The organism is Rhizobium sp. NFR07, from assembly GCF_900111905.1.
Lineage (GTDB): Bacteria > Pseudomonadota > Alphaproteobacteria > Rhizobiales > Rhizobiaceae > Neorhizobium.
In genome coordinates this window covers 56,710-111,262 of sequence record NZ_FOKM01000012.1, presented here as the reverse complement: position 1 = coordinate 111,262, position 54,553 = coordinate 56,710, and the positions used below count along the sequence as shown (strand labels likewise).

69 protein-coding genes and 1 tRNA gene (1 of these 70 cut by a window edge) are annotated in these 54,553 nt (G+C 57.9%); 56 read left to right on the top strand and 14 right to left on the bottom strand.

Translation table 11 applies throughout. The annotated features are described in order from the left end of the window. From BM216_RS23110 to BM216_RS23095, 4 genes are all read left to right on the top strand, one after another. Window positions 1-516: the end of a bifunctional DNA primase/polymerase gene (locus BM216_RS23110; RefSeq protein ID WP_348272010.1), read on the top strand. It extends 1,785 nt beyond the left edge of the window; the window shows 516 of its 2,301 coding nt (coding positions 1,786-2,301); the start codon falls outside the window, past its left edge; the stop codon is at window positions 514-516. 95 nt (window positions 517-611) lie between these two features. After that, complete coding sequence (locus BM216_RS23105; protein ID WP_093001578.1) at window positions 612-1,889, top strand: Yip1 family protein; 1,278 nt, start codon at window positions 612-614, stop codon at window positions 1,887-1,889. A 309-nt stretch (window positions 1,890-2,198) separates the two neighbouring features. After that, window positions 2,199-2,672: a VRR-NUC domain-containing protein gene (locus tag BM216_RS23100; RefSeq protein WP_244530278.1), complete on the top strand. Its 474-nt coding sequence runs from the start codon at window positions 2,199-2,201 to the stop codon at window positions 2,670-2,672. A gap of 38 nt (window positions 2,673-2,710) precedes the next feature. After that, window positions 2,711-3,628: a hypothetical protein gene (locus BM216_RS23095; RefSeq protein ID WP_093001576.1), complete on the top strand. Its 918-nt coding sequence runs from the start codon at window positions 2,711-2,713 to the stop codon at window positions 3,626-3,628. A 656-nt stretch (window positions 3,629-4,284) separates the two neighbouring features. Here the strand turns inward: BM216_RS23095 and BM216_RS34120 are convergent. After that, complete coding sequence (locus tag BM216_RS34120) at window positions 4,285-4,446, bottom strand: hypothetical protein (protein ID WP_177230882.1); 162 nt, start codon at window positions 4,444-4,446, stop codon at window positions 4,285-4,287. 99 nt (window positions 4,447-4,545) lie between these two features. On the opposite strand from BM216_RS34120, the gene BM216_RS23090 reads away from it, so the two are divergent. After that, a tRNA-Met gene (locus BM216_RS23090) sits at window positions 4,546-4,622 on the top strand. A 589-nt stretch (window positions 4,623-5,211) separates the two neighbouring features. On the opposite strand, the gene BM216_RS23085 is transcribed toward BM216_RS23090, so the two are convergent. Further along, a complete protein-coding gene (locus tag BM216_RS23085) occupies window positions 5,212-5,418 on the bottom strand; it encodes a DUF982 domain-containing protein (RefSeq protein ID WP_177230881.1) in 207 nt (68 codons plus the stop codon). A gap of 89 nt (window positions 5,419-5,507) precedes the next feature. Here BM216_RS23085 and BM216_RS23080 point away from each other — a divergent pair, with 89 nt between their 5' ends. The 23 genes from BM216_RS23080 to BM216_RS22965 all read left to right on the top strand — a co-directional run bounded on the left by BM216_RS23080 (window position 5,508) and on the right by BM216_RS22965 (window position 25,067). Beyond that, the gene (locus BM216_RS23080) at window positions 5,508-5,972 is read left to right on the top strand and encodes a terminase small subunit (protein WP_093001574.1); all 465 of its coding nucleotides are present in this window, start codon (window positions 5,508-5,510) and stop codon (window positions 5,970-5,972) included. Between the two features lie 51 nt (window positions 5,973-6,023). Further along, window positions 6,024-7,604, top strand: coding sequence for a terminase large subunit (locus BM216_RS23075; protein ID WP_093001573.1), 1,581 nt, complete (start codon window positions 6,024-6,026; stop codon window positions 7,602-7,604). Further along, on the top strand, window positions 7,601-7,780 hold the full coding sequence (locus BM216_RS23070; RefSeq protein ID WP_093001572.1) for a hypothetical protein: 180 nt from the start codon (window positions 7,601-7,603) through the stop codon (window positions 7,778-7,780). The genes BM216_RS23075 and BM216_RS23070 overlap by 4 nt, the downstream gene beginning before the upstream one ends. Beyond that, complete coding sequence (locus BM216_RS23065) at window positions 7,780-9,009, top strand: phage portal protein (RefSeq protein ID WP_093001571.1); 1,230 nt, start codon at window positions 7,780-7,782, stop codon at window positions 9,007-9,009. The genes BM216_RS23070 and BM216_RS23065 overlap by 1 nt, the downstream gene beginning before the upstream one ends. A gap of 8 nt (window positions 9,010-9,017) precedes the next feature. After that, window positions 9,018-9,881: a head maturation protease, ClpP-related gene (locus tag BM216_RS23060; protein ID WP_093001570.1), complete on the top strand. Its 864-nt coding sequence runs from the start codon at window positions 9,018-9,020 to the stop codon at window positions 9,879-9,881. 9 nt (window positions 9,882-9,890) lie between these two features. Beyond that, the gene (locus BM216_RS23055) at window positions 9,891-11,288 is read left to right on the top strand and encodes a phage major capsid protein (protein WP_093001569.1); all 1,398 of its coding nucleotides are present in this window, start codon (window positions 9,891-9,893) and stop codon (window positions 11,286-11,288) included. A 48-nt stretch (window positions 11,289-11,336) separates the two neighbouring features. Further along, window positions 11,337-11,723, top strand: coding sequence for a hypothetical protein (locus BM216_RS23050; RefSeq protein ID WP_093001568.1), 387 nt, complete (start codon window positions 11,337-11,339; stop codon window positions 11,721-11,723). Further along, window positions 11,723-11,917 carry a hypothetical protein gene (locus BM216_RS23045; RefSeq protein WP_093001567.1) on the top strand — a complete coding sequence of 65 codons (195 nt, stop codon included), beginning with the start codon at window positions 11,723-11,725 and terminating at the stop codon, window positions 11,915-11,917. The genes BM216_RS23050 and BM216_RS23045 overlap by 1 nt, the downstream gene beginning before the upstream one ends. Before the next feature lie 2 nt (window positions 11,918-11,919). Next, entirely contained in the window at window positions 11,920-12,510 is a 591-nt protein-coding gene (locus tag BM216_RS23040) for a head-tail connector protein (RefSeq protein WP_244530277.1), read from the top strand. A gap of 175 nt (window positions 12,511-12,685) precedes the next feature. Beyond that, window positions 12,686-12,808 (top strand): hypothetical protein, encoded by a 123-nt coding sequence (locus BM216_RS35080; protein ID WP_280141700.1) that lies wholly within the window; start codon window positions 12,686-12,688, stop codon window positions 12,806-12,808. Beyond that, complete coding sequence (locus BM216_RS23030) at window positions 12,805-13,149, top strand: head-tail adaptor protein (RefSeq protein ID WP_093001564.1); 345 nt, start codon at window positions 12,805-12,807, stop codon at window positions 13,147-13,149. The genes BM216_RS35080 and BM216_RS23030 overlap by 4 nt, the downstream gene beginning before the upstream one ends. Beyond that, window positions 13,146-13,634 carry an HK97-gp10 family putative phage morphogenesis protein gene (locus BM216_RS23025; protein ID WP_093001563.1) on the top strand — a complete coding sequence of 163 codons (489 nt, stop codon included), beginning with the start codon at window positions 13,146-13,148 and terminating at the stop codon, window positions 13,632-13,634. Before BM216_RS23030 ends, BM216_RS23025 begins: the two co-directional genes overlap by 4 nt. Before the next feature lie 2 nt (window positions 13,635-13,636). Beyond that, complete coding sequence (locus BM216_RS23020) at window positions 13,637-14,044, top strand: DUF3168 domain-containing protein (protein WP_093001562.1); 408 nt, start codon at window positions 13,637-13,639, stop codon at window positions 14,042-14,044. A 30-nt stretch (window positions 14,045-14,074) separates the two neighbouring features. After that, window positions 14,075-14,506, top strand: coding sequence for a phage tail tube protein (locus BM216_RS23015; protein WP_093001561.1), 432 nt, complete (start codon window positions 14,075-14,077; stop codon window positions 14,504-14,506). Between the two features lie 3 nt (window positions 14,507-14,509). After that, entirely contained in the window at window positions 14,510-14,869 is a 360-nt protein-coding gene (locus BM216_RS23010) for a hypothetical protein (protein ID WP_093001560.1), read from the top strand. Next, a complete protein-coding gene (locus tag BM216_RS35075) occupies window positions 14,782-15,078 on the top strand; it encodes a phage tail assembly chaperone (protein WP_093001559.1) in 297 nt (98 codons plus the stop codon). The genes BM216_RS23010 and BM216_RS35075 overlap by 88 nt, the downstream gene beginning before the upstream one ends. 288 nt (window positions 15,079-15,366) lie before the next feature. Continuing rightward, entirely contained in the window at window positions 15,367-18,483 is a 3,117-nt protein-coding gene (locus BM216_RS22995) for a C40 family peptidase (protein WP_093001557.1), read from the top strand. Between the two features lie 2 nt (window positions 18,484-18,485). Beyond that, window positions 18,486-19,205 carry a hypothetical protein gene (locus BM216_RS22990; protein ID WP_093001556.1) on the top strand — a complete coding sequence of 240 codons (720 nt, stop codon included), beginning with the start codon at window positions 18,486-18,488 and terminating at the stop codon, window positions 19,203-19,205. Further along, window positions 19,205-19,807 carry a hypothetical protein gene (locus BM216_RS22985; RefSeq protein ID WP_093001555.1) on the top strand — a complete coding sequence of 201 codons (603 nt, stop codon included), beginning with the start codon at window positions 19,205-19,207 and terminating at the stop codon, window positions 19,805-19,807. The genes BM216_RS22990 and BM216_RS22985 overlap by 1 nt, the downstream gene beginning before the upstream one ends. A gap of 14 nt (window positions 19,808-19,821) precedes the next feature. Then, window positions 19,822-20,223, top strand: coding sequence for a DUF6950 family protein (locus tag BM216_RS22980; RefSeq protein ID WP_093001554.1), 402 nt, complete (start codon window positions 19,822-19,824; stop codon window positions 20,221-20,223). A gap of 83 nt (window positions 20,224-20,306) precedes the next feature. Beyond that, entirely contained in the window at window positions 20,307-22,505 is a 2,199-nt protein-coding gene (locus BM216_RS22975) for a phage tail protein (protein WP_244530287.1), read from the top strand. A gap of 70 nt (window positions 22,506-22,575) precedes the next feature. Then, a complete protein-coding gene (locus BM216_RS22970; protein WP_093001552.1) occupies window positions 22,576-24,294 on the top strand; it encodes an SGNH/GDSL hydrolase family protein in 1,719 nt (572 codons plus the stop codon). Between the two features lie 17 nt (window positions 24,295-24,311). Next, the gene (locus BM216_RS22965) at window positions 24,312-25,067 is read left to right on the top strand and encodes a hypothetical protein (RefSeq protein WP_093001551.1); all 756 of its coding nucleotides are present in this window, start codon (window positions 24,312-24,314) and stop codon (window positions 25,065-25,067) included. A 224-nt stretch (window positions 25,068-25,291) separates the two neighbouring features. Here the strand turns inward: BM216_RS22965 and BM216_RS22960 are convergent, their stop codons facing one another. After that, window positions 25,292-25,486 (bottom strand): hypothetical protein, encoded by a 195-nt coding sequence (locus BM216_RS22960; RefSeq protein WP_093001550.1) that lies wholly within the window; start codon window positions 25,484-25,486, stop codon window positions 25,292-25,294. A 306-nt stretch (window positions 25,487-25,792) separates the two neighbouring features. On the opposite strand from BM216_RS22960, the gene BM216_RS22955 reads away from it, so the two are divergent. The 11 genes from BM216_RS22955 to BM216_RS22900 all read left to right on the top strand — a co-directional run bounded on the left by BM216_RS22955 (window position 25,793) and on the right by BM216_RS22900 (window position 34,649). Then, on the top strand, window positions 25,793-26,029 hold the full coding sequence (locus BM216_RS22955) for a hypothetical protein (RefSeq protein WP_093001549.1): 237 nt from the start codon (window positions 25,793-25,795) through the stop codon (window positions 26,027-26,029). Then, window positions 25,992-26,567 carry a lysozyme gene (locus tag BM216_RS22950; protein ID WP_093001548.1) on the top strand — a complete coding sequence of 192 codons (576 nt, stop codon included), beginning with the start codon at window positions 25,992-25,994 and terminating at the stop codon, window positions 26,565-26,567. Before BM216_RS22955 ends, BM216_RS22950 begins: the two co-directional genes overlap by 38 nt. After that, window positions 26,564-26,947, top strand: a complete 384-nt coding sequence (locus BM216_RS22945) for a hypothetical protein (RefSeq protein ID WP_093001547.1) — start codon at window positions 26,564-26,566, stop codon at window positions 26,945-26,947. Before BM216_RS22950 ends, BM216_RS22945 begins: the two co-directional genes overlap by 4 nt. Beyond that, the gene (locus BM216_RS34115; RefSeq protein ID WP_177230880.1) at window positions 26,868-27,167 is read left to right on the top strand and encodes a dehydrogenase; all 300 of its coding nucleotides are present in this window, start codon (window positions 26,868-26,870) and stop codon (window positions 27,165-27,167) included. The genes BM216_RS22945 and BM216_RS34115 overlap by 80 nt, the downstream gene beginning before the upstream one ends. Continuing rightward, window positions 27,164-27,508, top strand: coding sequence for a hypothetical protein (locus BM216_RS22935; protein ID WP_093001545.1), 345 nt, complete (start codon window positions 27,164-27,166; stop codon window positions 27,506-27,508). Before BM216_RS34115 ends, BM216_RS22935 begins: the two co-directional genes overlap by 4 nt. Beyond that, the gene (locus tag BM216_RS22930; protein ID WP_143102837.1) at window positions 27,508-27,852 is read left to right on the top strand and encodes a hypothetical protein; all 345 of its coding nucleotides are present in this window, start codon (window positions 27,508-27,510) and stop codon (window positions 27,850-27,852) included. The genes BM216_RS22935 and BM216_RS22930 overlap by 1 nt, the downstream gene beginning before the upstream one ends. Before the next feature lie 3 nt (window positions 27,853-27,855). Beyond that, complete coding sequence (locus tag BM216_RS22925; protein ID WP_093001543.1) at window positions 27,856-28,374, top strand: hypothetical protein; 519 nt, start codon at window positions 27,856-27,858, stop codon at window positions 28,372-28,374. A 22-nt stretch (window positions 28,375-28,396) separates the two neighbouring features. After that, a complete protein-coding gene (locus tag BM216_RS22920; RefSeq protein WP_093001542.1) occupies window positions 28,397-28,708 on the top strand; it encodes a hypothetical protein in 312 nt (103 codons plus the stop codon). 30 nt (window positions 28,709-28,738) lie between these two features. Continuing rightward, complete coding sequence (locus tag BM216_RS22915) at window positions 28,739-31,324, top strand: hypothetical protein (protein WP_143102836.1); 2,586 nt, start codon at window positions 28,739-28,741, stop codon at window positions 31,322-31,324. A 199-nt stretch (window positions 31,325-31,523) separates the two neighbouring features. Next, on the top strand, window positions 31,524-33,443 hold the full coding sequence (locus BM216_RS22910; RefSeq protein WP_177230879.1) for an acyltransferase family protein: 1,920 nt from the start codon (window positions 31,524-31,526) through the stop codon (window positions 33,441-33,443). Window positions 33,444-33,899: 456 nt separating this feature from the next. Further along, complete coding sequence (locus BM216_RS22900) at window positions 33,900-34,649, top strand: glycosyltransferase family 32 protein (protein ID WP_093001538.1); 750 nt, start codon at window positions 33,900-33,902, stop codon at window positions 34,647-34,649. A gap of 1,111 nt (window positions 34,650-35,760) precedes the next feature. Here BM216_RS22900 and BM216_RS34110 read toward each other — a convergent pair. Continuing rightward, complete coding sequence (locus BM216_RS34110; protein WP_177230878.1) at window positions 35,761-35,967, bottom strand: hypothetical protein; 207 nt, start codon at window positions 35,965-35,967, stop codon at window positions 35,761-35,763. Window positions 35,968-36,642: 675 nt separating this feature from the next. Beyond that, window positions 36,643-37,416, bottom strand: coding sequence for a S1/P1 nuclease (locus BM216_RS22885; protein WP_177230877.1), 774 nt, complete (start codon window positions 37,414-37,416; stop codon window positions 36,643-36,645). 135 nt (window positions 37,417-37,551) lie between these two features. Between BM216_RS22885 and BM216_RS22880 the strand changes: the two genes are divergently transcribed. Next, entirely contained in the window at window positions 37,552-38,523 is a 972-nt protein-coding gene (locus BM216_RS22880) for a glycosyltransferase family 2 protein (protein ID WP_143102835.1), read from the top strand. Window positions 38,524-38,531: 8 nt separating this feature from the next. Further along, window positions 38,532-40,010, top strand: a complete 1,479-nt coding sequence (locus tag BM216_RS22875; RefSeq protein WP_143102834.1) for a stealth conserved region 3 domain-containing protein — start codon at window positions 38,532-38,534, stop codon at window positions 40,008-40,010. Here BM216_RS22875 and BM216_RS22870 read toward each other — a convergent pair. The 5 genes from BM216_RS22870 to BM216_RS22840 form a co-directional block, all read right to left on the bottom strand. Next, entirely contained in the window at window positions 39,978-41,015 is a 1,038-nt protein-coding gene (locus BM216_RS22870) for a glycosyltransferase (RefSeq protein ID WP_143102833.1), read from the bottom strand. The two genes, BM216_RS22875 and BM216_RS22870, sit on opposite strands and share 33 nt — an antisense overlap. Window positions 41,016-41,774: 759 nt before the next feature. Beyond that, window positions 41,775-42,059: an H-NS family nucleoid-associated regulatory protein gene (locus tag BM216_RS22860; RefSeq protein ID WP_093001530.1), complete on the bottom strand. Its 285-nt coding sequence runs from the start codon at window positions 42,057-42,059 to the stop codon at window positions 41,775-41,777. 140 nt (window positions 42,060-42,199) lie between these two features. After that, window positions 42,200-42,856, bottom strand: coding sequence for an SOS response-associated peptidase (locus BM216_RS22855; RefSeq protein ID WP_093001529.1), 657 nt, complete (start codon window positions 42,854-42,856; stop codon window positions 42,200-42,202). A gap of 242 nt (window positions 42,857-43,098) precedes the next feature. Beyond that, window positions 43,099-43,407 (bottom strand): hypothetical protein, encoded by a 309-nt coding sequence (locus BM216_RS22845; RefSeq protein ID WP_143102832.1) that lies wholly within the window; start codon window positions 43,405-43,407, stop codon window positions 43,099-43,101. Window positions 43,408-43,449: 42 nt separating this feature from the next. Then, complete coding sequence (locus tag BM216_RS22840) at window positions 43,450-43,683, bottom strand: hypothetical protein (RefSeq protein WP_093001526.1); 234 nt, start codon at window positions 43,681-43,683, stop codon at window positions 43,450-43,452. Between the two features lie 398 nt (window positions 43,684-44,081). Here BM216_RS22840 and BM216_RS22835 point away from each other — a divergent pair, with 398 nt between their 5' ends. The 11 genes from BM216_RS22835 (at window position 44,082) to BM216_RS22790 (ending at window position 49,496) form a co-directional block, all read left to right on the top strand. Beyond that, on the top strand, window positions 44,082-44,735 hold the full coding sequence (locus BM216_RS22835) for a S1C family serine protease (protein WP_093001525.1): 654 nt from the start codon (window positions 44,082-44,084) through the stop codon (window positions 44,733-44,735). 52 nt (window positions 44,736-44,787) lie between these two features. Beyond that, on the top strand, window positions 44,788-45,093 hold the full coding sequence (locus BM216_RS22830) for a hypothetical protein (protein ID WP_093001524.1): 306 nt from the start codon (window positions 44,788-44,790) through the stop codon (window positions 45,091-45,093). Then, window positions 45,090-46,352 carry a COG3415 family protein gene (locus BM216_RS22825; protein ID WP_093001523.1) on the top strand — a complete coding sequence of 421 codons (1,263 nt, stop codon included), beginning with the start codon at window positions 45,090-45,092 and terminating at the stop codon, window positions 46,350-46,352. Before BM216_RS22830 ends, BM216_RS22825 begins: the two co-directional genes overlap by 4 nt. Next, on the top strand, window positions 46,349-46,513 hold the full coding sequence (locus BM216_RS34105; protein WP_177230876.1) for a hypothetical protein: 165 nt from the start codon (window positions 46,349-46,351) through the stop codon (window positions 46,511-46,513). Before BM216_RS22825 ends, BM216_RS34105 begins: the two co-directional genes overlap by 4 nt. A 57-nt stretch (window positions 46,514-46,570) precedes the next feature. Continuing rightward, window positions 46,571-47,038, top strand: a complete 468-nt coding sequence (locus BM216_RS22820; protein ID WP_244530275.1) for a nucleoside triphosphate pyrophosphohydrolase family protein — start codon at window positions 46,571-46,573, stop codon at window positions 47,036-47,038. Further along, window positions 47,038-47,442 carry a hypothetical protein gene (locus BM216_RS22815; RefSeq protein WP_093001522.1) on the top strand — a complete coding sequence of 135 codons (405 nt, stop codon included), beginning with the start codon at window positions 47,038-47,040 and terminating at the stop codon, window positions 47,440-47,442. Before BM216_RS22820 ends, BM216_RS22815 begins: the two co-directional genes overlap by 1 nt. Beyond that, window positions 47,439-47,663 (top strand): hypothetical protein, encoded by a 225-nt coding sequence (locus tag BM216_RS22810; protein ID WP_093001521.1) that lies wholly within the window; start codon window positions 47,439-47,441, stop codon window positions 47,661-47,663. The genes BM216_RS22815 and BM216_RS22810 overlap by 4 nt, the downstream gene beginning before the upstream one ends. Further along, complete coding sequence (locus tag BM216_RS22805) at window positions 47,660-48,235, top strand: DUF1937 family protein (RefSeq protein WP_093001520.1); 576 nt, start codon at window positions 47,660-47,662, stop codon at window positions 48,233-48,235. The genes BM216_RS22810 and BM216_RS22805 overlap by 4 nt, the downstream gene beginning before the upstream one ends. A gap of 139 nt (window positions 48,236-48,374) precedes the next feature. Beyond that, window positions 48,375-48,641, top strand: a complete 267-nt coding sequence (locus BM216_RS22800) for a hypothetical protein (RefSeq protein ID WP_093001519.1) — start codon at window positions 48,375-48,377, stop codon at window positions 48,639-48,641. Window positions 48,642-48,649: 8 nt separating this feature from the next. Further along, the gene (locus BM216_RS22795; RefSeq protein ID WP_093001518.1) at window positions 48,650-48,871 is read left to right on the top strand and encodes a hypothetical protein; all 222 of its coding nucleotides are present in this window, start codon (window positions 48,650-48,652) and stop codon (window positions 48,869-48,871) included. Then, window positions 48,861-49,496, top strand: a complete 636-nt coding sequence (locus BM216_RS22790) for a deoxynucleotide monophosphate kinase family protein (protein ID WP_210217061.1) — start codon at window positions 48,861-48,863, stop codon at window positions 49,494-49,496. Before BM216_RS22795 ends, BM216_RS22790 begins: the two co-directional genes overlap by 11 nt. Before the next feature lie 2 nt (window positions 49,497-49,498). Here the strand turns inward: BM216_RS22790 and BM216_RS22785 are convergent, their stop codons facing one another. Beyond that, complete coding sequence (locus BM216_RS22785) at window positions 49,499-49,699, bottom strand: hypothetical protein (protein WP_093001517.1); 201 nt, start codon at window positions 49,697-49,699, stop codon at window positions 49,499-49,501. An 806-nt stretch (window positions 49,700-50,505) separates the two neighbouring features. Between BM216_RS22785 and BM216_RS22780 the strand changes: the two genes are divergently transcribed. Both BM216_RS22780 and BM216_RS22775 read left to right on the top strand, forming a co-directional pair. Further along, entirely contained in the window at window positions 50,506-51,153 is a 648-nt protein-coding gene (locus tag BM216_RS22780) for a histidine phosphotransferase ChpT (RefSeq protein ID WP_093001516.1), read from the top strand. A 91-nt stretch (window positions 51,154-51,244) separates the two neighbouring features. Continuing rightward, on the top strand, window positions 51,245-51,607 hold the full coding sequence (locus BM216_RS22775) for a response regulator (protein ID WP_093001515.1): 363 nt from the start codon (window positions 51,245-51,247) through the stop codon (window positions 51,605-51,607). Window positions 51,608-51,767: 160 nt separating this feature from the next. Here the strand turns inward: BM216_RS22775 and ctrA are convergent, their stop codons facing one another. Then, entirely contained in the window at window positions 51,768-52,469 is a 702-nt protein-coding gene (ctrA, locus tag BM216_RS22770; protein WP_046794530.1) for a response regulator transcription factor CtrA, read from the bottom strand. Window positions 52,470-52,890: 421 nt separating this feature from the next. Between ctrA and BM216_RS22765 the strand changes: the two genes are divergently transcribed. After that, on the top strand, window positions 52,891-53,241 hold the full coding sequence (locus BM216_RS22765) for a flagellar export protein FliJ (RefSeq protein ID WP_093001514.1): 351 nt from the start codon (window positions 52,891-52,893) through the stop codon (window positions 53,239-53,241). Between the two features lie 110 nt (window positions 53,242-53,351). Here the strand turns inward: BM216_RS22765 and BM216_RS22760 are convergent, their stop codons facing one another. Continuing rightward, entirely contained in the window at window positions 53,352-53,633 is a 282-nt protein-coding gene (locus tag BM216_RS22760; RefSeq protein ID WP_093001513.1) for a GNAT family N-acetyltransferase, read from the bottom strand. Window positions 53,634-53,731: 98 nt separating this feature from the next. On the opposite strand from BM216_RS22760, the gene BM216_RS22755 reads away from it, so the two are divergent. Next, window positions 53,732-54,202 carry a paraquat-inducible protein A gene (locus tag BM216_RS22755; protein WP_244530274.1) on the top strand — a complete coding sequence of 157 codons (471 nt, stop codon included), beginning with the start codon at window positions 53,732-53,734 and terminating at the stop codon, window positions 54,200-54,202. A 60-nt stretch (window positions 54,203-54,262) separates the two neighbouring features. On the opposite strand, the gene BM216_RS22750 is transcribed toward BM216_RS22755, so the two are convergent. After that, window positions 54,263-54,538 (bottom strand): CtrA inhibitor SciP, encoded by a 276-nt coding sequence (locus BM216_RS22750; protein ID WP_018327815.1) that lies wholly within the window; start codon window positions 54,536-54,538, stop codon window positions 54,263-54,265. Between the last annotated feature and the right edge of the window lie 15 nt (window positions 54,539-54,553).

Below are 54,553 nucleotides of genomic sequence, written 5' to 3'. Positions count from 1 at the left end.
CTGATCGGCGCGGCTCGCTCGGTGCGCGTGCTTAACCGGATGTCGCCGGAGCAGGCGGCAGAGGCGGGCGTAAAGCCTGAGGATCGCATGAGTCACTTCTCGGTGACATACGGCAAGTCGAACCTTACGCCGCTGTCGTCGCGCCTGGACTGGCGCAAGCTTGAGGGCGTGCCTCTGGGCAACGGGCGCGGCTTGACGAAGCCGCAGGATTTCGCGCCGGTCGTGACGGAGTGGCAGTGGCCTAGTGCGGAAGAAGTGGCAGGCGAGCTAACCGCAGAGCAGCGGCAGGCAATCCTGGCAGCAGTAGGCGGCTCTGACTACAAGAAGTCGGCCAAGGCCAAGAACTGGGTCGGCGCGGCCGTGGCCTATGCCATGGGGCTCGACCTAGAGGACACTGCGGCGAGGAAGAAAGCCGGCACTGTCGTCACGGCACTGTTCAAGGAGGGTGCTCTCGTCGAGGTGGAGGAGCGCGACCCGATCCGGCGAGAGATGGCGGTGTTCGTCAGGGCAGCTTGAGCCATGTGAAATGATTGTAGATGAGGCCGTCGTGCAACTATGCGCGGCGGCTTTTTCGTGTGATTTGTCTTGCTAGGTTATTGCTGGAGAGAACGATGCCATCGACGCAGACAATGGTGCCAAAGGTTAATGATAGAGCTCTGGTCCAGTTTTTTCGCGATGCTTGCGCGATAATCAAAGCACCTAATATCCAGTTGACGACAATAAACGGCGCGGGATCTGTAACCGTAGCAGTCGATGATGTGGAGCCTGATAATTTTCCCAGCGACGGTATTACGACGGTGATCAACGCGCGGGCGATGAGAGACCACTTTTCCATTACTGTCGACCGAGGGTCGGGCGCTAATGCTGACGGTCTCTTGTATGACAGCCTCACAATATCAAACCATGCACCTGAAAATGGTCGTCCAGATTTGGCGCTTCCAGATGATATCTTCACATCCTTGCGCATAAGGATCGGCGAAACATTCGGGCGCGACGACGAGGGTGTTGCTTCGCTTTTCAAGAATCCGAAGTTGTTCCGAGATGTGCTGGCGTCCCACCACCGTCAAAATGCTCAATTGCAGCAAATGGCGCTTGATATCGGTAAGGAAGCGAGCAGGGCGAGAATAGAGTTAGAGGTCGATTTCGCTCGTAGACGAGAAGCTTTAGAGGCCGAAGCGACCAAAGCAAGAGAACGGGCCGACGCTAAAATTCGCGAGCGAGAATTCGAACTTTTAGCTGAGCGAGATCGTATATCCGCATTACAGAAAGAACTAGACGACAGAAGTAACACCCATGCTCGTCGTGAACTGCACCGGGACCTTAAAGCCAAAATTGCACAACGAGGAGATAGTCTTAAGGTCACGCCGGAAACTAAAGCAAACCGGCGGCCGATTCATGTAATTGTCGTATGCGTGCTGATGGCTCTTTTCGCACTGATCGTATTCTTAACCATCGAATTTTCGCAGGTGCCTACTGGTGCTTCCACCTTGCAGGTAGCGGTTGCAGGGATCAAGCCTGCGACTGCTACACTAGCGATGCTGGGCATTGTCGCGTGGTACTTGAGGTGGATGAATCGTTGGTTTGAGCGGTACGCGGACGCAGAGTTTCAGTTAAAGCAGTTTGACCTCGACATCGACCGGGCTAGTTGGGTCGTGGAGGCGGCGCTGGAATGGAAGCTTTCTCAGGATAGGCCGATGCCGGAACACCTGCTTGAAACAATATCCCGAAATCTTTTTTCAAAAAGCGAAAAAGACGATGGTGCCGATATGCATCCCGCCGACTACTTGGCCTCTGCCATCCTCGGACGCGCGTCCGCTCTCAATCTCAAGCTGCCAGGCGGAGAGGTCTCGCTTACGGGAAAGGACATCAGAGGTTTGCAGAAAGACTGATGGGCACAACCTCCACAATCGCCCAATACAACCCCTGATACTGCACGGATGCACTTTCAAAAACCGTGCATTATCCGTGCATATCCGGGCGGAGACACCTGCACAACGCTGCCCGGTTAGTGCACGGTCATAAGGGTATATATTTATATATACCCATTACCGTGCAACCGTGCAGGGCGGTGTGCTGCGCGCACGGTTCTCAAGAAAATTATTCGGGCACCGTGCACCGTGCAAACGGGCGGCTGGAATACAACCTGACCAAACCCGCCCGCTGTCGCATAATCCTTCATCGGCGAAATGGAGGAACCGTTGCCCAAACCCACCCAGCAGACTGTCCGCATCAAAGGCGTCCGTACCATCATCCGCACGTCGGCCAGCGGCAAGGTCACGACCAAAGCAGCCTTACCGAAGGAATGGGAGTTGCAGGCGGCTCAGGTTCGGTCGCTTCGATCCATGCCTGAGTACGGCAAGCAGTTCCTGCTAGCTGGAGATCAGAACGCGGCCAAGCGTGGTCCGCGTGCCCAGCAAGAGGCAATTTCCGCTGGAATGACGCCAGGCGAACCGGACGTCCGCATCTATCTTGCCAACGGTCAGATCCGGATGATCGAGAACAAGGTTGGCAAAGGCCGGCTCAGCCCGCAGCAAAAGGAACGTCACGCTGCGCTCGCCAAGATCGGGCACCACGTCGAGGTTGTTTCAGCCATTACCCCCAACGATGCAGCGAGGCAGGCTGTTGATCTGGTCCTCGCTTGGATCGCCGCGAACTGGACCAAAGCCGCCTAGCGTCGCAAGAGGCATCACCACCACACAGAGGAGACCACATGGCCAGACACGGATCACTTGCCGAGCAGCTCGACGCGCTCCTGACCTTCGCTACCGCGCCGGACCATGAGCCGGAGCCGATCCAGACCAACTGGACCATCACACCGGCCAACGACAACAACCCGGAAGACGTTGCCGACCTCAAGACCGAACGGCTCTGGGATATTTCGCCCTCGGTCGAGGAGATGATGAAGCAGGTCAAAGCTGGCCCGGTAAATCGCAACGATGCAGGTCAGACCGTTTGCATCGGTCGCTTGCGCTTCTCCGACGGCACACAGACCGAGCAGGCCATGAAGGTCACGATCGACGGCAAGGTCGTCACGTTCCAGGATCGGATGCCGACCGGCGCCATGCTCGGCACGGTCGACAAGGAACGGGCGCAACGCGGCGGCGACGAGAACTCGCAGGAGCTGACGGACAGCAATGACTATTTCGCCGAGATGCTCAAGACCCGGAAGGGTCGGTACGTTACGGCGTCCCGGAAGCGCCAGCCACGCCAGCAGATCAGCCGCGAGGAAGCGAAGCGGATCCTGGCAGACGCCTACGCCAAGGCCGGTAATGTCAGCAAGCTGATCACGCGCTATCCGGATGGGCTGCCCTGCGGATCGCAGAAGGTGGCCGATAGCTTCCTCGGCATGCGAAAGACGACATGCGCCGGCGGTGGATCGATGGCCTGGCAGGATGTGGTGTCGGAGACTGAGCAGCGCAGGTCATGGCACGAGGCCGTCGGATACATGGCCGACGATCACTTCGACGTTCTGACGCAGGCGAGCAAGGCGCGGAACCTGAAAGAGATCGGGCAAGCCCGAGGCTTCAAAGGTCAGTATGCGATCGAGGCGGGAAGGCGTCTTCTCATAGCTGCCAACGATAATTTCGCAGAAGCACTCGAATTGGCGCGGTACGCCAAATCGGCCTGACTTTCTGCGAAGTTGCCACCTGTATAGGTGAAGGGGTTGCCGATAGGTGCCCCACACCTCTCCGGACGCACCGATGTTGCGACGGACGCTCGGCCACGACGTGAGCCGGGCGTAACTATACAACCCAATCACATGCGCACTGTGGTGACGAACTCAGATGAGTATGAGAATGGGTAAGCTGTATAGATCGGCATCAGCGCCGTTGAGTAGATCAGCATGGCGAACGTTGCGATTGCGACAGCGATATAGACGAGATGCATGACGGGACCGCTTGTGATGGAAAAACGGCATATCAACACGCTAGTTGATATTCGGTTCCCGTGAAGCGCGATAATTAGTCATATTATTTTGGGCAGCCTGCCGTGTCGAGCCGCATAGCGGACCACGGCGGCATTCATGAGCACCCTAGTCCTCTGTGCTTTCAATCGTGCCGGGTTTCGTACCGTCACCATGGCGAGCATATGCCTAACGTCACGAATTAACGTGAGGGCGCTGCTGACGAGCAGTGGCTGGGTGCATCTATTCGCAGCGTCTAGGGCCTGGCCCGCAACATGGCCTTCGCCGTACGCTGCATCCCCATTACCTGGCGCGCCTCCTCTCGCGACAGGTAGTCCTGCGGCGGTCTCCCCATCGGGTCGAGATCGCCGCTTTTGTTTTTAAGCCGCGATACGGCGAGCGGCTTTGTCGATGGCCTTACGGTCTGAGCCATACTCGTCGATGATTTTGACTGCATCTTCGACAGGTATCCTGAACTTCTTGGCTAGTACCTTCGGTTCATAGGCAGGCGCTGGCGCCGAGGCGCCTTCTCGTTCTGTCATGGATTGTCTCCTTGAGATGAAGCGGCCAGACAATGGCCACGCACCGTGGCGGCCGCTCGTGATCAACATATGGGTATTTGGAGCGGTCATTCCAAGTAATGCGGGGTAGAGCAGCATGGTAGCTCGCTTGGCTCATAACCAAGAGGTCGCTGGTTCAAGTCCAGCCCCCGCAACCAAGTCCACCTGGCACCACCTCTACCAGACAGCAGCATGGAAGCGGCTACGCCAGCATCAGCTTGCGGTTCAGCCGCTTTGCGAGTTCTGTCTGATCACCGAGGACATCACGGCTGCCGAGGTCGTCGACCATCGCAAGGCGCACAAAGGCGACCTTGAACTATTCCATGACCCACTGAACCTGCAGTCGCTTTGCGCTCACCACCACAACAGCGCCAAGCAGGTGATGGAGCGCGGCAAGAAGGTCGCGGTCATAGGGGTCGACGGGTATCCGATCGAACTTGGATAGCTAACTAGTGCGCCATCCACGCGAGTGATCCGATGAGCAGGGCTAGCGCAACGTTAAGGCCAACGTAGTGCGCAAGTTCTCGGGTGTTTCGATGTCGTCTGTGCATTAGTAACTCCTCCTATAAGCCAAACCAGCAGAACGCCAAGGCGTTCCAGGCCGATGAGGCGGGGAGGGGGCGGTCGAAAGTCTGGCCCGACGGCGACGCGTACCGGCGGTGTCCAACAACGCAAACCCAAACACAGTTTTTTGCCTCCCGCGTGCGCAAGCGCGCGAGTGGTAGGTTTTTGGTACTAGAAGGCGCCTTAGTGCGCTGCCTTTAGAAAGGCCAGACGCGCTTCATCATGTGACAGCCGACCATCAGCCGCGGCTGAGCATTTTGCCAGCGCATCAGCCCAACGAGAGCTGAGCTTTGCGTGCCGCATAAAGTTGCTGGCCTGAGCTGCCGTAGCAATCGTGATGATAAGACCACCGTCATTCAGGCGAACCGGGTGTGACCACTCTTTGGACATTGGTTTCTCCATCAATCGTTACAGCATGAAACAATCCGTGAGCAATGTGTTCGTTCTGGGGCGGTCCATCACGTAGGAGGATACACGACATGGCGAAGAGGAAGGCGCGCATCGACAGCGCGGCTGAAGCCGTGCGCGTCATGGCCAAGGCCACAATCGAGATCCTGCCGCCGAGCAACGTCCCGCTCGATGAGGGCGATGAGCCGTTCTTCCGAAACGTGGTTGCCGAGTTCGCTCGGTCGGAATGGTCCGACCATCAGCTTGAGCTTGCCGCCATGCTCGCTAGGACGATGGCCGACCTCGTGCGGGAGCAAGCTCTCCTTCGCGATGAGGGCGGCGTCTCCTACAGCGAGAAAGGCACGCCCGTCGCCAATCCGCGCAAAACAATCGTGCAGATGCACGCGGCCAGCATCCTTTCCTTTCGTCGATCTCTGGCCCTGCACGCTAGGGCTCAACAGGGCGAGGCAAGAGACGCAGCAAAGAGGCGCGAAGCGGCCAAGGGAATCGAGGGCAACAACCCCTTAGAGGATGACCTGCTGGCTAGGCCTGGATGACGGCCTCGCGCGCGATCGCGCATTGCGCGCACGCGAGGGTGAAGTACACATATGGCAAAGAAGCCGATGACACGCGGCGAGCGCGTCATTGCGTTCGTGGAGCGCTACTGCCTCGTCCCCGAAGGGACATTACTCGGCAAGCCGGTAAAGCTGCTGGACTTCCAGAAGAAGTTCATCCTCGCCGTCTACGACAATCCGGTCGGCACATCTCGCGCTTATCTGTCGATTGCCCGTAAGAACGGCAAGACAGGTCTAATTGCCTGTCTTCTATTGGCCCACATCGTTGGGCCTGAGGCGTACCAGAACGGCCGAATTGTCTCTGGCGCTCGCTCCCGCAAACAGGCTGCCGAAGTATTCAATTACAGTGCAAAAATGATCATGATGTCGCCTGAGCTCTCAAAGCTCGCGCGCATCGTTCCATCTGCGAAGATGATTGTCGGCCTCGCCAAGAACGTCGAGTACCAGGCCAGTTCGGCTGAGGCGAAGAGCGCGCATGGCGGTTCGCCCATTCTCGCCATTCTTGACGAGGTCGGCCAGATCAAAGGCCCGACAGATGATTTCGTTGAGGCGATCGAGACGTCGCAGGGAGCCTACGAGGGCCGGGCGATGCTGTTCGCCATCTCGACGCAGGCCGCCACTGACAACGACCTTTTCTCGCGCTGGATCGACGACGCCGAGACGTCAAAGGATCCACGCATCGTTTCGCATATCTACACCGCGCCGGTTGAGTGTGAGCTCAACGACCGGGCAGGGTGGGCCGCAGCCAATCCAGCGCTTGGCGTTTTCCGTTCGGTCAAGGACGTCGAAGACTTCTCGCAGCTGGCCATGCGCATGCCGACGAAGGAGGCCAGCTTTCGCTGGCTATTCCTCAATCAGCGTATCGATGCCTCAGCCCCACTGTTCCCGCCAACCGTCTGGCGCGCTTGCGAGAGCGCAGTCGACGACTTCAAAGGACTGCCCGTTTTCGGCGGCCTCGATCTGTCCGAAGTATCTGACTTGACGTCCCTAGTGCTTATGGCGCCGAAGGAAACGGACGCGGGCACGGTCTGGCACGTCAAGCCGACATTTTGGTTGCCTGGCGAGGCGCTGCGCGAAAAGGCCAAAGCCGACCGCGTTCCGTACGACATCTGGAATAAGCCAGACGAAGACGGTCAGCGGTTCCTTGAGACGACGCCAGGGCCGACCGTCGACTACGAGTTTGTCGCGTCTCATCTTTTTGAGCTTCAACAGCAGCTCGACATCCGCAAGATAGCGTTCGACCGCTGGAACTGGCGCCACCTCAAACCTTGGTTGCTCAAGGTCGGTTTCACCGAGGAGCAGCTTGAGGGTGATGAAGCCATCTTCGAGCAGTTTGGCCAGGGCTTCGCTTCCATGTCTCCTGCCATACGGGAGCTCGAGAGCATGGTGCTCAACAAAAAGCTCGCGCATGGCGGTCATCCCGTACTCACCATGTGCGTGATGAATGCAACGGTGAAGCAGGATCCGAGCGGCAACCGCAAGCTCGACAAGCAGAAGTCCAGAGGACGTATCGACGGTGCTGTGGCGCTGACGATGGCGACGGCGATGGCCGGCACCTACGAAGGTGGATCTGGACCGTCGGTCTATGAAACACGAGGATTCGTCGAACTATGACATTCCCAAGCGCGGCAACTCTTGCCGTCCTTGCGCGAGATGCCGTCGGCGTTTCCGCAGTAGCATCCATCGCTATTGGCTCATGGATGATCTATCCGCCTGCCGGCTTCATCGTCGGTGGGCTTTTAATCCTGGCGGGAGTTCTGCTCGACGCCCGCAACAATGGCGGTGATTGATGGCTGGAATTTTCGGCGCGCTTATGCGCCCCCGAGCTGAGATCACCAGCTTGCCCATGGATGAATGGGCAAAGCTGCAGAGCGGTGGGAACCTCGCTGCGACAGGAGTTTACGTCTCGCCCGAGACTGCCCTACGCTACACGACGGTGTTGATCTGCGTGCGCGTACTTGCCGAGAGTGTCGCCAGCCTTCCTTGCATCCTCTACAAGAGGCGCAAGGATGGCGGAAAAGACCGAGCCACCGAGCATCCACTCTACAAGGTGCTGCACGATCAGGCTAACGGGTGGAATTCCGCGTTCGAATATGCCGAAGGCACGATGGTCAACCTATCGCTGCGTGGCAACGGCTACAGCTACGTCGAGCGTAATCGGCTCGGGCAAGCGATCGGGCTTATTCCACTTAACCCAGACGGCGTGACGATCACGCAGGCTATGGACTGGTCACCGAAGTACGAGGCGACCATGCCTGACAACACGAAGGCCAAGCTCACTTCGAAAGACATGCACCACATACGTGGTCCATTGCCGAAGGGCTATGTTGGGCGATCAATGATCTCGCTCGCGCGGGAGGCAATCGGCCTTGGTATGGCCGCCGAATCATTTGGTTCCAACATGTACCGGAACGGCGTCAAGCCAACCGGCGTGTTGAAGCACCCAAAGGTCATCGGGCCGATAGCCACGGAAAATCTGCGCCAGCAGTTCTCCGAGCGTTACGCTGGTTTGGAGAACAGCGGCAAGCCGATCATCCTCGAGGAGGGGATGGAATGGATTTCGATGAACATCGCACCCAAGGATGCCGAGTTCATCGATGGTCGCAAGTTCCAACGATCTGAGATCGCCGGCATTTTCCGCGTCCCTGCTCACCTGGTCAACGATCTCGAGAAGGCGACCTTCTCAAACATCGAATTCCAGACCCTGGACTTCATCATTCATAGCCTTCGGCCTTGGCTGGTGCGATGGGAGCAGGCAATCAACCGAGACCTGCTGACCGAGAGGGACAGAGCAGAGGGTTACTTCTGCGAGTTCCTCATTGACGCGATGCTGCGAGGCGACACAAAAGCGCGGTACGAGGCCTACTCATCCGCCATCCAGAACAAATGGATGAGTGCGAACGAGGCCCGCATCAAGGAGAACATGAACCCCCGTGAGGGCGGTGATGTGTTCGAGAACCCCGCTATTCAGGTCGACAAGCCAGCTCCGTCGCCCGCCAACGACAATGCGGCGAAATAGGATCCCTCATGGATAAAATTGACGTCGGCGCGCCCCGAGCGGGAGAGCGCCGTGACCGATTCTTTGCGCGCGCTGTAGGCACCAAATTTGAAGCCAAGGCGGAGAGCTCCGGAACGGTTATCCACCTCTACGATGAAATCGGCTATTGGGGCGTCAACGCCCGGTCATTCCGGTCTCAGCTTTCCCAAGTCAGCGGCGACATTACGCTGCGGATCAACTCGCCAGGCGGCGACGTGTTTGACGGCATCTCGATCTACAACGACCTCCTTGCTTACGACGGCAAGGTAAAGGTCGAGGTGGTCGGCTTGGCGGCATCCATCGCTTCCATCATCGCCATGGCCGGTGACGAGATCGTCATCGCAGACAACGCAATGTTCATGATCCACAACGCTTGGACCATTGGCGTCGGCAACAGGCACGACCTGTCTGATGTTGCCACTGTTCTCGGTAAGATCGATGACGCATTGGCCCGAACCTACGCGGCTCGCACCACGACAGGGATCCGCGCCATCAAGCAGATGATGGATGACGAGACTTGGCTGACTGCACGAGAAGCCAAAGACGCCGGTTTTGCCACGTCCATCGGATTGACGGCGGAGCCGCAGGCGAAGTTTGACCTTTCCGTTTTCGGCCATGTGCCGAAAGCCCTGCTATGGGAAGACGACGACACGTCCGACACCCAGCCCACAAAACGAGACATGGAACGAGCACTCACGCAGGACGCTGGGTGGTCTCGCTCAAAGGCTCGCGCAGCAATGCGCGAAGTCGACACAAGCGACATTCAGGCCACGCGGGATGCTGGCGACGTGAAGCTTTCAGGTTTGGCAGAGGCCCTCGCAAAGGCCCGCGCCGCATTCCACACCCAATCATAGGAGGCACTCGTGCCCGTTTCTCAGGAAAATATCGACGCCATTTCGGCGGAAGTTACCCGCTTCGGCAATGACTTCCGTGCTGCCAACGACAACACCCGCCGCGAACTTAACGAGCTCCGCGCGACGCTCGACAAGTACGGCAAGGATGGCGACCCGATCGCCGTTAACAAGATCGACACCCTCGTTGCTGCCGTTGAGACCAAGCATGCCGCTCTGGAGGCATCGCTGAAGGCTGCCACGGACAGCATCGTTGCTGTTTCCGCCGACGTCGACAAGATCGACGCGGTCCTAAAGCGCCCGGGTAACGGCGGCTGGGCAGGCGATGAAGGCGCGGCTGACGCAAAGGCCGCATTCGAATTCGCAAAGGCGCAGCTGGCCAACGCCGGCAAGCTCGGCATCAACACCGAGATCGTCGCCGACGAAGAGGCCTATGCGGCTTACTCGGCGGCATTTGCGCCGTACATGCGCGCTCGCTCCGACGCGGCTATGCCTGGCCCGGTACAGGCAGCAATGCAGACCGGCTCCGATCCGGACGGCGGCTACCTTGTCCCGAAGACGGTCTCCAGCCGCATCATCCAGCGCATCTTCGAGACTTCGAATCTACGCGCTCTCGCAACGGTCGAGACGATCGGCGGCAAGGAACTTGAAATCCCGCGCGACGAAGGCGAATTTGGCTTCGGCGGCTGGGTAGGCGAGACCCAGGCACCGTCGGAAACGTCGACGTCGCAGCTCGGCGTATCCAAGATCTTCGCTCATGAGATGTTCGCTGAGCCGCGCGTGACGCAGAACATGTTGGAAGACGCTGGCCTCGATATTGAGGCGTGGGTCGGCAACAAGGTAGGCGAACGCATGGGCCGCATCGAGGCCAGCGCATTCTTCACCGGTGACGGTGTCAACAAACCGCGCGGTCTCTTGAGCTACGGCAACTGGGCAACGTCCGGCGCCGACGGTCACCTCGAAAACGGCAAGATCGAGCAGATTGTCTCCGGTGGTGCGACTGCCATCACCGCTGACGCCTTCTACAACCTCGTCTTCGCGCTGAAGGACTACTACACCCAGAACGCCAACTTCCTGATGAAGCGGACCACCGTCCGCGACGCCATGAAGCTCAAGGATGGCCAGGGCAACTACCTCTGGCAGATGGGTGACATCAAGGGCGGCCAGCCGGCGACGATCCTGGGTTTCGCAGTCAATCGCTGTGAAGACATGCCGGCAATCGCAGCTGGTTCGCTTCCGGTGGCTTTCGGTGACTTCAAGGCAGCATACACCATCGTCGACCGTCTCGGCCTGACGCTGCTGCGCGACAACCTGACCGCCAAGCCGTACGTCAAGTTCTACAACCGCCGCCGCGTCGGTGGCGACGTCGTGAACTTCGAAGCCGTCAAGCTCATGGTCACCTCGGCCTAATCACAAGGGGCGCTACGGCGCCCCGCATCTTTCAAGGAGTTAGGCCACATGGCAAAACGTGATCTTTACAACAGCATCGGCGTAATCCAGTCGATCGCACCGGCGGTTCAGTCCGCATCGGTCAACGGCTCTGGCGTCGACCTTCGCCCCTACAATTCCGCCACTGTCATCATCAATGCAGGCGCCATCGTCGGTGCCGCGGTGATGGTTCCGAAGCTGCAGGAATCGGATGATAACTCGACCTTTACGGACGTGGCAGCCGGCGACCTGCTCGGCGCTTTTCCCGCCTCTCTGTCCGCCTCGGCTTCGATCAAGGTGGGATACAAGGGAACCAAGCGATATGTCCGCCCGGTCCTGACGCTCAGCTCCGGCACGTCGATCGCCGCTGACGCCGTCGTAATCGGTGGACACGCCAGCCTCGCACCGGTGGCCTAATGGCTGTCGTCATCAAGCCGTTCGATTTCGCATCGGACGGTTTCACGATCGAGAGCCTGGTTACGGGTGACGAACGTGACTTTGGCGCCGCTACCGATGGCCTTGTCGGAGAGGGCTTCATCAGTGTTGACGTAGAGGCCGACGCGGAAGACGGCGAGGGCGCGCCTCAGGCCCCCAAGAAGCGCGGGAAATAATGATGCTCAAGCTAGTGACGCCACCGGCGGCGCCTGTGGTGTCGCTGGCCGAAGCAAAGACACATCTCCGTGTTCTTCATGACGACGAGGACGATTATATCGAAGCCCTCGTCGATACTGCCGTCGGAATGATCGATGGAGCAGATGGCTGGCTCGGAAGGGCAATCGCTCCACAGACGTGGCAGCTCAGTCTGGATCGGTTCCCTTGCAGTGACGACAACGGCCGGTCGGGCAGGCTCCACTTGCCTCTCGCCCCGTTGCTGGCTGTCGATACGGTGGAGTTCATCGGATCAGACGGCATCGACGGCGAAATCAGTGATTACCGCGTCTTCGGCGTTGGCTCGACACAGCCGGGCTACATCAAGCCAGCTCGCAGCTCTTCGTGGCCATCTACTGATTGCGAGCCGGAAGTGATCCGCATCACCTTCACTGCTGGGTACGACGATGTGCCGAAGGGCATAAAGCACGCAATTCTGCTGATGATCGGGCACTGGTTCGAAAATCGTGAGGAAGTTGGCGACGGCAAACTCGTCGAGATGCCAATGGCTTCCAAGGCCCTTCTGATGCCTCATCGCAACTGGCGAGGTGCCTGATGTGGGTCCGCTTTACACGCCGCCACGTCTGGAAAGCCACGCCGGGCACGAGCATTGCCTACAAGGCTGACGGCGGCCCACACAAGGACGGTCGCTATTCCGTGACGCGCGATTGCGCCAACGATGCCGTCGCCAAAGGCGCTGCGTCGAAAGTCCCAGCACCAAAGAGGCCGAAATGATCAAGTTTGCTCAGTCAGCGCACCAATTCGTGCTCGACGTGAAGATCGGCGCTGATCTCGGCGAAAGCTGGGCATCCGCAGTGAACTTCGCGTGGAAGATCTGGGGCTGGCGCGCATGAGTGCCGGCGCTCGACGCCAGCGTCTGCTGATGCAGAAGCGGGGCGAGGGAGAAGATGAGTACGGCAATCCACAGTCGGACGCGTTCGCCACGGTCTTCGAGACTACCGCCGAGCTCATTCCGATGAAGGGCAGCGAGCCCGTTATCGCGGCGCGCCTCACAGGCACTCAGCCATACGTCGTTCGCATTCCGAGCTGCGCCGCGGCGCGAGACGTCACGACGGCTTGGCGCATCGTCGACAAGCGCGATCCGTTCCGAATTTTCAACATCACGTCAGTCGCCGACATGGATCAGAAGAATCGCACCATCGATATTCTGGCGACGCAGGGTGAAGCGGCATGATGACCGCCGAGCTGCGCGGCCGCGACGCTCTTATGCGCCGGCTTAACCAGCTGGCGCCGAACGTCGAGAAGTACACCGCCGAGGCGAAACTCAAAGCCGCCGACATGCTGGCCGACGAGATTCGCAGTCGCGCTCCAACCGGAGCGACGCTCGACTACATGGAGAGCATCGACGGCGATTTACTGTCGAGCCGTCCGGCCCAAGAGCAGGTCGGCACGCGAGCGACCAAGGATCCCGGCGCCACTGGCATCTTCGCCAAGTTCATATGGCGCTTTCTCGAGTTCGGTACGGCTCCGCACTACACGACAAAAGGCGGCGGAACTGTCGCGGGCAAAAAGCAGGCGACCATTTCGCAGGTCAAGATGCACCCCGGTATGCCGGCGCAGCCTCACATCTTTCCGACCTACCGAGCAGCCAAGCCGAGAATTCGGCGGATGATTCTCGCTGCGGTCAATAAGGCGGTGCGCGAGGCCCGCAGAGGGTAGCGATGTCAGCCGAACTTGAACTACAGGGCGCGGTGAATACGCGCCTTCGCGCTGACGTGCTGCTCACGGCGCTCGTCAGCAAGCGCGTCTACGACCAGCCGCCGTCACCGGTGACGTTCCCCTACGTGACGATCGGTGAGGCGCAGTCCATCCAGGATGACGTCGAATGCGTCACCGGTGAAAAGGTCTACCTGACCCTGCACGCATGGTCGCAGGCAGTCGGATATCCGGAAGTCAAACGCATCGCGTCGGCGGTGAAGGAAAGCCTTCATCTCGCGCCTCTGACCCTGCCGTCCTATCGGCTGGTGTCCATCCTTTGCCGTACCTCGCGGACGTTCCGCGACGCTGACGGCCTTACGAGCCACGCAGTCATCGAACTCGTGGCCTCGGTTCACAAACCGCTGGCCTAGCCGGCGCATCTCTTACATCTGGAGTATCTCATGGCGCTCGGCGAACAGCTCGGCAGACTGCTGCTCATCAAACTCGGAAATGGCCTCGATCCAGAGGTATTCTCTAACCTTTGCGGCCTGAAGGATCGCAGCTTCGATCTCTCGGCGAATTCGGTCGACACGACCAAACCAAGCTGCACCAATCCCGGTGAGGCGGTCCAGAAGACCGGTCGGCCGGGCATTGTCAGCCGCACATTCCAGGGCTCCGGCACGTTCGTATCGAGCGTCGCCATGAAGGCCTTCATGGTTCACGTCATCGAGGCGACGGTCTTCAACGCTCAAGTCATCGTCCCAGGCCTCGGCACCTTCGAAGGCTCGTTCTTCGTGACGAACTTCCAGGCAACCGGCGATATGGAAAACGACCTTCAGTTCAGCGCGACGTTCGAAGCCGCTGCGCCGCTTGAATTCACGGCGGAGGCATAATCGATGGCTGTAGAGGAGAAGCCTTTCCCCTTGGACGTCAACGAGGCCCGCGGCGAGGTATCGCTGTGGGTCGACGACGTGCCGCTTGTGCTTGCCGCAGAGATGGGCCGCCTGTCGGCCGTATCCACGCGCCTGCAGTGCAAGTCGCTGAATGACCTATTCCTCCGTCTGTCGGACGTGGAGGCGGCCGCTACGGTGGCCGGCATCGAGCTCCTGACCGTAAAGGGCAAGCCGCTCGAGGCAATTCACAAGCTTAAGCTTAAGCACTTCGGTGCATGTCGCATCGCCTTCATGGCCGTCCTCGCTCACCATTTCGATGGAGAAGACGAGGGAAACGCGGAAGCCGCCAGTCAGGCGGCGTAGCGAAAGAAGATCCATTCCCTTGGCGGCAATGGATGCGCATCGGGATCGGCGGCCTCAAGTGGAGGCCTGCCGACTTCTGGTCGTCGACCATGACTGAGTTCTTTGAGGCCATTAACGGCCACAACGACGCACAGGGCGGCGAGACTGAGAAGTCGACTGCGGCGCCGACCGAGAACGAAATGGCCGCGCTGCTGGCTAGGTTTGGTTAGCGCACCATCCTCTCAGCTTCGAGCTGCTGTTTGTATGTGATGAAGTCATTTTGGCGGCACCAATCTCGGAGACGTTTTGCCGGACCAAGCTGCCATCCGTAGACCTCACTGATGGCCACAGCGCATGCGTGTGCCTTGGCGGCATGCGTATCGTCGTCCTTCGGTACAGGCGGTAGCGCCTGCGCATACGTTGATGTCGCGCTGACTAGCAGCGCCAATCCTATCGATAGTTTCACCACACACCTCCAAGGCCCGCCACCACGCGGGCCTTCTTTTTAGGATGCTCGCATGGCGGTCGATAACTCCGATGACCTGATTATCAGCATTTCGACCGACCAAGCTACACTTCGCCGCAGCATCAAGCGCATCGAGCAAGATCTCGGCACGCTTGCTGGATCGGTCAAGAAGCAGTTCGACAACGTTGGTCGTTCGGTCGACAGCTCCCTGACCACCAGCCTACAGAATCGCATCAACGGCATGGTTGGGATCGGAACCAGCGCCGCTAAAGAATGGACCGGCGCACTCGCCGACCAAGGCAAAGAGCTTGAGCGCCTTCGTGCTCGCTACTCGCCTCTGTTCAACACGATCAACAACTACAAGTCGGCCGTCGCAGACATCAAGCGGGCGCATGCTCTAGGCGCGATCTCGGCTGACGAGATGGCTACGGCTATTTCGCGCGAACGACAGGCTGCCCTGGCATCGACTGCGGCAATCAAGGGTCGAAATCAGGCACTGCAAGCCACGGTCACAATGAGCCGTGGAAATTCGTTCAACACGTCCAACCTTGCTGCGCAGGGCTTCGACGTAGCCGCTACTGCGGCATTCATGCCATGGTATACCGTTGCCCTCCAGCAGGGTCCGCAGGTCGCGCAAGTCTTCAACGACATTCGAGCGAGCGGCGAGCGTATTGGTCCAGCTGTCGCTGGCGCCTTCATGCAGTTGGTCAATCCCATATCGCTTATCACAATTGGGGCGATTGGTGCGACTGCGGCGGCCGTAGCTTACTTCTCCGGCGTCCTTTCCGATAGCAATAGCGCGTCGGAGAAGCTCAAGGAGCAAGCGCAGCTTATCCAGTCGGTCGCCGACAAATGGGGCGACGCGGTCCCCGCGCTTAGGGAATACGCCGAGCAATTGGCGCGGGCGCAGGATGCGGCCGACCTTAAGGCTGGCGTGGCCCTGATCAACGAGAAGACTCTCGAAGACACAAAGAAGCAGCTAGAAGATGCTCGCATTTCTGTCTCCGCACTCGTTCAAGACCTTCGATCTGCCGGGGAGGCAGACGAGGTCATCAAGCGGCTGCAGTCCGCTTTTGAGCAGTTCGCTAAGTCTGCGGCAGATGGAAAGCTGGAGGCGCAAGACGTCAAGAGCGTACAGGATGCCCTTGCCGCAGCAATCAACAGCTCGGGTATTCCTGCTCTCGCCGACTGGAAGAAGATGTTTGACGAGCTGTCGACATCCGCTCTGTCGGCATCCGAGAACGTGGGCAAGGTAAACGATGCGGCTAGCCGCAATTTGCCGGTAACGACCTGGCGCAGTTATAATCCTGCGACAGGCAAGCCGGAAACCAACGCTCAGCCTTGGGACGAGAATATCCAAAACCCCGGCTTCATGACGCCGGAGGTTGGTCCTGTACCGCAGGGTAGACCCCTGCGCGAGCTTGAGGCACTGCCTACCGACAAGAAAGCCGAGACAGCCGCCCAGCGATCCGCCAATGCATACCGCGACCTGAAAAAGTCGGCAGACGATCGCCTCGCGCAGATGCAGCAGGAGATCGACCTTCTCGGCAAGTTCGGTATCGAAGCAGACACCGCGCGGTTCGCGCTGGATCTATTCCAGCAGGCCGAGGACAAAGGCCGGTCCCTCAGTGAGGCGCAGCGCGCCGAGCTAGAGAAGAAAGTCGCGCTCTACAAGCAGTATTCGGCCGAGTTGGCCAAGGCCAAGCTGTCGCAGGATCTGCTGGAGCAGCGTCGTTACAACTCGATGACGTCGCAGGATCAACAGATCTATACGACGCTCAAGCAGTACGGCCTACCGACCGATATGAACAGCCAGGAGGCTGGCCAGATCAGGCAGTCGCAACAGCTTGAGCGACAGAACGAGGCGATCGATCAATTCGCTGACAGCCTAGCAAATGGCATCGTGAACAGCGGCGGCGATATCGGCAAGGCGTTCGGCGAGGTCTTCCTCAATGAGCTTAAGGATACCGCGCAGAAGCAGCTGTCGAACGTACTTGGTCAGTTGTTCAAAGCTATCATGACTGGCGGCGGAAATGGTTCGCCGATCGGTAGCAGCGCCACATCCTTGGGTGGCGGACTTCTTTCGAGCGTTTTTGGCGGCAAGACCGCGGGCGCAGGCGCCGGAGGCGCGGTCGACAAGGCCTCGGCGCTCCTCGGCGCCAACGAGCGTAGCAATGCGGGATCAATCAACGCCTACCTGAAACAGGGCGGCGTCGACATCAATGCGGCACAGACCGCTTGGTGTGCGGCCTTCGTCAACTCTTCGCTCGAGCAAATCGGCGTCAAGGGCTCTGGCTCGCTGACCGCGAACTCGTTCCAGAACTGGGGCTCGGCCGTCGATCCCGGCCAGGTTCTCCGCGGCGACGTGCTTTTGCAGTCGCGCGGCCTTGGTGCCGATCAGGCAGGCGGACATGTCGGCCTCGCAACCGGATCGACCCGTATGGCCGGCGGGCAACTGCAGCTTGAGATGCTATCGGGCAATTCGGGCAACGCTGTCACCAATGCTTGGGTCAACGCATCCGAACTTCAGGTGAAGCGCGCTACTAGCGCGGCCGATGCGCTCGGCAAGCTTGCCGATAGTTCAGGCGCAGCAACGCAGGGCCTTGGCCAACTGGGCCAGCTTTCGACAAGCTTCTTTCCGGCAGCCCCATCCGCCCCAAGCGGCGGCGGCGGCGTCGGCGGGCTTGGCGGTATTTTCTCCGGCCTCTTTGGAGGCGGGTTGAGTGCCGCGCAGATCGCCAAGTACACGCCAATGGTCGGCCTATTTGCCGATGGCGGCGATGTCCGCGGTCCCGGGACGGGCACCAGCGACAGCATCCCTGCGATGCTTTCGAATGGCGAGTTCGTCGTACGTGCCAGCGCTACCAAGAAGCACCTCGCACTCCTGCGCGCCATCAACAGCGGCCAGGTTGGGCGCTTCGCTGAGGGCGGTCTTGTGACGCCCGCGTCGGTTCCATCGGCACCCGCACTGCGCTCCCCGCGAGCGGCAGCCAACGACAACGGACAGCCCGGCGTCTTAGTGGTCCGCATAGACGGCGCCAATGGCGATGATCATGTCCGGATGCTTGTTCAACAGGGCGTGAGCGACGGTCTCGGCCAATACAACCAGTCGCAGCAGCGATCGGGCTTCGGCTCAAACCAGCAAAAGTTCACTTCGATGAAAGGCTGAGGATGGCCAAATTCCTGAATCTGCCGACTCTTGAGGCGGACTTTCTTGCTCCGCTACGCACCTCTGTCGACGTGATGGGCTCATCGGTTGACGGCGGGCGCAGCGGGACGGGCGAGACGATCGAAATCCAGATGAGTGGAGGAGGGGCTCTCTCCTCCACTTACGAGGAATGCAAGATCACCGAGCCGGAGCAGTTCGAATATATCAACTGGCTCGGCGCAAGGCTGACTGGCGGCTTCCGCTTCATCAACGTGCCGATCATCACCGATTGGTGGGGTCCGTTCGCTGGCAAGCGGCCGACGATCGGCGGCATTCCGCACTCCGACGGCGCCTACTTTAGCGACGGATCAGGATACAGCCAGGCCACGGTTTACGGAGAGCTTGTTCAGTCGGCGGGGCTCAACGCCGGCATCATCAAGATGCGGGTCTACGGCCTCTCACGGCCGCTTCGTTGGTCGGACTGGTTCTCGATTTATCACGAGACCGCTAAAGGCTGGCGCGCATATCGGTATTGGGACGTCCTGGATGTCACCAGCGAGACGAACCCGGTTTACACACTGGCTCTTTCGATCCCTCTGCGCGAGGCAACGCCGTCAGGCACTCGTGTCGAGTTTGCTCGGCCGCGTTTCGCCGCAAAGTTCAGGGCCGGCTTTACGCTGCCATCTGTTTCGGAGGCATTTTACTCCATTCAGCAAAACATCCAGTTTTCCGAGGCCTTCTGATGGGTTGGGTTCCAGACCACATCATCGACGAGCTGCAAGGAAGTCACCAGCTAGGGATATTCCTGCGGATCGATACCGATCCGGCGCTGCACATCTGGTTTGGCGTCAACGACATCCCCGCCGGCTTCGACAGCATCGATCCAGAAGGCACGGTTTACCTCGGAGGAGGGCGCCTCATTGGGCTGCCGACGCTCGAGGTGCTGGTGAACGGCACGGCGGACAGCGTCGAGTTCACGCTCTCCGGAATCGATCCGGCGACTGCGGCAAAGACGATGGACAGCATCCCTGCGGTGCGCGGTGCCAATGTCACGCTCGGCATCACGACGCTCGATCAATATTTCCAGCCGATGAGCGCCATCATCCCGATCTGGGAAGGAACGGCTTCTCATACTGGCGAGGCTTCTCCGACCGCCACGGGCGACCAGTCGCCTAGCATCACGCTGTCTTTGACTGTCGTCACCGGCGAGGCCACGCGTTCAATTCCCGCTCGCACTCTCTGGTCGCAGCCGCAGCAGCGGGCGCTCTCGTCGACCGACGACTTTTGCAAGAACACTTCCCGCTACGGGCGCGGCGTGCAGCCCTCGTGGGGCCTCGGCTACTAATCTTCAGGTGATCGATGGAACTTCTTGAGTTCCTCAGCCTGCCTCACCGGTTTCGGTGGGGCGGGGTGGGTGGCGACGACTGCACGACATTCTGTGCGACGTGGATCAACCGTCGATGGGGCTTCGACCCAGCCCTGAATTACCGGGGCAGCTACACCTCGAAGGAGGGCGCCGACGCCATTCTCGCCGAGGCAGGCGGCATCGTCGGATTTGCCGAACAGATCCTTTCCCCTCGCAAATTCCTTCGCACTGACGCGCCTCATGACGGCGACGTCGGCGTCGTTCTCGCGCCAATCGGCGGCGAGTTTGCCGAGGTTTCAGCAATTCGTTTCGGGCCGCTTTGGGCGGTCCTCGGCCCGCGCGGTGCGTCGGCCAAGGCACTGCAGCACGTCGCTGCGTGGAGGTATTCCCCGTGAGAGACGAGCGCTTTTATACGCACCGCTACGACCTGGCATTCCAGCGAGAGATCTGGGACTACGCGATCCGTCGCACGACTGTGATGTACCCGATCGCGCGCCGAGATCCGATTTTCACGCCACTATTTACGGCTGTTTTTAGTGGCATCGGTCTTACCGGAACGGCACTCAACGTTGCTGTAGGTCTCTCGACCGCAATCGCAACGACAGCCCTGACCATCGGCATCCAGGCGATGATGATGCCGGAGCCACCGAAGCCGGAGAACGGTAAGTTTCCGCTACAGCAGGCGATTCCGTACCGTATCTGGGGCGTCGGAAGAAACCGCAGCGCCGGCGCCTTCATGTTCTTCGAGTCCAGCGAGAACGAAGTCACTGCCTATATGGTGCAGGCTCTTCGCGGCCATCGCATCAGGTCCGTCAATCGATTCTGGCTGCATGACGACGAAGTGACGGTCAAGCCGGACGGCTACGTCAATGGGCTCAGCAAACGATACGCGAGCGATAGCGTCAGGATCGAAACTCGCCTCGGGCTGCCGGTAGAGACGGCCTACGCCGATGCGGTGTCTAGGTTCTCGTCGACTGGCTTGTGGACCAACAACCACCGCGGCGACGGTCAGGCATCTCTTTTCATCAGGGCGTCTGCGACCAAGGCCAAGAACCAGCAAAAGCGCTTTCCTTACGGCATCCCGATGCTGTCAGTCGAGAGTGACGATGCGCTATGCTGGGATTTCCGAGACCCGACGCAGAGCCCGACTAATCCAGCTACATGGAAGTGGACGCAAAACAGCGCGGTGATCTGCGCCTGGCATCTATGCTTCAATGAGTTCGGTTTCCGGCTCGACTACCGCAAGGCGCTCTTGCCCGTCCTCGATTTGTGGAAGGAGGAGGCCGACATTTGCGACGAGGACGTGCCGAACGCCGGCGGTGGTACTCACAAGCGCTACCAGTGCAACGGCTACGATACGACAGAGAACGGTCCCAAATCCGGACTGAACGCTATCCTCGCAACCTGCGACGGTCACTTGGTGGCCCGTGGCGACGGCGCCCGTATCCTCACGGTCGGTAAGTTCCGTGAGAGCCGCGTCGTGACGCTGTCGGATACGGATATCGTCGGCCATCAGATCCAAGAGGACGTGCCGTTTGACGAGGAAATCAATCGCCTCGTTCCGAAGTTCACCTATCCCGCGACAGACTACACGACGACAGACACTGACTTCTTCGAGGACGTCGATCGGCAGCTGACATCGGGCAGGGTTCTCCCCAAGGAGGCAAACTACCAGTGGTGCCAGGACTGGCGGCAGGCCCGACAGCTCGGCAAGCGTGACTGGTTGCGTGTCCTGGAAAAGGCAAGAGGGACGATCAACGTCCGCACGTCAGGCATCAATGCGGTCTATGCCCGGTGGGTAAGGCTGGCAACGCCTATGCGGCTGCCGCGCCTAAACGGAAAGCTGATCGAGAACCGAAGTTCAGTATTCGCGCCCTCCAAGGGCGGCTTCTCTATGGACTTCGTGAAGCACCCCGACAACATCGACGCTTGGAACCCAGCGGTAGACGAGGGGCAGCAGCCTCCTGTCCCGCCAAAGCCGAATGTCGTCGGCATTCTCACCCCCGTTATCAATCTGGTTCAAGCTAGAGCGAGTGGACAGAGCGTCTATGTTCGCGTCGTCATCATCGACCCGGAGGAAGACAGTTACACGCCTGTCGTCCGGTATCGCCTTGCCGATCGTGGCGACGGTCAGCCTGGAGCTTGGGTATCTCAAGAATTTCCCGACTCTTCGGCCTCCGGAGGGTTTGTTAATCTGAATACCAACGTTGTCCCTAGCAACCAGAATCTAGACGTTCAGGTCGCTTTCAAAGAGAGCGGCGGTAGCTACGGCGATTGGTCGGTCACAGCCAACGTGATTTCGACAGTTCCTGGACAAAACCTCGTCATCAATGGCGCCTTTTCGTCGGATAGCGTTTGGTCGAAAGGCGCGGGCTGGTCGATAGGCGGCGGCGTAGCTGCGCACGCTTCTGGAACGGGAAGCGCGATATCACAACCAGCCGATCTTGTTGCTGGTGCGTCATATGAGTTCACCTACACGATTACGGCAATTAGCGGCACTGGTGGAGTGCGTCCTCGCTTTGTCGGATCCACAGTCGTGGATGGGATCACGAGGATGGCCACGGGCACCTACAGCGAAACGATGACTGCCAATGGAACGTCAACCGACGTAGCCGTCTACGCAACGGCGTCCGCTGGAGCTTCGATCGACAACGTGTCCTGCCGCCGTATCGGGTGACGGATCAATCAATCACTTTTGGAGCAACGGTTCCGGCCTTTGGTCGGGCCGGTTGCTTATGGAGAATCGCATGGGTGCAATTCGCGACGCCTTTAATTCTGCTTGGCCAGACGGTCCATCAACCAATCCGACAAGACCGAACAAGTCTACAATCCGTCAGGTTGGCACAACTATAGAAACCTCCCTCGTCGGAGCTGCAGCTGGGCTTATCCGCGCTACCACAAAGGCCGGTTTGGGATCTGGTACGAGAACTGGCCAGCCTGGTCAGGTCACTGCTGGCGCGGACAAGGGCGAATACTACTGGAATGGCTCGGCCTGGATCCGGACGGGCGATGTCATCGACCCTATAGCGCTTCAGGCAAACATCGACGAAGAGGTCGACGAGCGCTCCTCGCTTATCGCACGGGGTATGCAAAACATTCCCGTCGCGATCAAAGATGCTTTGGGCTTCATTTGGGCATACATCGACAACCGCGGATACGTGAAGTCCCGTGGGTTTAGCGCAGCGGGGTTCGAGATGGGTTCTTCGGGTGCTGATGAAGTATTTCACATCCGCGATCGGCGTGGCTTCAAATACCTCTCTTTGACCAAGACGGAGCTTCGGGCGCCTGGTCTTTCACATGGTTCGAACCTTAATGAAGGGTTTGACGCCAAGCCATTGATCGGCGGCACGCTTGTGAGTTTCGTTGGCGATGAAACGCACCTGTTCGTAAGGAACATTCTCACGCAACGCAGCGATCTGTCTCGCATCCGTGCTACGCTCTATAGCGAGGCATCGCTTAGTGGCATTCGTGCCAGCTATAGCCGAACAGGCGATGATGATCTTGTCGTCGATCTGGCCAAATGCTCGCAGACGGTTACGCTGCAAACGCGTCTAGACGAGGTAACGGCCGACACTCGTAACGCGACAACCCTCAATGCGATTTCCGTTCCAGTGAGCCCTTCGAGCGGCAACACCGTCCGCGCGCTCATGATCGGCGATAGCATCACAAATCGACAGATGGCAGCCAGAATGAACATTCGGGCTTCTCAGCGCGGCTACACGATTAACTTCGTTGGCACGCTAAACGGAGCCGGGGTCGATCAGGGAGCCAATGACGCTACTGGTCCACTAGGCGAGGGCCGCGAAGGCTGGGAGTTTGGAGACTTCACCTACGCGGTGACCAACCGCGCCACGGTTATCGCTCCCGGTTCCGAGGCCTCCTATCTTGCTGCGGCCAAGACGTCGAAGCAGACACAGAACCCGTTCCTGCGCGCGGCCACCGGTGGGGATAGTTCTTCGGTCGTCAGGAATGGGTATGTGTTCGACTACGCCTTCTACCTGAGCCGCTTCTCCCTCACGGCGCCGAACGTCGTCTTCATCGGCCTCGGAACGAACGATATTCGTGATCTTTCGTCGTCGGAACTTGGTCCGGGCATCCTAGATGGCCTGACCATCATGTGCGGTCAGATCCTGGCGGCGCAGCCAACCACCAAAATAGTTCTGTGGTTCCCTCCGGTTTCCCGTTCAAGCGAACGCGATGCGCTTTGGTCCAGCCGGTATGTGGAGGTTCTCACGCGTTTTCTCCGGTTCGTCAGAACACAGGCAAATGCCAGCATCCGGATAGTCCCAACCTGGGCGATGGCTTCGCAAGAGGTTGGCTTCGAGCTTGCGGCCGGCTCGACCTCGGACATCGGCATCAAAACTGCGGAGCTTTCTGATGCGGTCCATCTCGGCCCCTACAATATCGCGGCTGTTGCGGAAGTCCTTGCGGCGGCCGCTGGAGCTGCGGCTCAAGAAACGCTTTAACTCGACAGGAGCCACAAATGGCAAGCACTGACATCATGGTCTACGAGGGAGATGCCTCGGCTCTCTCCATCGGGTTCGACGCGGCAGTTAGCAATGGTCTGAGGGGTCTCTGGTTTTTCAACAGAGGCATGGAATCCCGCCGTAACCTCGCGGTTGGCGGCGTAGACGCCGTCGTTTCCGGGGCGCCAGCCGTGCAGGGCGGCTATCTTCGCTTCACCGGTAACGCCAGCTATTTCCAGACTGACGTATCGGATAGCGAGGCATTGACTATCATCATGGCCGGGCGAAGCACCGACACGATGGCCGATCCCGCTCATTCCCCAATGTTCGTTAGCAACTTCGGAGCTGGCGCTGTGGGTGGTGGAAACGCAGGAACGGCAGGCGTTAGCGTCTACTCGGCGAATGATCCGACCGTAATTAAGTCCGCGGCATCGCGCTACACAGATGCATCAGCCTCGGCCGTGACTTCCGCAAGTCGTGATATTGCCGCTACACTTTCGGCATGGAACCTCATTGCCACGCGCACGCGCAATGACCGAACGCAGGCTGACAACCTCACAACCGGCGCATCGGCTGCGAACAACTACACCACCCAGGCCCGCGTTGTCGGCGCTGGCAAGCTTCGCATCGGAAGCTCGTTTAGTTCGGCGTACACCGGCCTTGCCGACGTTGCCTTCACGGCGATCTACAACCGCTACATCAGCGACGCTGAAGTCGATGCGATGTCGGCTCAAGTTAAGGCGGCTTTGCAGTATCTTGGGATCACCGTCTGATTACGCTTACAGCTGAAGAAAACAACAACCACCGTGATGGCGTAGAACGGCCAGCAACCAACCTCGACGCTGGCCTTCACCGCGCCGGTAACTTCATCCCTGTTGACGCCGGCGACGAGCGCTTACGGCACGAAAGAAGCGCCAGCACAACGCAGTTCCTAGCGAGTAAGGCGGGTCTTCGGCTCATCCTCGGTGGCAGCTACTTCGCGGCGTGACCTTGTGCGTTAATCGTCAGTCAGAGCACTGTCGAGATCGTGCTCTTCGTCCGCACTTCGCTTTGGCTGCTTGTCCGAGTCTTCTGTGAAATAGACCAGGCCCGCCCCAAACATTATAAGCAGTGCCGCCCGATACCAATCTGAGGGCAGCACATGACAGACGCCCGCAACAACAAATGCGAGTCCAAGTATTGATGTTTTCATTTTTCCCTCCCCAGAGGGACTAATGAAGCATTGGACTATGGATGGTGTCCAGTATCCGTAAGCAACTTTCGCACAACTGAAGTCGTAAAGCTGCGAATATCCTCCCATGTGGTGAGCATGGCTATGACCAACTTACTAGCCAGAGGCTGAACTCTAAGACCATCCAACCGACGGCCGCGAGGATTCCCGCCATGGTGATGCAGCTGATGACAACTGCTATCGAGTCATAGTTGTTTTTCATAGTCAGTCTTCGCGTTTACGTTAGCGCATGACCGCCTTCCATAAAATCATTTGTCGAGGTTAGCAATGAACCTCCTTCCGAACGCCGGCGCCATCGCGCGCCGCGCCTGGTCGCTGCGGCTGATTGAAATCGCTGCCGCAGCGGACATCATCCTAAACGTCGTTCCCTTTGTCTCTGACTGGCTTCCGTGGTGGCTCACCATCGCGCTGCTGGTCTGTGCCTGGGGTGCACGTCTCATTGCCCAACCTGAAAAGGAAAAGGCGAATGCCAATCAACAAGATCCTACCGTCGAGGCGGGCTAAGAGCGCGATTGCCGCGGTGATGGCGGCTGTCTTCGCCGGATCGGCCGCGTTGCTGCCTGGCGGCACGCCTGCGTCAGTGACGCTTGCCGTCGACCACCTCATCAAGCCGTGGGAAGGCCTGCATACTCGGGCCTATCTCGACATCGTGAAGGTGCCGACGATCTGCTACGGCGAGACCAAGGGCGTGAAGCTTGGCATGACCAAGACGGTCGCCCAGTGCGAGGCCATGCTCATCGAGCGCATCAAGGCCGACTACTATACGCCACTGACGAAATGTATCGCCGGATTCACCAAGATGCCGGTGAGCGTGCAGGCCTCAATGATTTCCGGCGCCTACAACTTCGGCGTGGGCGGCATGTGCGGTTCGACCGCTGCCCGCTTTGCCAAGGCCGGCCAATATCGCGCGGCGTGTGAAGCGCAAACGGCTTGGAATAAGGCTGGTGGCCGAGTGGTCAACGGCCTTGTGAAGCGCCGAGAGATGGGCGACGCCCAGCGGATCGGTGAGGCGGAGCTTTGCGTGTCGGGGCTGTCGGCATGATCGCGCTCCTCGCAAACAAGACCGCAGCAAAGGCCCTCGCCATCTTCGTCCTGCTGCTCACGCTCATGGCCGGCGCGTGGTGGATCCACGGCAGGATTTATGACGACGGCTATCAGGCCGCCACCCTCGTGAAGAACGCTGAGATAGCCACCATCCTCCGCGACGCAGCCCAGGCAGACGCCGACGAACAACGCCGGCAGACCATTGCGAACAACGCCGCGAAGAAGCGCGAGGCGGAAGCCATCGCGCAGCTCGAAGCCGAACAGGCCGCCAACACCGAATTGAGAAGGAAGCTGGCCAGTGAAGCTCGGCAAGGTCCTGATGCTGACAAGCCTAGCCTTGGTGCTGGCAGCGTGCAGCGTATCAACCAAGTCCGTTAACGTCGCACCGGTGAAACCGCCGGCGATCGTGGCGCCGGACAGCGCGCTGCTTAAGGCATGCGACAGGCCGGTGCTGCTGGAGCATGGCCCTTTGACGCAGGCCCAGGTCGAAGAGCTGTGGATCACAGACCGCGCTGCACTGCTCGCCTGCTACCGGCGGCACCTGGCGCTCCGCAACTATATCGTGGATCGCGACGAGGCGCTGAGGGGTGATAAATGACCGGCCCCGAAATCATGGCCGCGGTCGGATTCTTCATCGCCGTCTTCGGCTTTATCTTCGGCCTCTGGAAGTACGTCGACTCTAAGCTCGGCAGCGTCCGCAGGGAAGGCGCAGAGGCGGCGGGGGCGGCGACCGCACTCGCCAGCCTAGCTCGAGAAGAGCTTGCCGCCCACAAGCTCCACGTGGCCGAGACGTATGTCTCCAAGGCCGGCCACCGCGAGAGCACCGAGCAGATCATGGAGGCAATCAGCGGCGTGAAGAGCGCCGTCGATGCCATGACGCTGCGCATTGACCGCGTTGTCGAAGGTCAGCCCAAGGCGCGCACCACGCGGAGTGGCTAATGGCAGATTCCAAGTTTCCAAGACTGAGTGGGCTGCTTGGGATGATGCGGGATATGGGCGACGGCACGCATGCCGAGGTTGTCGCCACTTCCATGACGCCGTCTGACCGAGCCGCGCTCGATGCCGCCGGGGAAGTCTACACCAACGTTGCGCCCTATAGCGGCGCCACGACGTCGGGCAGGGCGGTCCTTATCATCTGCTCTGCCGCAGGCACCGCCACGCTTACCTTCGCAGGTGGCGGCACGGTGACAATCCCGGTCGAGGTCGGCCTGTCTTTATTGCCATTCGCGCTGACGAACGCCGCGCAGACCACTGGCACGATGTCGCTCTACAAGTTGAGCTGACCGATGCCGGCAATCATCGCACCTCGTCAGCCAAACCTGAGCGCCTACGCTCTGAAAACGGAAGTGCCGGCATTTATCAATGGCGGCACGTTCCAGACCATCGAAAACCTGCTCGCGAATTTCCCAGCGAGCGCGCCGTACCTTGGCATGTACGCCCGCATCAGCAACGTTTTCGGCGCTGTTCGAACCGTCATGATCTGCGAGTACGACGGCAACAGCTATTACTGGCGGCCGCAGCGTACCGACTACGCGATCGACAGTAGCCAGGCTAGCGGATCCATGTCCCTCCTGCCGCTGTTCACGGCGCCAGAAATAAGACTGCAGTCTACTCTAGTCGGCCTGATGACCATCACGCCTTCGACGGTCAACGTCTGGCCCGGCTGTTCCTACCTGATCTACGCCCCGACCTCGCTGGGCGTCTTCTCGCTCACTTTGACCGGCCTCGTCGGCGGTCTCACCGCGGCGATCCTCGGCGGATCCAGCCGCCGCATCGTCTACACGGCCGCCGGCTGGCGCGCCTAATCCATTCCTCAAGGAGATTCACATGGCCTTTTCTGGCGTCCACATTGTCGCTGGCTATGCCGGCTCGTTCCGTCGCGAGAAGTCGCAGGCAATCCTCGGCAAGATCACCTGGTCGGAAGCGCCGGCCACTGGCGTCTCGACCACAGGCGTCGCGCCGGTTGTTCACGACACGCTCGGCCAGCCCGTATTCCGACTGCGCTCCTCGGCTGACGCATACTTCGCAATCGGCGCCGCGCCCAACGCTACGACCGGCCCGCGTATCTTCGTCCCGGCCAATACTGACGTCGATGTTTTCGCCGACGCTGGCGACAAGGTTCAGTGGGTGGCTGCATAATGAGGTCTAGTCTCAACCTGAGGGCGTCGCTTGGCGCCCTCACTGCTTTGGGCCGCGCCCCAATACAGGGCGGTGGGGGGCAACCTGTCATCCGGCACTCCAGATGGACCGGAAGAGGCCGTCATCAGCCCAGCCGTGACCATACAGCGCTCGACATATTCGGCTTCCAAGCTCGGCACCATCGCGCCGCGTCCGTCGCAGATGCTCTCAGGCAACGGCAACTATTGGACCCGCCATATCCTGCGCGTTCCGTCGTCGGCATATCCAGACCGTTGCTTCAGCTATTTCTCGTCAGACCATGATGACACGTTGAATGGCTCGACGGGCAGCGGTGGCATATACCTCAATATCTGCGTCGCTGATCCGTCCGTTCCGGCGAATTGGAAGCTTTATAACGAAGCCGTCACGGCTGGTTGGCTGGACGACATCGCGAGCAAGCCCGCCTCCAATCCGATCTATACCGGCGCTGGCGGCGTAGGCAGGCAGTGCGAAACGCCATGTGTTCGAAAGGTCGGCTCTACGTTCGTCATGACATATCAGCTTACCAGCGCTCCTGGTGCGCGAAATCAAGCGACCCTGCGCGCTACCTCCGTAGACGGGGTGAATTGGACAGGTCCAAACGTTCCGCTGATGCAGGTCGCAACGGCCGAGGCCATCGGGGATGGTCATCAGGGTTATATGACGTGGGCCGAGAATCCTTTCCCGCGCAACCGCGTCCCATACAACTACGTCGGCTATTCGCTCATCGGTGGGCAGTTCCGATCGACGATGGGCATGTGGGGCTGGGATGACCCTGTCGCCGGAACGCCTGTCTTCCTCGGTGCGCTGAGTAAGTGGAACGGCCGCTTTAGCCCATCCAACCCTTTCACGCAGACCAGCAACTGGTTTGCTGCTGCTGCGATTGAAATTGATGTGGGCAGCATTCGGCAGACCCGGCAGGGCTATTCAGCTCTCGTCGAGTTCGCTGCACAAGGCTCCGGTTCGAATGCGCGCCCTGGCGATATCTACGAGATTCTTCTCGATGGCGACGGCAAGACGATGCTCGGCAAGCCGCAGTTGGTAGTCGCGCGCGGCACGAGCGGTTATGACCAGGGCGAAGTCGGTACGGTCGGCGTCATGACCTTCGGTGACAAACGCCTGATCACCTACGACGCGGCCACTAGTGCTAACGCGAAGGTATCTGCGCTCTCGTCGACGTCGCTCAGAAGCCCGCAGAATACCTGGTTCCGCTCTCCTGCGCCTCACAAGCCGGTTGATGCTGATGTGACTGTGAAGTCGTTCAACTTTGCCGGCGCGTCGTCGTTGCCTGTCGGTCTGACTGAGGTGAAGGTTGGCTCGACGTTGCCGGCCGCATCATTCAGCGCGAACGGACTTTCCGTGACGGTTGATGGCACGATGGCGACGAAGGGGGAATATTACCTCTTCGAAGATGTCGGCTTTGACCCTGCCGTGACTGAGTACGTTGATATCTACATCGACGACTGGATCACCACGTCCGCTGCTGCGTACCGCGTCCCCTATATCGGCTTTGCGACCAGCAAGACCGCTCGATCGGCGATGACGGACGCAATCTTCATAGGCAATGGCGAAGGCATTGACGGCACCATGGCGCTGCAGGCGGTAGACGGCGGCACTCAGCCGATCGCAGCCAGCATCTCCGATTACTACTATGGCGTCGGCTATGGCCCTAGCATACTTGGGACCGGCGCGTCCAAGAAGCATGTCGGCGTTCGCCTGTTCCCGACCAGCGGCAGGGCTTACATCCTAGGCGAAGGTGGTACGGAGCTGCAGGAGATGACATCTTCGAACGGCAACCTCATGACCAACTTCGACATGACGCAGCGTTGGTATCCGTTCTTTGGGTTCAAGGGAGCAGACACAGCTGCAGCAGTCGAGCGTGTCGGCAAGATGACGGTGAAGGTGAAGTCGAGGGCTCACCTTGCGGGAGATGCGACGCTCGGTATCGTCGGAAGTGCAGTTACGGCAACAAACACGGCAACGCCGTCCTTCGCCTCTCTGGCGATCGATGCGGCGGCTTCTGACAGATACGTCGCGTTCTTCATCTCTGGTCGCTCCACTGCTGCCCTGACTTCGTTGACGGCAACCTTCACGCCTGACGGTGGAGCGGCAATCCCGCTTACGCAACTCCATCTGCACCAGAGCACCTATGACGCGCCCAGCGCCTCATTCATGGGCCTGTTTATCGCAGCTATTCCTACGGGAACAGCTGGCACCTTGGCTGTTGCCGCCGTTGGGACGACGCCGGTTCGTTGGGGTGTGAAAGCGGTCCCGATGTACGGCATCAATCCAACGCCGCTCAAGATCGGGTCGATCTCCGCAATCGGCAACAGCGTGATTATGAACAGCGAAGTTGATAAGCGAGAGGGTGGTATCGTCGCCACCGCTGCGATGTTCTCGACGACGAGCTCCACCTTCCATGCCCATGCTGCGGAAGAAAGCCGTGTGAATGTCGATAGTGGTGAAATCCTCTATGCTACCAACTCGACCGTGCTGAGCGTCCTGGGCATCAAGAATACCTCGGCCAGTGCCGTGCTTGAGGCGACGGGCAGCGCTGGTGCTGTCGCCGTTGTGGCTTCATGGGCTAAGGCGGCTTAGCCCCGCAGCTGTTAGACCATTATGTCTCACTGGCTCGACGTGCAGACGAACAGAAAATGAACTTTGCACGTCGACCATCATAGCACCCCCCTATCAGGATTAAGGATAGCTGAGAAATCCATCCAATCCGCCTTGCGCTATACAAAGCCTACAAGTAACTAAGTTGGTGATATTTTCTTCAGATACTTTGGGGATTTTTGTGGACGCCAGGGTTGTTTCTAATCGGCTGCACGCGGCGGGCGATGGTCGTTACCTCGACTTTGTTGATGGCATTCGTGCTTTGGCAGTAGTCTTAGTCTTATGGTTCCACATAAGTAATACGACTCTTACGGGCGGCTACGTCGGCGTTGACGTGTTTTTCGTGATTTCGGGATTTTTGATTACTAGGATTTGCCTCTCGAAAAACTTTTCGTTCGGCAGCTTTTGGTATGCAAGGTGTCGCCGAATTCTCCCAGCGTATCTGGCTACCATGGTTGTGGCCGGCATCCTCTCATCAGTAATCCTTCTTCCGGATGAGGCGGCGCAAGCTGCGAGATCGCTTTTTGCAGCGCCGTTCATGCTACAGAATTTCGTATTCTGGAAGCAAACAAGCTATTTTTCTCCTACGCTGGAGACAAATCCATTCCTCCATACTTGGACACTTGCCGTCGAATGGCAGTTTTATTTAGCACTTCCTCTGTTGACGATGGTGCTCAGGCACCGCCACGGTCTTCTTTGGGCGGCTTTGGTCGTGGTATTCGTGGCAAGTTTTGTCCTAAGCGTTTGGGGCGCAATTTATAAACCCACGCCGACGTTCTATCTGGTGCCGTTCCGCGCTTGGGAATTTCTTATAGGCTCATTCATCGCAATGACCTCAACGAGGCTTTTGCCTGGAGCAATATTGTCATCTGCGGTCTCCGTCGCTGGTCTCATCGCCATTGTGTTCGCCGCAGTTGTGTTTACGTCAAAGACGATATTCCCCGGGTTCACGGCTTTGCTTCCGTGCCTGGGCGCGGGGGCACTGATTTGGGGCGGTTTAAGAAACCCGGAGAGCTGGACATGTCGGGCGCTGTCTTTGCCTCCAGTGCGAGCGCTTGGGCAAGCATCCTATTCAATCTACCTTGTGCATTGGCCCATTATTGTTTTCGTCCGTTACATATGGGTCCATGACGAGCCGTTTGCGGTAACGATTGCGATCGTCGCAGCAAGCGTTGGACTAGGGTTTCTTTCGTGGCGCTTCATCGAGCAGCCCTTCCGCAAGAAGTCCGATAAGGGGCCTTTACGCAGGACGGCGGCAACTGCCGGCGCTGCCAGCTTCATTTCGGCGATAGCGGCTGTGTTATTATTTACCGTGGGCTTCCCCCAGCGCGTCCCAGATGCGGTGCAAGCTATAGAAGCAGCTGGAAAGGATAATGGCAATTTTCGACACTGCCTAGGTTTCGAGGCACCGGAGACATTGGAGTTCAGCAAGTGCAGGCTCGGATCGCAAGGGCCGGTTAGGCTTGTCTTGTGGGGCGATTCGACCGCCGCCGCTCTCGCTGACGGTCTTTCAGAGGAAGCAAGACACAAGGGCGTTAGTGGCGTCTTTGTTGGTGCTGACTCGTGTCCGCCGGTTCCGGGTATGTCGGGCGGCTTCCTGCAGGCACGGGGTATCTGCAGCCGGATCCAGGCAGACCTGCCAGCGTTATTGAAGAGAGATCCGGTCGACGTGCTGCTTGTTGAGGCAGCATGGGTAGGCCACTGGAGCCGAAACGTTGACACTTTCTCCTCGGAAATTGCCCGGGCATTTGCCGACTATATGACACTTGCTCATCGCGTCGTGATAGTCGGACCTGTGCCAGCCGCCCGTATGAACTTACCAAGTGGGCTCGCTCGTTTGTCGTATTTCGGAAATCGCGATAGCTATCTCGGGCCAGAGAACCTTGATGAAATTGTTCAAGTGAATGAGCTTGTAAAGCAAGCGGCCTACAAGCAAGGCTTTCAGTTCGTGGATCTACTCAGCCAGATTTGCACGATGGATTGCTCAATGACTTTCGATGGCAAGCCGATCTATTTCGATAACGGACATATCACCGAGACAACGTCTAAGCGGCTGGCGCGCGAAAATTCCAACATTCTACTAGGCGATCTGCAGCCTTAGCCCCACCGCCCTAACGTCGACCTAACCCGCGCGGGTGATGCGCGTCCGATTCCTCGGCGTCATGATGTTCCTTCCAATCTGGGGAGGGAGCATGCGGCAGTATGGCGCCTTGTGGCTCATCTTGATTGTCTACGCCGGAGGTGGCTTGGCCCGCGCTGAATCGCCTAAGTTCTGCAAGTCGGATACCTGTGACTTTGGTGCCGATCTCATGGTCAACGACTGCGTGTCTCAGGGGGATGATCGTGAGGTTGTGTGCAAGCCACGATCCGAGCGATACAGAAAGCAGTGTTACGTTCGTTGCGAGAGGGAATATCGCGCAAGCGCTGACCCTGCTCCCTAGCGTCGGGCGCTGCCTCGGCACGACTTCCCGTGAAAACAACCTTACCGATGAAGTCTCCAATTGACACGGCCACCGATTATTGGTTGCGTTAGATTAGTATTGCTGAGGCTATATTAATGATACCTAAGATTATTCATCATACTGCGGCCACGCTTACGCTAGAGGAAAAGGTTGTTATCAAGAGGGCCAGAAACGTCCTGAACGATTACGACTTTCTCTTCTGGGGGGACGAGGAAAACGAAGCTCTTGTCGCTGAAATCATGCCTCACAGGGTTGAAGCCTATCGTTCAATTGGCCGGGGCGTGATTAAGGCCGACATCGCCAGATGCCTCTACCTGTATAAGGCGGGCGGGATTTACGTCGACACGGACTACAAGTTTTTCAAAAAACCGAACCCGGCGTTCCACCGGTCAACGATTGTTCTTGGCGTGGAAGAGCAGCACAATGATTGGATTGGGATGCGGAAGGTTGGCAATGCCTTCATGGCATCTCAGCCTAAGTTGCCGTTCTGGCTTGAGTTCGTCGAGGGTGCCTTCGAGCGAATGGAAGGCGGTGAAAAGCAGGTCCTTTTGCTAGCGGGGCCGCACGCGCTATCCCTCTTCATCGCGAGCTCTGAGAAGTGGAGGGACTTTGTAACCCTTCTCCCCGCGTCTTCGATCTACCCCGAATTTTCTCGTTTCAAGCTGTCAGGCAAACGATCAGCGGACACCCTAGGTGTTCACCTTTGCTGGGGTTCTTGGAGAAACAAGAGCCTTTTGAATATGATCGCATCTCGTTCACGCAGGTTGATGAGCGCGTTCGTGGCGTATGTTCTCGCAGCACTGGTCACTACCGACTTGCTCGCCATTCTGACCATAGTGGCGTAGCCTTAGCCCCCACCGCCCTAACATCGAATGCCGGGGCGGTCTAAACTAAGGGCCCGGGGCGCTCGATCCCTTCGGTGTCGTGCCGACAGGCGGATTTCCTGCATCATCGCAAACGATGCGAAGCATCAGCATCATCAAGCCGCGCTCGACGGTACTTGAGAGCAGAGTATCTGGTTCTTCGAGTGCGACAGCGATGGTGCGTTCCACGAGCGCAATTTGGTCCACCTCGGAACTGGCGAGGTGCTTAGCCCATCTCAGCAGTGTCTCGCGGAGAGCGGAATCGCTTGTTATCGTAGTAGATTTGAGGGGGTACACGTAACCACCTCCCGTCTTTATGCAGGCGGGGGCATCTAGCACCCTCAGCCGCCGGCGCCTGCAACCTAATCGCCAACGATGAGCATAAAGTAAGCAAATGGTATGATTAAGATAGCCCGTTTTTCAGTCAGTACGGTAACAGACGGAATGGTAGCTGCTCGCTGATCAAGAGTGCGAGAGCGGAATTATTTTCCTGGTCGCAAGACCGAGAGGTGTAAGACGACCGCGTAGCGGTTTGCTGTTCATGTCGAAATCAATGAGACCGCAATCCCGAGCTTCGATCATCGTTTTCATACCCACACCGGCTGGAGGTTCTTTGAAGGATCTAGAGCTTAGGTGGCGTAGCAAAAGCAACAGACGGACATTCATATTTCCAGCAACCGCGAGTGCGGGTCGAAGTTCCTGTACAGTACCCCAGTTTTTCCATTAATTCGTGTGAACGGGCAGAACCGCCAACTAAGCGCCCCTGTTTCAATGCGGGGTTTTCGGCCGACAAAAAGAAGCCCGCTCGAAGCGGGCTAATTGGGGAGTTTCCATCCTGAATGGCGTCACCGCCAGCGCCGTGGGATACGTCTTAGGGACGGAAACTGGGGCGCGGCAGCGACAGCTCCTCAACTAGGCCACTATCCAAAAGTTCCAAGTAGGCGGTCATACCGTTTTCCACGCCGGACGGCCGCCAGGACTTTCGCCCCGCTCTGTCGTTTCGCGATAACTACGTGCAGAGCTGAGGCTATGGTGCCAGCAATTTGATCCATGTCTACCTAGCAAATTTCAGGTATGGCGCACGCTTGACCGCCTAGAACAAATAGTGAACAAATGCAGCATGAGTAGAAGAAAAGGCGAACTCACCGCTAGTGAGATTGATCGAGGTTGGCCCCACCAGATTGCACTGAGGGAGACCTTGTCGCGGGGCGAGCTCGGTTTCGAGCAGGCTGAGTTTTGCAAGAAGAACCGCCTTCTCAGGTGCGATCGAGGCCATACCGTTTTCTACGAAGACGAGCATTACAATATCCACTGCTTCGCCACCAAACCTGCTGCGCAGGCCTTCCTAGATAGGTACGGCGGGGAATGGTTCGATCCTCGCGAACGTGGGAAGGGCGTGAATTGGAACAGGTGGTATAAGGGTAGCGGCGATAAACGACCTTAGCAGAATCAGGAGATCCGGCATGCGACAAGGCGCAAGCCGGATCACTGTGCCGCGCTAGGGCTCGCAAGTATTTCCCTAGAAACTTCGCTATCGTCACCAGACATCACCAGCTGAATTGCTGGAGTTGGAACCTGTAGCGTGGAGGTTTTGAGAGGACCTGTCAGCTAGAACCAACAGCGCTGCCTGGCACATAGCGAGAGGTAAGGTCGTAGCCTCCGATGGCTCATAGTGCTCGACCTGTACAATAGCAGTTTTCCCCTTGCGGATTGCGGCACCAGCGTACTCTGGGCAAATATATTGTAAAAGCCTAAAGGAATGCTGCAGCTCTTTAGTGAACGCAGGCACCTTGCCGGGCTGAGCCGTTTCAGGATTAAGCCAAACTGTCTTGCTGTCTCCGCTACGCGAAACCCTGTTAGAGTTCTCTTTCCAGCCAAGGTGCTGCGCTATCTGAAAGTCGACATGACGACTTGGCCCATTGCATTCGCGCAAGATCTGGATAATTTCTGCTAGCGACTTCACGATCTTAAACTCTTACTTTTGCTTTGCCACGTTGGCGTTCAAAAGATTTGCCAAACGTCGACCCGCCTTCTGTAGTTGGCTTACGACAATACCACTGAACTTTTTGCAGTAGGTTTCTTCCAAGACGACAGGCTGATTTGTGTTCTTGTTGAAGTTCGGGAATATGAAGTCTCGGGCGATGGATCGGGACTCCTCCGCCCACGAAACAACATTGACGTCATTTCGATCGAAGGGTGGCGCTGTTTCAAGCAATGTTCGGACGTTGTTGATTTGACACTGGATAAGGCCTCGATCCCATACCCCGTGCAAGGTCATCTCTTTCCCTTCGAAAATAACATTTTGTTGTCCCGTGTCGATACTCGCATGCAACGGCTGGTGTAGATCGCCAATGAAATGGGTTAGATATTTGAGCGCTGCTACCCGAGCGGCGACCGTTTTCTCTCCATCCTTGAGAGCCGCAAGATCAGCGTTGATTGCTTCGAGGATGCAGTTCTTGTTCCGACAGTCCCGCTCTTGGACGTAGTGTTCGTTGGTCAACGGGAGCCGTATGGCATGAGACGGTTGCCTCGGCCGATCAAGGTCACGCATCTCATCCGCCCATGTCGCAATATCAGCCAACCTGGTCTTGCCTTCGGAACGCAACAACTCGTCGACCCGATCTCTGACGTCGGGACTCAGATAGCTTTCCGCAACCTCAGCGACAACCTGATGGCCTTGGTAATTCCATGCTCGGGCTTCAACCCCACCAAGGGTCGCAACTACCGCTACCAGTGCGGAACCAAGCACAGGTCGTTGCCTAATCAAAATTGTTCTACCTCTCCGACTTGCGCTGCATTTGTCGATGTTACATAAACGTCATAAAAGTGTCACAAAGACGCCGCTGGTACAACCACTCTCGTCTGAACATCGAAGAGATTGAACGTGTTACACAAATTCAGGCGTTATCCACCGCAGACCCTAAGGGACATTCCATTGATAGGGCCTGCGGTCTCGCGATGGTACGAACGGCTGGATTTCAAAGGAAAGCTCTCTGACCTTATTGCGGATCCGCAGATCGCCTACGAGGCGTTGTGGCCATATCGTATGATTCGTCGCCGCTTCGGTCGTAACTTCGAGCCATGCGTTTCAGTCATCATCGCGACCCGAAATAACGAGACGACGATCAAGGCCTCGATCAACTCGATGCTGCGCCAAACGATGCCGCCGCTTGAAGTCCTCGTTATCGACGACGCGAGCGATGACCGTTCCATAGAAGTCATACGCGCTATGGCTGAAAGAGATCCTCGGATCAAGATAGTCGAGAATCACGCTCAACTTGGCACAGGACTGTCCCGTAATATCGGACTTTCGATGGCTAGAGGGCAGTACATCGCATTCCAGGACGGAGACGATGTGAGCGTGAATAGCCGCCTAGAGATGCAATTCCGTGCTTTGCAACGGTTTCCTAACAAGAAGCTTGCGACTTGTAACTACGTTCGAACGAACGATGCTGGGCGTACGATTCGTCTCAACGACCGCCGTACGATGAAGTGTATCATTTCTATGATGTTTCCGAGGGCGGAGGTTCTTGAGAAGGTAGGGTATTTCCGACATGAGAGCGTAAGCGAAGATGCCGACTACTACGAGCGCATTAGGGCTGCGTTCGGAAGAGATTGTGAAGTGGTCGTATTTCGGACACTTTACAGAGCCTTATTCCGGCCGAGTTCATCTTTCTTTCAAACGGTGAGTATTACCCGTTATGATGGTACAACGCTGCTTTTCGAGCGACGCTCCGACGCACTCGATCATTGGGAAGCGATGACTGCCGAACACAAGCAGATGATCATCGGCGCCAAGTCTACTTATGTGCAGTTTCGACCCTCAGTTGGTCAGAGTACTGCAACTACGAAATAGGACCATTTGTGCTCAAAAAATCTTTGGATCGTTACGCGGTCAAATTGCGCGACGTCTTGAACGCTCGCTACCCTGTTACTCATATGATCCTTCCGTCCCGGCAAGCTATGGCATGGGAAGGCGTCTTCGAGAAATTGTTCAAAGGACGGCAGATCTCTGGGCCAGGTGACGTGTTGGAGGCCGTAAACCTTAACATTACGGCCCCTGCATCCGGGGACGCTCGGGACATCGACCTCGCCGCCGCCTCTTTTCCATTCATCTTTGAAGCACTGCTGAAGCTCGCTGATTCCGCAGGGCAGAAAGTCTATATTTATCTAGCTGATCAGAAAGAGTGGAAGGATCTAACGCGAGGTAGGTTCAAATCGTTCGTCCAGAAGCCGACAACCTCTGGGCGAGTTGAGTTGGCCATCGTAGACTCCAGCGGCACTTTGATCGACCGCTATTCGGTCGCGTTGTGGAAGCAGTCAGCAAATTTCTTTCACACTCAAGGCGATCGAGCACCAGTGAAAAGGTTGAGGCGGTCGCGAGAAAGCCTTTCTCAGCGCTCCAAAGCGGCTATAATTCCAGCTTCGCCTATTGACGTTGTCTACACGTGGGTAAATTCGTCAGACCAGAAATGGCGAGAACTGTATGAAATCCACGCGCATCATCCTGCCGCGGATAAGGATCGGTTCGACCAGACCGATGAGCTCAGGTATTCCCTGCGGTCGATCGATTCGTATGCACACTGGGTATCAACAATTTACATCCTATCTAACTGCGAGCCGCCGGAATGGTTTGTTCCAAGTGAACGCGTGAAGTGGGTCATGCACGAAGATGTGATTCCCGCTCAGTACCTGCCAACTTTCAACTCTCATGCAATCGAGACATTTCTTCACAAGATTCCGGGTCTGTCAGAGAATTTCTTGTACTTCAACGATGATTTTTTCCTTGCGGACTTTGTGCAGAGATCTGATTTCTTCACGAAATACGGGCGATCGATCAGCCGATTAGAGCCATACGGCGCAGTTCCTTATCTTGAGGAGTTATGCGCCGCAGGCGAGGCTGAGGAGTGGCAATACGCTGCAGTCAACGGTGCCAACCTTATCGCATCTAGTTTTTTGATTAGGCCAACGCAAGTCCACCGACATGCACCTTACGCGTTTAAAAAGTCCGTATTTGACGAGATTGAAACAGCTTGGCCTGAGCAATTGCACCGCACACGAGCGGCCAAGTTTAGAACCGCTGATGATCTCTCCGTTGCATCGTTTTTATATCATCACTTCGCTCTGAACAAAGGATCCGCAGTAGAAGCAAACGATGAGTCTATGATAGTTCGTCACACGAACTATCGAGCGTTCCAGTCGAGAGCAATGTACAAAAAGCTGAAATTTTTCTGCGTAAACGACGGCGGTGGCAGCGCCGGTCATGTCGGGTTTCGAAAATTTAAACAACAATTCCTACAGAGCCGTTACTCATTCCGATCCAGAGCTGAGCGTCCCACGTGAGCTGACAACGCGTTTGGCGATCTTATAGCGGGTCGCCAAACGTTCGGCAAATTTGGGCGCTTCGCTCATCCGTTCGATCCAGTTGTCCGCCAGCTGTCGGTGATCATGCCAGATCCTATGAACCCAGTCTTCCTGTCTTACGCCCTTCCAAGGTTTCGGGTGTAGGTTGAAGTGCAGGATCGAAGAATACGGCAGAAGTCGCTCAATCGAGTTGGTATAGCCACTGGCCCTTAACGGAAGCTCGGGCATATTGTACCATATTGGAAGACAGGTAAAAAGCTCAGGGTCCAGCTCAGCAACCCAAGTGCGGACGACTTCTTGCTCCAGCCGGAATGATTTCTCAGTCGCTAAACGAACCAAGCTTGTCACACTATCGGCGCCAATCAATCTCTTTGGAATGCTCATCACACCGGAATTGATTGACCTATTTGAGCGGTAGTTACGTGATGCAATTAGCTTTGTCGTCTCTACAATTCTACTGCGTTCTGCGTCATCGTGTGCCTCGCCACGCGAGCTCTTAGGGATCCCTAGCGCTGATTTGCCAATGGTAGGAGATGCCGAAAACCGCTGCTCAGGCGCGTAGATGTCACGGAAGTTGAAGAACCGGTTGAGACACAGCATGTCGGTGTCGAAGTAGAGATGATAATCATATCCGTAATTGTCGAATACTAGAAACTTCAAGAACCAGTAAACGCCATATTTTGGATGTCTGAATTCGTCAGGAACAGACGAAAGGTCGATCGACCTAAGCAGCTTCAGTTGCGAGTCTTCGATCTTGATGATTTTGTCGCATATACGGTTCAAGAAGGGGTCAGCAACTAGCGTTGCGTCATCAGTGAGAACCACCAAATCTTCCTGCCTGTTTTCGATCGCATCACGAAGAGAGTGCATCATCACCTTGAATGGAAGCAGGTACGAGCGATCCATAAGGAAGATCACGGCTCCCTTATGTGCGGAGACCTCTGAGAGTTCGGTTCTTTGCATTCCATTCAGTCCATTCTGCATTTCATATTACCTGTTAGTGGAAGCTGCTAAAGCATCTAGCTGGCGAAGCCTAGCGAGTAAGGCCTGCATGCACACAGCTATCGTGGGAGTGCTGGCCATTGTGGCTTTGCGGCCTCCGAAGCTTGCTGACGCCGCGCCGGGCTCCCAACCAAACCCGCCGTCTGCGTCGGGAGACATTCGGTCCAATAGCTCCATCGCCACATCTAGGTTCCAAGTAAAGCGCGGAACCTTATCGAGCTGGCGCTCCTCATTATACCATAAGTGTCTGACAAGGGTCTGTCCGGTTTCCTTGTCTTCGTATTGTTCGGGCTGAGATGTCCAGCCCAGGATTGCTGCAATCTCTGCATCGAGTGAGCGATCAGGGCCAGTTGCCCGAGAGAGGTTTATGATAGTGGTTTTGATGGCTGATGTTTCTAAACTCATGGGCAATTCCGTTCAAACCGCAGCGACCAAACTTGCTAGCTTTTAGATAGCGTATGGGGAAGGAAAGCTCGAAATGCAATGGAGGTGAGTGTTGTAAAAACAACGAACGAATAATCACAGGGTGCTACTTCAGCATATCCGCGATCTCGGCAGCTGCCAGCCGCGCCTCAGCGTCCCAAGGAAGCTACGGCAGAGTCCGGGCTGATGCTCGGCGCAATACTGGATGATTGCCAGGCTTTCTTCCAATCTGGCGAAACCCATGTCTCGCAAACGTTTTACTCGTATTAATCGCATCCGATAGCCGAGATCTGAGGAAGCCAGCAAAAGCGGCGGCGTCTATATTATGAGCTCGGCCAAATTCCCGCCCTTTTCCTCGAATTCTCTAAGCCAAGCTGGCTTGGGACCCCGGCCTTTCCAGGTTTTGCCGTTGGGTCCAATATAGGTTTTGTGACTGGTTTTCGCTCGTGGCTCGCTTTTAGTGCCGATTTCCTCGAGTTCTCTTAATTCCTTCAGGAGAGCGGCTCGTTTGACGGCGACCTGATCAGCTATATGCTTGTCCAGATCCAGTTTTACCTCCTTGAGCTCATCGAGCGATAGGGACGCGAAATTGAATGAATGCATGGGATCACCTCAGATCTGGTAAAGTTTCGTGTCATCTAACTGTCACAAAGCGATGAGGCAATCAAATCAATCGTAGATATTGTCGGAGCTCGACGGGCCACGTCACACGCCATTGAGGCGCGCGGTTCGGCTCTCATCACTCATAAAAGACTGCCCTGCTGCTCCTCGACGGGCAGGAGGATGAGCTCGTTGTCGGGCAGCGGCCGTTGCAGACTGCTCGCTTCCTCCCAAGGCGCCTTCATCCATACCTCTAATTCTTCCTCGGTCGTTAGAATGACTGGCATTGCTTTCGGATGGATCGGCTTCACCACGGCATTTGGGTCGCACGTGAGGAAGCCGAATAACTGGTGCTCACCCCCGCGCGGCGTCTTCATCGACCCGCGCGTGCCATTCCACCCCGTCCAGATGCCAGCGAAGAAGGCAAGCGGGCGATCCTCATTGATCGCGAACCAGCGCTTGGTCTTCTTTGGCTTGGTGTCCTCGTATTCGCAGAATGTAGTCCACGGCACGATGCACCGGTTCTGTGGGCCGAGCCAGCGGCGCCAGTGCGGCGAGGCGATATTGCGGATATTTGTCACTCCCGTGTCAGGCTTGCCCTGAAGGATGCTCGGCGGCGTCGGCATGCCCCAGGTCAGGCGCGTCATTTCGCGCCCGTCATCGGTGTTGCGCACCACGGGCGCTGGCCTGTCGGGGAAAATATCGAGTGTCGGCTCAAGATTGCCGAGGTTGTCGCGGAGCGCCTTCGTCAGCGCGCGCAGGGCTTCCTGGTTGGTCGTAACGTTGTAGAGATTACACACAAAGGCCTCATCAGTTCTCGACGACGGTGAGCTTCACTTCATTAGACCGGGAAAACTCGCTTCACATTGGCCAGTTCCGTGTCTCTCGCATCCGATCGACAGCACGCGGCTTAACTGAACAAACTTCATCTTCGCCCCGAACTTCTTTACGAGCGCTTTGCGATCGAGGGTTGCGTGCTTGTTGCATCGAGCGCAAGATATCTCGATGGCCTCGCCTCGGAATTCGCGGAGCGTGACCGGTGTCATCGCGCTGTCGCCTCTTCGGACGCTAGGTGCGCCGTCCAACCTACAGCGGGTAGGGGCTTGCCAGCAGCAGCCAGCCTTTTCTTAAAGGCCTGTTCTGCCCTCCTTTTAGCGGCTTCGCGGCTCGATGCCGTTACGGTGATACGGCGGCGACCGATCATAAAAACGAATTTGCGCTTATTAGCGTCTACACCGTAGCGGAAGCCAGCGTTGAACAATTTTCGGGCTGCAACTTTATCCAGTGCTGCCTGCTCGTTGGGCGCGAGGCAGGACCACCAGTTGTCGAAGGCGATTTGATTTTTTCTCATGTCCGATCGTAGCTCGGCCGCCATCCTCTAATCGTGTCAGGCTCACGCCGCGATGTCGGTTGTCTCGCCGTGCTGCGATATCAGGCGTGGCGATGCCATGTCGCCGGTCTCTTCGTCGACCATGACCGAGTAAGCCGCGACGCCAATGACGCGCGGTGCCATAGCGGCAGCAATCTTCTCGGCGGAGACCGCATTCGAGGCCTGCCTCATCTCGCCCGGCACGATCTGGCCTCGGTTCTTCTTGAATTGGAGGACGATGAACTTCTCGCTGGCCATAGGTGCACCTCTTCATTTAGTTCTCTTTTTGTTCTAATTTGGCGCAGGAGTCAAGATGCGACTGTGATGCTCAGCTCGGGAAGGGGCGTCACGAGGGCAATTGAGCTCGACGGAGGTTGAACTCGGGCGCGTGTGGGGACGGGGACATTGCCCTCGTGACTATCATAGAATGCGCGTGTGAGGATAACGTTCCAGTAAAAACGGCCGGAGCAACTACGTGCACACTCCGGCCGTGCTCGTCCCCACGAGAACAAGCCTCTGTTTTACCAATTGCTCACGAACAGTTCAACCCGGCGCGCCCTCTGCCTAACCGCGGAGGGCGCTTTTTTGTTTTTGACACTGCCTAATGTAACCACCAGCGTCCGGTCACCATCACCACAACAGAGGAGACCGTCGCTATGAATCTCAGACGCATCGCATACGCAGCCCTCGCAGTCGCACTCTCAAGCGCCGCATATTTCGGCGCACCGACGGTCGCCGCATCCGTCGAAACTTACATGGCCGCGCCAGCCACCGAGACGGCGACGGTCAAAGTCATCCTTAAGAACGGCCACGGCTCTGGCGTCCACATCGGCAATGGATTTGTCGTTACTGCTGCGCACGTCGCCGGAGATGCTGCGACCGTGGAGCTGAAAACGAAGGACGGCAAGACGCGCCCGGCCGATGTCCTCTGGATCAACAAGACCTACGATATCGCACTGCTGCGCACGTCGCCGGAGATGCTGCCGGCGGTCAGCCTGGATTGCCGCACCGCTGCGAAAGGCGAGGCCATCACGTCGATCGGCAATCCGCTTGCCGTCGAGTTCGTCACTGCAACAGGCAAAATAGCGGGCGAGCCTCGGTCGATTGGACCCTGGAAGTCCGTGTTCGTCACGGACATCACGACTGTCATGGGCCAGAGTGGCGGCGGCACGTTCGACGCCAACGGGAATGTAATCGGAATTACCGTCGGCGTCATGAGTGTCCCGCTTGGCTTCTCTTCCTCGCTCATCGGGTTCGGTTTCGTCGTGCCGTCGCACGAGGTGTGCGCGCTACTGGGGCGGACTGCTTAACTACCGGGCCGCGCGAATGCGGCCACCAATCACCATCACCATAGGAGACTTAATGACCAGCATGATTGAGCGGGCGGCGCGAGCTATCGCGACCGAGGACGGCAAAAATCCCGACGAACTATCGCACAACAGCTTCCAATGGTGGAGGCACTACGTGCCGCACGCCCGCGCCGCCCTCGAAGCGATGCGGGAGCCATCTACCGCCCTGCACGAAGCTGCCAACGAGATTTCCGTCTACTTCGACGACTTCTCCTGTGGCGACGGCAACATCACGCTCGGTGTCGACGGGTATCCCGACAAGTTCAATCGCGTCTGGTCTGGCCTCATCGACGCCGCCCTCAAGGAGGCCACCACTTGAGCCATCCCATCCCACCCGAGAACATCGAACAGGCCGGCAGACTTTACGCCGAGCACAACAGCATCCGTGCCGTCGCCAAGCTTATGGGGGTCGGCTACGGGACGGCCCACAAGTACATCCATCGTGCAGCCGAGCGCGGCCAGCTCGGTACGGATCCGGTCCTGCCGGGCTTCGCTATCAAGTCGATCGCCAGCAAGCAGGGCGACGCCTGGATTAAGCAGACGAAGGCACCGGGCGAGGTTTTCGAGCTACCGCAAGGCCAGTTCATCAAAGGCGTCTCGGCCCTCGTTGACGGGCAGGGCAGGGAAGTCGCGAAGTGGATCAAGACTGCGACGGATTCGGCCGCTCAGCTTTCCGCCATGCACGCGGCGGTCGAGGCGTTCAAAGAGGAGATACCTCGCGCCGAGCCGGTGGCGGCACCCATCTACTTTGAGGAAGATCTGCTCTGCCAGTACACCATTACCGACGCTCACCTAGGCGCACTTGCCTGGAACGAAGAGACCGGGGCAGGAGACTACGACCTGTCGATCGGTGAAAAGCTCGTCATGGATTGGTTTGCGTCTGCCATCTCAGTAGCGCCGCCTGCTCGCCGCGCCGTGTTCGCGCAGCTCGGAGATTTTTTACATTACGACTCATTCAAGAGTGTCACGCCGGAGCACGGTCACCTACTCGACGGCGATACGCGCTATCCCAAGATGGTCCGCGCCGCAATCCGGATTGTCCGGCGCGTCATCGGCATGCTGCTTTTGAAGCACGAGCAGGTCGACATAATCATGGCGGATGCGAACCACGACCCCTCAAGCGAGGTCTGGCTGCGAGAGATGCTGTCGGCGTTCTATGAGGACGAGCCTCGCATCAGCGTTGACACCAGCCCGGGCACCTACTCGATGATCGAGCATGGCGCAGTCACGCTCTTCTACCACCACGGACATCGCCGTGGCACTGGCAACGTCGATTCGGTCTTCGTCGGCAAATTCCGCGAGGCGTACGGCCGAACGCGCTTCAGCTACGCCCACGTTGGTCATCGGCATTCCGACGAATTGAAGACCACCAACCTTATGAAGGTGGAGCAACACGAGACGCTCGCCGCGCCTGACGCATACGCAGCGAATGGCGGATGGCTCTCAGGTCGATCCGCCAAGGTCATCTTCTACCACAAGCAGGCTGGCGAAGTCGGCCGGAGCGTGATGACGCCGGAGATGGTTGCAGGGCGCTATGCGGCGGCCAACGACAATGCGCCCGTGAAGGAAGCGGCATGAAGACCGTCGAGCTCAGCGATTGGGAGATGGAAACACTCGCCTGGATGGTGAGTAGGAAGTTCGACCGGAACGCGCAAGAAGTTGCCGACGGGAAGATGAAGGCGCGAGACGCTCACTTGACCGAGTTCGAGGCGCTCCTCGAAAAACTCACCACAATCTAACCACCAAGCCGTCGGCCTCACCATCCGGCGGCAACTACCACCACAGAGGAGACTTGAATGATACCTGACGCTAAGACGGACAGAGAATACCAAGCCTATGAACGTGACCGCCTGACAAAGGCAGCCAACGACAACACCCAATCCGCAGCACCCGCCTACACCCACGCCGCCGCTATCAACATCTTTGCGGCCGACTGCCACGCCCGCAGCCGCAAGGCAGGCTGGTACACAGACCTTGCCACCGGCAAAGCGCTGGATCGCAACGTGCCGGAGATGCTGATGCTCATCGTCTCCGAGGTCAGCGAGGCGATGGAAGGCTTTCGCAAGAAGATGGACGACGACAAGCTGCCGCATCGGAAGATGATGGAGGTCGAGCTTGCCGACGCCATGATCCGCATCGGCGACCTGGCAACGTTCATGGGCTACGACCTGGGCGGGGCGATCATCGAGAAGATGGCCTACAACGACAACCGCGAAGACCACAAGATCGAGAACCGGCTCAAGGCTGGCGGGAAGGCGTTTTGATGAGCAAGCCAGCAACCATCAATGACGTGCAGAAGCGCGTCGACGCAATGCCGGCCGCTATGTCGGCGAAGGGCCTGCGCAATCCTGTGGCGAAATTCAACATCGTCGCCAATGAAGAACTGCAAGCCTATCTCAGCTGGGACGACAAGAAGACTTCCTATGGCTCAAAATACGAGTGGATAAAAGGCAAAACCCCGGCCGATGTCCTGCGCAAGATGGAAGCATTCATCGCGAAGTTGCCTTCGCCGGAAGAGACCCGGATGAAGGAATTCATGGGCGCTCTTTCTGACGTGATCGAACTCGGCCGGCAGAATGGTATCGAGGTGGATTTTGTCAGTCCGCTCGTAGAGACCATGAAGCGGCTGTCGTCTAACATCATCACGGATCAGCGGGAGGCCGCATGAGCAAGGCTGCAAAGCATAAAGGCCTGCTAGAGGCGCACAAACTGCTGCACGCATATCATGAGGAGATCGCATCGGAGCATGAGCGCTTGCCCGCCTCCTTCTTCGGTCGACCCACCAAGCGGCACCACGAGTTGCTCGGCGCCAGCCGCGCTCTCGTCGAGCTAGGCCGCCGCATGGTGATCCTCGGCGCTGAGATCATCGCCGAGAAGGAGGCCGCATGATGCCCGGTTATACCGTTTCCGCAGATCTGGTAACAACCACATTCGGCCCGCTCGACAAGTACGTTGCCGCGAATGACAACGTGCCGGCCAGCATCCGTGGGCTTACAGGCAGCGGCAAGCCCTACCTGTATAGCGCCAAGGAACTGGCGGCACGTGACAGGGAGACCGAGCCGCTGCACACGCTGGACGATCTGGCGAAGCTGCAAGGCTTCATCTATCTCGGCTCTCCATATGCCAAGTACGACGCAGGAATGGATGAGGCGGCGCGTGTCGTCACAGAGTGCGCCGGCAAGCTCATGGCGCGAGGCATGCGGATCTACTGCCCGATTGCCCACGGCCATGCCGTAACCCGCTATCAGGAGCTGCCGCGCACGTGGGACTTCTGGAAGGATCAGGACCAGCCTCTGATCGACGCTGCGTCCTCGCTCATCGTTCTAGAGATGCGAGGTTGGTGGGATTCGGTCGGCCTCAAGTACGAGTTCGAAAGCTTTCTGAATGCTGGCAAGCCGATCGTCTACGTCGAGCCGCCCGAACTTGGCGTCGAGGAGCCGAAGCTGGGGAGGGCGTCGTGAGCAATTTCACTCAGTGGGAATGGGTTCTATTCCTCTTTGGCTTCGACAAGACCGTGCGAAAGATGCAGCTAAGGCGCGCCCAAAAGGTACAGGAGACATGGTTCGCCAAGTGCGAAGAGAATAAGGGCGGGTGGATATCATGACCAACATCAAACCCGGCGACGACATCGTATGCGTGGATGATGGCATCTACGCCGAGCAGTACCTCGGCATCACAGCGGGCACGATCTACAAGGCCCGATGGGTCGGCCAGGTCACCAGCTACCTCAACGGCGACTACATCGGCGTGAGGCTGGAAGGCATTAACCGCGGCGTCTGCCCTGAGTTCGGCGATGAGGATCCGCCATTCAACGTCCGCCGGTTCCGGCCGGTGGTGAAGCCCGGCACGCCCGCGAGAAAACTATAGGAGGCACTATGAGCAAGATCTTGCTGGCTATGGCGAAGGCTGAGGCCGAGTTCGACCGACGGCCTTGGCTGTCGATGCCTAGAGGTGAGCGGCGTCGTTACCTGGAGCGGATGCGTATGGCGCTTGCCGCAGCCGTAGAGGTTTCGGACCCGGCGACCACCTTTCAAAATTTGGCCGTAGAAAACTTCTGCGACGAAGAGATTATTGAGGAGGCGCTCAATGCTGATTGATATTCATTCCGACGATCCCGGCTGCATCACGGCCGTTCCGACCGAGCTGCACGCGCTCGGCGCCGCAATCGGCAAGTACGAACCTGCCAACGACAATCTCCCGCCGGTCGTCGCCTTCACTGGCCAGGCTGGCAGCGGCAAGTCCACGGCCACGCGCTACCTCGTCGAGCAGCACGGCTACACGCTCGTGAAGTTCGCCGGGCCGCTTAAGGATATGATGCGGCTAATTGGCCTGACTGAGGAGGAAATTGAAGGATCTCTCAAGGAGAAGGCCTGCACTCTGTTGCAAGGGAAGACGCCAAGGCATGCGATGCAGACGCTCGGTACGGAGTGGGGCCGGAACTGCATCGGTGACGGCTTCTGGATTAATCTATGGCGGGAGCGCGCTGTAGACATCCTGGCACAGGCTGGCCGCGTCGTTGTCGACGACTGCCGCTTCCCGAACGAGGCGCAGGCAATCCGACGGCTCGGCGGCGACATCTACAAGCTGGTAGGACGCGGCGGCATTCCAGGGCATCACGAATCAGAGCGTGGGTGCGGCGATGAGGATCTTGTCATCGCGAACGACAATGCACCGGAGGCATTGTTCGGGAAGGTCGATGAGGCGTTGAGGCGGTATGGATAGGGCTAAGAGCGTAGGCGATCGAGGTGCTCAGTAGCTTCTGCAATCTTTCGTTTCGCGTCCGCCAATGTCACATCGGTGACATCTTTCAGGCCGGTTCCGTCATCGTGGGACCACTTGTCGCCCTTCTCTTCGATGCCTTTTGCGACAGCGGTGTTGAGTTCGATTTCTCGCTCGAGAAATTCGATCAAAGGCCTCATGCTCATTTCATCCTCCTTAGCCCGTCAGCCTCACCGCTGGCGGGCTTTTTTCGTTCAGGCCAGCAACCCGACAGGCATCACCATGTCACGCCCGTGAGCCGTCAGCCAGACCTGATACAGTTCGCGCCCTCCCGGCGTTCGGACCCTCGACAGGACGATAGCGCTCAAGTCTCCACAGCTGACCGCCGCACCGATTCGGAATTTCCATGAAGCTCTATATACCCGCCCTCTTCGAGTTGGCGGTTCCTTGTATGCGACTGCCATTAGCATGTGTTCAAGCCTGCCATTAGCGTCTCGGCGTTCGGCACCGAAGCCGGGAGTTGAACACCAGCCTCTCGACCGGCCAATGCGCCTTTAGGCCGGAGCCCTGGACATTGCCATGCGTTTCCGCATTCGGCGCGCTGTGACGCACGACGCATTGCTCCCGGCCAAGCGATGGCCAAGGCGATGCGCCAGCCGCTAAGCTGCGCAGATGTTCGGCACGCACCTTGTGCGAGCCTAGAGAGGTCAGGGTGTTCAAGCCCATCGTGCGTTATAAAGATGATGGGGCGGGACGCAATATATGAATTAGCAATGATGAAAAATATGCCTTTAGTTGTAACGCTATAGCTCTGATGGGTGAACTAAAAGGCAACGGTTTTCGTAACGCGCTAATACAGGAAAATAACGCGGCTCAATGTTTTCAAACACTTGGTATTAACAATCGGTTTACCAAATATGGTGTCATTATGGCCGCCACACGCACACCATCCCCGCACAATCTTGCGATGAGATAGAGCGGTGGTGGTCAATCGATGCATCAGGAGTATGGCATGCCGAAAAATCCCAATCTCACCCTCAGCGGTCCGGATCTGGCGGCACTCCTGTGCAGCCGTGTCTGTCACGACGTCATTTCGCCGGTCGGCGCAATTAACAACGGCCTGGAGCTTCTTGACGAGGGGGCGGCCGACAGCGACGCGCTCGACCTGATCCGCACCTCGGCGCTGAATGCCTCAGTTCGTCTCAAGTTCGCACGCCTCGCTTTCGGCGCTTCGGGCTCGGTCGGCGCGTCGATCGATACCGGCGAGGCGGAAAAGGCGGCCAAGGATTTCGCTGCCGCCGAGAAAAAGACCGAGGTCGTCTGGAGTGGTCCGCGAGCGATCATCCCGAAAAACCGCGTCAAGCTTCTGCTCAACCTCTTCCTCGTCGCCTATGCCGGCATCCCGCGTGGCGGTTCCGTCGAAGTAACGCTGGAAAATCCGGAAACCGATGCCCGCTTCAGCATCGTTGTGAAGGGCCGGATGATGCGCGTACCGGCGAAATTCGTGGAAATTTCGACCGGCGTTCTCGAAGAGGCTGTCGATGCCCATTCGATCCAGCACTACTATACTGTGCTCCTGGCCGACGAATGCGAGATGGAATTGAAGCATATCGTCGACGAAGACAAGATTACCTTCATCGCCGAGACCGTGACTGCCTGACAAACCTTGCCACGAGCGCGTAACGATTCGTTAGCTGCGATCCGCTATACCTTGGCGCTCGCCCATGCGGGGTAGTTGAGGGGAGCGGATCATGCAGCGTCTGATGATCGCGGATAGTTCTGACATTGTGCGTAAGGTCGGCAAGCGTATCCTTTCGGAACTCGGCTTTCTCGTCGTGGAAGCTGAAGCGTCGCAGGATGCGCTGAGAAACTGCCAGGCGGAACTGCCGAATTTCCTCATCGTCGACGCCGGCCTCGAAGGGGCGCTGGATCTGATCGCAGGCGTGCGCGAGCTTCCCGAAGGCAAGAATGTCCGCATCTTTTATTGCGTCATCGAGGCCGACCTGAAGCGGATGATGGCGGGCAAACGCGCCGGAGCCGATGAATTCCTGCTCAAGCCTTTCGACCGGAAGATCCTGACTTCGGTCTTCGGAGCCCATGTCGCGGCGGCCTGAGCCAGCCGCTCACCCATCTCGGATACTCGGAATGCAAGGCGGCCCCAGCGGGCCGCTTTTTTCATTCGCGATATCGGCCCAATCTCAAGTCAAAGTTTCAGGGCAAAGAAAAACCCGCCTGGCTGACCGGGCGGGTTTTCGCGGTAAGGGGAGGCAAGTCTTAGGCAGTTTCTGCGTATTCGGCGCCGTCCGGCTCGCGCAGCACATAGCCGCGGCCCCAGACCGTTTCGATGTAGTTCGCGCCGCCTGCGGCGTTCGCGAGCTTTTTGCGCAGCTTGCAGATGAAGACGTCGATGATCTTCAGTTCCGGCTCGTCCATGCCACCATAGAGGTGGTTGAGGAACATTTCCTTGGTGAGCGTCGTGCCCTTGCGGAGCGAAAGAAGCTCCAGCATCTGGTATTCCTTGCCCGTCAGGTGAACGCGCTGGCCGCCGACTTCGACAGTCTTGGCGTCGAGGTTCACGATCAGCTCACCGGTGATGATGATAGACTGAGCATGGCCCTTGGAGCGGCGAACGATGGCATGGATACGGGCGACTAGTTCGTCCTTGTGGAACGGCTTGGTCATGTAGTCGTCGGCGCCGAAGCCGAGACCACGTACCTTGTCCTCGATGCCGGCCATGCCGGAGAGAATCAGGATCGGTGTTTTGACCTTGGACAGCCGCAGGGTGCGGAGAACTTCATATCCCGACATGTCGGGGAGGTTCAGGTCCAGAAGAATGATGTCGTAATCATAGAGTTTGCCGAGATCGACGCCTTCTTCACCAAGATCAGTGGTGTAAACGTTAAAGCTTTCCGATTTCAGCATCAGTTCGATGCTCTGCGCTGTCGCGCTGTCATCTTCAATAAGTAGAACCCGCATTTCTATCCCCTTTGCCGCCGCGTAAGGTTAACTGTCGCCCCCTTACTCGTTACGGATCCAGACTGTGCCTGATTTGGAAGCTGCCACCAATTGGTTAACAAATTATGATCCATCCTGACAAGGTGCATCAATTCATTAAGCAAAATTAGTAGTAGCCTGTTTTCCTTTCAGGATTGGCCATCACCAGTTGAATCAACGGAAGAGGAAACTCCGCTAAGTGATTCATGCGACTCGCACATTGTCGCGGTCCGATTTGGACTTGGCATTTACCGACCCTTAAACGATCGTGATTATCATTAATGATGCCCGTAAACGAAAGGTTAACGCGGCGGCGAATTTATTAACGCCGCGGAAATTTTTCTGCCCCGGACTGTTACGATCGGGGCACTGGCCGGGGTATGGTATCCACGGAGTATTGCGTATGAAGTCGCGTGACAGCCTTGTTCGCCTGAAGGGGTTTCAGGTTAACGAAAAACGCCGCCAACTGCAGCAGCTGCAGATGATGATGGCGGAATTCGAAAGAATGGCGAAGGAACTGGAGCACCAGATAACCCTCGAAGAGAAGAAGTCGGGCATTACTGACCCGAATCACTTCGCCTATCCGACCTTTGCCAAGGCCGCACGCCAGCGTGCGGACAATCTTCAGGTCTCCATCCGCGAGCTGCGCGTTCAGCAGGACAGCGCGGAACTGGCGCTGGAAGAGGCGGAAGCCGAACTGGCCAAGGCCTCGGCGCTCGAAGAGCGTGATGGTGGTATGCGCGCCCGCGCCTAAAGGCCGGGCCGAAAAAAGCGGATATGAGGGCGGCCCAGCTTGGGACGGCGCCCTTTTTCCACTTGGCATGATCAAAGCCGCGCATATGTGCGGCCCGATTCGGCACGAATCTACTTCTTGACGATGTCCTGCCAGTCCGTGTGGCGGTCGAGCTGACTCTTGAAGAACGGGCAGAGCGGGATGACCTTCCAGCCGCCCTTTCGTGCCTCTTCAACCGCATGTTCGGCGAGTGCCTGACCGACCCCCTTGCCGCGCAGCGCATCGGGAACGCCGGTATGGTCGATGATGATCAGGTAAGGCGAGGCGCGCGAATAGCTCATTTCGGCAACGTGACCGTCGAGCTTGGCCAGATATTTGCCGCCCGATGAACTTTCCTGGTGGGTGATATCCATTCTGTCTCCTATCCTGTCTGCAGGATGCTATGAAAGCATGTCGGTGATGGCAACCTGCCGGTTGCATCGCACTGATCGTGCCATCTGATGGAGCCAGATTGATCCGGATCTTTTCGTTCGTCCTGCTCGCGGCTGCGGTGCTTTGCCTAGTGCTCGGCATTTCGCTGCCGATCATGCGCTTCGAGCAGCTCTATTTCTTCAGCGAAGAGCCATCGCTTCTACAGGTGATCGGCGGATTGTGGGAGGACGACAATCAGCTGTTGGCCGTTCTGGTTCTGGCACTTTCCGTGCTCTTTCCGGCCGTGAAACTCATGGTGCTTGGGATTGATGCCGCGCGTCAGGCCGGACGGCCGGGCTGGCTGCGGAGCTCCATTCCTCATCTGTCCAAGTGGTCGATGATGGACGTGATGCTGGTGGCGATCGTCATTTTCGCGGCAAAGACCAGCGGTCTTGCAAAGGCGGTGACGCTGCCGGGTTTCTGGTTTTATGCGGCTTCCGCCGCCATGGCTGCCATCTTTCCCTCTGTGGTCAAACTGGGAAAGATGAAAAGCCGGATGGAAAAGGGATAAAGCAAAGGGCGCCGCAACCCTGGGGCGCGGCACCCGAAATGCGAAATCTTCGTCGATGGCCTAGTGGCGGTACTGCTGGATGCGGGTCGTACGCAGGCCGGCAAGGCCATGATCGTTGATCGACGACTGCCAGGACAGGAATTCTTCGACGGTGAGCGTGTAACGCTCGCAAGCTTCTTCCAGGCTCAACAGGCCACCGCGAACTGCCGCGACAACCTCAGCCTTACGGCGGATAACCCAACGGCGCGTATTCGCCGGCGGAAGGTCCGCAATCGTAAGCGGGCTGCCATCGGGGCCGATGACATATTTAACCCGGGGACGTATCATTTCGGTCATTGGAACTCTCTACAC

Coding starts and splice junctions, on each gene's coding strand:
- BM216_RS23050 (WP_093001568.1), top strand. CDS start 11,337: ATGGCAAAACGTGATCTTTACAACAGCATCGGCGTAATCCAGTCGATC.
- BM216_RS22995 (WP_093001557.1), top strand. CDS start 15,367: ATGGCGGTCGATAACTCCGATGACCTGATTATCAGCATTTCGACCGAC.
- BM216_RS22765 (WP_093001514.1), top strand. CDS start 52,891: ATGAAGTCGCGTGACAGCCTTGTTCGCCTGAAGGGGTTTCAGGTTAAC.
- BM216_RS22935 (WP_093001545.1), top strand. CDS start 27,164: ATGACCGGCCCCGAAATCATGGCCGCGGTCGGATTCTTCATCGCCGTC.
- BM216_RS23085 (WP_177230881.1), bottom strand. CDS start 5,418: ATGTCCAAAGAGTGGTCACACCCGGTTCGCCTGAATGACGGTGGTCTT.
- BM216_RS22930 (WP_143102837.1), top strand. CDS start 27,508: ATGGCAGATTCCAAGTTTCCAAGACTGAGTGGGCTGCTTGGGATGATG.
- BM216_RS23080 (WP_093001574.1), top strand. CDS start 5,508: ATGGCGAAGAGGAAGGCGCGCATCGACAGCGCGGCTGAAGCCGTGCGC.
- BM216_RS22750 (WP_018327815.1), bottom strand. CDS start 54,538: ATGACCGAAATGATACGTCCCCGGGTTAAATATGTCATCGGCCCCGAT.
- BM216_RS23070 (WP_093001572.1), top strand. CDS start 7,601: ATGACATTCCCAAGCGCGGCAACTCTTGCCGTCCTTGCGCGAGATGCC.
- BM216_RS23105 (WP_093001578.1), top strand. CDS start 612: ATGCCATCGACGCAGACAATGGTGCCAAAGGTTAATGATAGAGCTCTG.
- BM216_RS34120 (WP_177230882.1), bottom strand. CDS start 4,446: ATGACAGAACGAGAAGGCGCCTCGGCGCCAGCGCCTGCCTATGAACCG.
- BM216_RS22870 (WP_143102833.1), bottom strand. CDS start 41,015: ATGCAGAATGGACTGAATGGAATGCAAAGAACCGAACTCTCAGAGGTC.
- BM216_RS22805 (WP_093001520.1), top strand. CDS start 47,660: ATGATGCCCGGTTATACCGTTTCCGCAGATCTGGTAACAACCACATTC.
- BM216_RS22845 (WP_143102832.1), bottom strand. CDS start 43,407: ATGAGAAAAAATCAAATCGCCTTCGACAACTGGTGGTCCTGCCTCGCG.
- BM216_RS23020 (WP_093001562.1), top strand. CDS start 13,637: ATGTCAGCCGAACTTGAACTACAGGGCGCGGTGAATACGCGCCTTCGC.
- BM216_RS23010 (WP_093001560.1), top strand. CDS start 14,510: ATGGCTGTAGAGGAGAAGCCTTTCCCCTTGGACGTCAACGAGGCCCGC.
- BM216_RS22955 (WP_093001549.1), top strand. CDS start 25,793: ATGAACCTCCTTCCGAACGCCGGCGCCATCGCGCGCCGCGCCTGGTCG.
- BM216_RS22830 (WP_093001524.1), top strand. CDS start 44,788: ATGACCAGCATGATTGAGCGGGCGGCGCGAGCTATCGCGACCGAGGAC.
- BM216_RS23065 (WP_093001571.1), top strand. CDS start 7,780: ATGGCTGGAATTTTCGGCGCGCTTATGCGCCCCCGAGCTGAGATCACC.
- BM216_RS22815 (WP_093001522.1), top strand. CDS start 47,038: ATGAGCAAGCCAGCAACCATCAATGACGTGCAGAAGCGCGTCGACGCA.
- BM216_RS35075 (WP_093001559.1), top strand. CDS start 14,782: ATGTCGCATCGCCTTCATGGCCGTCCTCGCTCACCATTTCGATGGAGA.
- BM216_RS34110 (WP_177230878.1), bottom strand. CDS start 35,967: ATGCTCGTCTTCGTAGAAAACGGTATGGCCTCGATCGCACCTGAGAAG.
- BM216_RS22860 (WP_093001530.1), bottom strand. CDS start 42,059: ATGCATTCATTCAATTTCGCGTCCCTATCGCTCGATGAGCTCAAGGAG.
- BM216_RS22965 (WP_093001551.1), top strand. CDS start 24,312: ATGGCAAGCACTGACATCATGGTCTACGAGGGAGATGCCTCGGCTCTC.
- BM216_RS22820 (WP_244530275.1), top strand. CDS start 46,571: ATGATACCTGACGCTAAGACGGACAGAGAATACCAAGCCTATGAACGT.
- BM216_RS22810 (WP_093001521.1), top strand. CDS start 47,439: ATGAGCAAGGCTGCAAAGCATAAAGGCCTGCTAGAGGCGCACAAACTG.
- BM216_RS23015 (WP_093001561.1), top strand. CDS start 14,075: ATGGCGCTCGGCGAACAGCTCGGCAGACTGCTGCTCATCAAACTCGGA.
- BM216_RS22980 (WP_093001554.1), top strand. CDS start 19,822: ATGGAACTTCTTGAGTTCCTCAGCCTGCCTCACCGGTTTCGGTGGGGC.
- BM216_RS22795 (WP_093001518.1), top strand. CDS start 48,650: ATGAGCAAGATCTTGCTGGCTATGGCGAAGGCTGAGGCCGAGTTCGAC.
- BM216_RS23045 (WP_093001567.1), top strand. CDS start 11,723: ATGGCTGTCGTCATCAAGCCGTTCGATTTCGCATCGGACGGTTTCACG.
- BM216_RS34105 (WP_177230876.1), top strand. CDS start 46,349: ATGAAGACCGTCGAGCTCAGCGATTGGGAGATGGAAACACTCGCCTGG.
- BM216_RS22790 (WP_210217061.1), top strand. CDS start 48,861: ATGCTGATTGATATTCATTCCGACGATCCCGGCTGCATCACGGCCGTT.
- BM216_RS23060 (WP_093001570.1), top strand. CDS start 9,018: ATGGATAAAATTGACGTCGGCGCGCCCCGAGCGGGAGAGCGCCGTGAC.
- BM216_RS23030 (WP_093001564.1), top strand. CDS start 12,805: ATGAGTGCCGGCGCTCGACGCCAGCGTCTGCTGATGCAGAAGCGGGGC.
- BM216_RS22760 (WP_093001513.1), bottom strand. CDS start 53,633: ATGGATATCACCCACCAGGAAAGTTCATCGGGCGGCAAATATCTGGCC.
- BM216_RS22840 (WP_093001526.1), bottom strand. CDS start 43,683: ATGGCCAGCGAGAAGTTCATCGTCCTCCAATTCAAGAAGAACCGAGGC.
- BM216_RS22800 (WP_093001519.1), top strand. CDS start 48,375: ATGACCAACATCAAACCCGGCGACGACATCGTATGCGTGGATGATGGC.
- BM216_RS22950 (WP_093001548.1), top strand. CDS start 25,992: ATGCCAATCAACAAGATCCTACCGTCGAGGCGGGCTAAGAGCGCGATT.
- BM216_RS22785 (WP_093001517.1), bottom strand. CDS start 49,699: ATGAGCATGAGGCCTTTGATCGAATTTCTCGAGCGAGAAATCGAACTC.
- BM216_RS23075 (WP_093001573.1), top strand. CDS start 6,024: ATGGCAAAGAAGCCGATGACACGCGGCGAGCGCGTCATTGCGTTCGTG.
- BM216_RS35080 (WP_280141700.1), top strand. CDS start 12,686: ATGATCAAGTTTGCTCAGTCAGCGCACCAATTCGTGCTCGACGTGAAG.
- BM216_RS22985 (WP_093001555.1), top strand. CDS start 19,205: ATGGGTTGGGTTCCAGACCACATCATCGACGAGCTGCAAGGAAGTCAC.
- BM216_RS22945 (WP_093001547.1), top strand. CDS start 26,564: ATGATCGCGCTCCTCGCAAACAAGACCGCAGCAAAGGCCCTCGCCATC.
- BM216_RS23040 (WP_244530277.1), top strand. CDS start 11,920: ATGCTCAAGCTAGTGACGCCACCGGCGGCGCCTGTGGTGTCGCTGGCC.
- BM216_RS23095 (WP_093001576.1), top strand. CDS start 2,711: ATGGCCAGACACGGATCACTTGCCGAGCAGCTCGACGCGCTCCTGACC.
- BM216_RS22900 (WP_093001538.1), top strand. CDS start 33,900: ATGATACCTAAGATTATTCATCATACTGCGGCCACGCTTACGCTAGAG.
- BM216_RS22835 (WP_093001525.1), top strand. CDS start 44,082: ATGAATCTCAGACGCATCGCATACGCAGCCCTCGCAGTCGCACTCTCA.
- BM216_RS22960 (WP_093001550.1), bottom strand. CDS start 25,486: ATGAAAACATCAATACTTGGACTCGCATTTGTTGTTGCGGGCGTCTGT.
- BM216_RS22780 (WP_093001516.1), top strand. CDS start 50,506: ATGCCGAAAAATCCCAATCTCACCCTCAGCGGTCCGGATCTGGCGGCA.
- BM216_RS22920 (WP_093001542.1), top strand. CDS start 28,397: ATGGCCTTTTCTGGCGTCCACATTGTCGCTGGCTATGCCGGCTCGTTC.
- BM216_RS23025 (WP_093001563.1), top strand. CDS start 13,146: ATGATGACCGCCGAGCTGCGCGGCCGCGACGCTCTTATGCGCCGGCTT.
- BM216_RS22990 (WP_093001556.1), top strand. CDS start 18,486: ATGGCCAAATTCCTGAATCTGCCGACTCTTGAGGCGGACTTTCTTGCT.
- BM216_RS22970 (WP_093001552.1), top strand. CDS start 22,576: ATGGGTGCAATTCGCGACGCCTTTAATTCTGCTTGGCCAGACGGTCCA.
- ctrA (WP_046794530.1), bottom strand. CDS start 52,469: ATGCGGGTTCTACTTATTGAAGATGACAGCGCGACAGCGCAGAGCATC.
- BM216_RS22925 (WP_093001543.1), top strand. CDS start 27,856: ATGCCGGCAATCATCGCACCTCGTCAGCCAAACCTGAGCGCCTACGCT.
- BM216_RS22975 (WP_244530287.1), top strand. CDS start 20,307: ATGTACCCGATCGCGCGCCGAGATCCGATTTTCACGCCACTATTTACG.
- BM216_RS22775 (WP_093001515.1), top strand. CDS start 51,245: ATGCAGCGTCTGATGATCGCGGATAGTTCTGACATTGTGCGTAAGGTC.